We start from the raw sequence: 56,114 nt of genomic DNA, 5'->3' as shown, positions 1-56,114 counted from the left end.
TTTGGATTGTTTTTGTCGGACGGCTTGTATACTGAAAATGGCAATGCGGGCTTACGTGTAGTAACAGACGCAGGTTTAAACTGCAGCATTGAGAGTGGCTACGCGTTGATTCGGGGGTACATGTATCATAATGATTCGTTGCTGATCAAAACCCTTGCGCCAGCAGACACCATGCTTGACCGTATTGATCGGGTCGCGTTGCGATTTGACGAGGTTGCCCGAGAGATTAAGGTTGTCATTAAGAAAGGAATCGCAGCAAGTAACCCTGTGGTGCCCGCATTAACAATTACAGCCACGGTCAAAGAATTAGGGCTAGCTCAAATTCATGTTAGAAAAGGGGCAACTACACTATCTGTGGCGGATATCACCGATGAGCGCCTTACATCCGCTGGCCTGGTATCGAGCTTAATTAGCATTCCAGCAGCAGAAATGTGGAATGTCTGGAACAGCTCTTTAGCCAGCATACAGTCTGCCTGGGATAGCTGGTTTGCAACCATACAGAATACGGTCGGGAATCGGCTTGCTGTAGGGGATACAGCACCAGCAAACCCTATAGCGGGTGATGTTTGGATGCATACGGGGGTGTAAGCTGTGGCTGGAATCGTACGCATTTACGACATCGAATTCAATTGGATTGGTGAAATTGACAACCATGAAAGCCTGCAGTTTACACGGCGTTTTTACCGTGAAGGAGAATTTGAACTGCACATCGCCGTAAATAAACAATATGCTGATGCTCTTCAAAAAGATTGTTTCATAATGATTGATAATGACGGCCAACGATCCGGAATGATTGAGGGCCGGGAGTTGTACCTTACAGAGCAGGGAATCGAGACTGTTGTCGTAAAAGGTAGGACACTAGGGGGTATCCTGGACCGACGTGTCACGGTGTCCGATACCTATGATCGCATTCGGGGGCCGGCAGAAACGGTCATGAAGCATTATGTGAATAATCACCTTGTCAACGGAACTTACGCAACCGGCATCTACGCCGCGCGGAAGATTCCGTTTTTTGATATTGCCACAGATCAAGGCCGAGGAATAGAAACGCCTTGGCAGACAAGGTATGAGCCACTACTAGGGGTAACCGGTCAGATTGCGAGTTTCTGCGATATGGGTTGGTTCACAAGTTTGAATGTACTGACGAAACGAGTCACTTTCGACATACTGACGGGCCGGAATATCACCGATAAGCAAGACATTTACCCGCCCGTTATTTTCTCGACGGAGTTTGAAAATGTCACCAGTCAAAAGTTTGTGGATTCGGATAGTCAATTCAGGAATGTAGGTTATGCTGCGGGAAAAGGCGAGGAAGCGGATCAGCTTGTGCTTGCCGTTGGTGCCGGCACGGGAATTGAACGCCGAGAGGTATACATCGATGCTTCAAGCGCAGAGGATGTCGATGAGCTGACCACCATAGGTCAACAGAAGCTCGCGGAGTATAAGCGTGTGCAAACCTTTGAGGGTGCTGTGGTGGAGACGGGTAGTTTCATTTTTGAGCAGGACTGGTTCCTAGGTGACATCGTTACTCTACGGGATGCCCATTGGGGTGTTTCAATGGATACCCGCATCACTGAAGTGCGGGAAATCTACGAAGAGGATTATAAAGTAGAGGTGCAGTTTGGTGACGAGATCCCGACCATCACTACTGTAGTCCGTCAGTTGCAGAGCGAAATAAAACGCCCGCAGATCATGTCACAATCTGGGGGCACAGGAGAACAGGGCCCAGCAGGACCGCAGGGTCCCAAGGGCGACACAGGTCCAATCGGTTTACAAGGCCCTAAGGGAGATCCCGGAGCAACAGGTCCTCAAGGTCTACAAGGGCCAAAGGGGGATACGGGTGCTGTTGGGCCGCAGGGGCTTAAAGGAGATCCTGGTATCCAGGGTGCGCAGGGCCTTGTTGGTGTTAAAGGAGATACGGGCGCTCCAGGTGTCCAGGGTCCAAAAGGTGATACCGGGCCGCAGGGCATTCAAGGCGTAAAAGGTGATACTGGAGCAACCGGTGTTCAGGGACCCAAAGGAGATACAGGACTGACCGGATCGGCGGGGGCTAAAGGAGATCAGGGCATTCAGGGTGTAAAAGGGGACAAAGGCGATACGGGTTCCCAGGGACCGGCGGGACCTACCAATATTGCTACGATAACAACCTTAGGCGCCGTGAAGGTAGGTAATAATTTAACCATAGCTTCGGACGGAACTTTGCACGGCAATAGTAATCCGGAATGCATCACGATTAAACAGGAAATCTTTACGGTCCAAGCTGGGCAAACCCTATTTAATTTAACAAAGGGTAGCTATAATCCAGGAACAAATACGCTTTTCTGGTATTTGCACGGTCAGAAGCAAGTGAACGCTGCCTTGGTAGAGACTTCAGCTACGAGCTTTGAAATTCCTGTAGGTGTTATGACCGGGACGGATATACTGGTCGAATACATTGAAACGGTAAATGTAACCATTGGCTTAAAAGGTGAAAAAGGGGATACCGGACTACAAGGTGTGCAAGGTTTGAAAGGAGACACAGGATCGCAGGGGATACAAGGGATACAAGGGATACAGGGATTGGCTGGTGCGCAGGGTGCTGACGGAAAAACATGGTATTCAAGCACAGCTGTTCCCGCGAATACCCTTGGAGTCAGTGGAGATTTTCACATTAATACATCAACGTGGGATATCCGAGAAAAAACAGCCGCAGCAGTGTGGACGCTTCGAGGCAATATCAAGGGTGCGACAGGTGCTCAAGGGATTCAGGGTCTGCAGGGCATCCAAGGCGTGAAGGGAGACATCGGGGAAGTAGGTCCACAAGGGGCACAAGGATTCCAAGGATTACAAGGAGTGAAGGGTGACACCGGTGCAATTGGACCAAAGGGAGACACTGGTGCACAGGGGAACATTGGATTAACCGGCCCTCAGGGTCCTAAAGGGGATCAGGGGGAACCAGGAGCGGCTGTGGCCGATAGCGTGGAATGGGCGAATGTACTTAGCAAACCTACGAATTTGGCCAAAATAACCATGGCAACACTAGCACCAACAAGCCCATTATCGGGCGATTTTTGGTATAAGGAGGTTTAATAATGGCAGATAAGAACTTTCAAATGACACAACGCAACAGCGCAAATACAGCATGGGATAATTTATTTCCTCTTACAAAAGGGGGGAATGTGACTGCAAGCAATGGACAGACTGTTGATACTCATGTGGTGGATACCTCACATGTTCGTTATGCACCGGATACAGGTACAGCAAATGCCAAAGTAGTCACTCTTAACCCTGCCGCAACAGCTTATGTTGATGGGCTACCTGTTGCGTTCAAAAATGCTATTTTAAATACAGGAGCAGTAACGATAAATGTAAACGGTCTTGGCGTTAAACCGGTGCTGAAGTCCAATGGAGGCGCGCTGGTGAGTGGTAGCTTGAAGGCGGGGAGTATCTATACCATCAGGTACAATTCAACCACTGGAAATTTTATCTTACAGGGTGAAGGAGGTGAGTATGGAACAGCAGCAGTTGCTCAAGTATTGACCGGATATACATTAGGAACAGACTCCGGAGTTATTGCGGGGAGTATGCCGAATAACGGTGCGCAGAACAAGTCCCCTAGTACAGTGGCTCAAACAATCCCCGCAGGATATACTACAGGCGGCACAGTTTCGGCTGTAACGGGTACTGCAGTAGCATCCGACGTACTAACGGGGAAAACATTTTCGTCCGCAGCAGGTATATCCTTAACGGGTACAGCTGTAGCGGGCAGACGTTCAGCTACTGGCACCGTAGCTTGGGGGTCGGGTCTGATCCATCTCGGATTGACCTTTGTACCCTCTGTTTTACTCGCCCAAAGTATCGGTTCAAGTGGGGCATATGCTAAAGCGTGGATTAATAACACATGGGTTAAATTTGACGGTTACTCATCTGAACCGTGGGACTATCACACGAGTAAACCTACGAACACAAATGTGTATATAAATATGGGCTCTTATGTTAATGGCATATCTGTGGTTTGGTTAGCAATCGAATAGGGGGTCGTAAGAATGGAAATTGGAAGACGTGTATACTTTGATAAAACGTCAGGAACTATTGTTCAAATAACTGGAGAGCGTTCCGGCGATGTGGAAGAAATCACAATAGAAAGAGAATTTGAGTTATACGTGAGTCTATCTGAACGGGTTAGAGATACGGTTGATGTCATATCTGTGGATTACGGTGCATACGCCCAAGACTTCATAGAAGGCCGCTTAACAGGCATTGACCCTAATAAGAAAGAACTGTTATTCAGTTACCCTGACCCTGAAACGCCTGGTGAGTTTACACCGCCTCAGCCAGCGCTTTCGATTCAAGTGACGTTGCTGAAGGCACAAGTGCTAGCTCAGTCGGATCGCTCTGATTTTATGGAGGAGCTCATTGCCGAAATGGCATTGATGGTATATCAGTGATTGTCGGAGTGGTGATTTGGATCATGTCAAAATTGGAGGGAGGTGATGATATGATGGCGATGTTTTTTGCACAGCGTGTAATCTTGGGTAAGACGGCGTATAAAGATGTACCAAGCACACTTAAACCAGCAGTAAAAGAAATTCTAATCGACTCTGACCTGGAATACTTAACCGAAGAATAGTTTCACAGCAGCGCCCATTGAGGCGTTTTTATTTTGCCCTCGGAGTCGATCCGGGGGCTATCTTTTTTACAAGGAGGCCACAAGGATGGCTGACCTAACCATAAAACGGGGAGACACCTTTATATATACAGCTCAGTGGGCAGGAGTTTCGCTCTCTGATCTACGATCACAAGTGCGTGATAGCTTGGGTAGGCTAGTGTCTGAGGTATCGATATCCGAAACGGACGATGCAGATATATTTTTACTGACGGTATCCGACACCAGTGAATGGCCAGTTGGCACTCTGTTTACCGATATCCAGTGTATTGTAGGCGAGATAACTCTTAGCAGTGTGACGATGACCATCAACGTTGCAAGGGATGTGACACAATGAGCGACGTTCCAATCAATGTAACACCGGGACCGGGGCCAGCGACGATTGTTATTAGTACAGGCATCGGTGGCGGTAGTGGATTGCCGGGGCCTACCGGACCACAAGGACCAAAAGGTGATACTGGAGAGACAGGCCCCGTGGGTCCTCAAGGTATTCCGGGCGTACAGGGTCCAATCGGACTGACTGGTGCTATGGGTCCCAAGGGAGATCACGGTGATACTGGTCCTCAGGGGGCAACCGGAGCAGCAGGAGTTAAAGGCGATAAGGGAGAAATCGGAGCTCAAGGCATACAAGGACCTCAAGGATTAATAGGAGCCACTGGTCCTAAAGGTGACACTGGGTTAACAGGTCCAAAGGGAGACAAAGGGGATACAGGCGCTCAGGGTATCCAAGGTGTAAAGGGCGACAAAGGAGATCCCGGAGAACAAGGTATCCAAGGTGAACCCGGACCACAAGGTATTCCGGGTACGTCAGGTTCGGGTGGTGGTACTACTCTGCTGGTTTCCTACACCTACAACGGTAACCCGGTTATCCAACATACAGCAATAGACACCGGAACGAGCACCATTACGGCAGCTGCCCATGGTCTGACAAACGGTATGATAGTATTCCCAGCCTGGAATAAGGGTCAGTCAACCGACGGTGCTGTGTACCCTACAGGAATAACACAGACGATTCACTACGTAGTCAACGCAACAGCTGACACGTTTCAGTTATCATTGACAATCGGAGGCGCTGCAGTGAATATCACGGCGCTAGGTGCAAAACCATATGGCTTTCACTTTCAAAGAGCGATTATCAAAAGTTTCTTGCTGGACAACCTGGGGTCACAATCAAAAGCCGCGGTAAAATGCCTGCTGTTTAGTAGCCAGGACGACAAAAACTACGGCTGGGATATTCGCCCGAGTGACTGGCCCTTTTTGAATGACTTATTCCCGAACACGCTAGGCGGTAATAATTATTCTACTGGCAGAATGGGTAGCCGGGGTGTGGTTTTGGACATATCATTCGACGCTAGACGTAGCCGACGCACAGTAATGACCAGTTACGTAGCCCAGTACAACGACAATACCGCGGCACAAGGTACCGACAACAAAATAGGCAGAATATATACTGAGAACCCAACACCATTTACTGCCCTTCAGGTGGGATTTTACGCACCATTAACTGCGGCGTATGTTGCTAATGGTTCTATCGTGGAGGTGTACAGTGCATGATGCAGTTAGTTTATAACGCGCAGACCGGAGAGTCCGAATTGGTAGAGCTGCCGGACGAGCCAGCGCAAGGAGCAGAGCCGGAGCCAGTTATAGAGCCGATGGACGCCGAGCGTATAGCTGCGCTGGAGACACAGTTGCGCCTCGCCAATGCACGTATTGAGGTGCAAGTTGAGCGCGGAGATTTTGTGGAGGATGTTTTAGCAGAAATGGCGATGCAAGTTTATCAGTAACGATCGCAGAGAGGAAAGAAAGTTGGGCAACGATCTAACCCGTGACAAGGTACCATATTAAACACAGGCACGCTCTCCGGGGCGTGTTTTTATTCGTATATCGAGAACAGGGAGATGGGTCAGATGGCAGATGGGGGAACAGATCAACAAGGAGGGACTGATGATGTAGTGCCACTACAACGATTGGAGGATGTGGAGGAGGGGTTGTCTACATTGACCCACGAGTTTACGCGTTTGGCAGCTGAGAATGTCACGGCTAATACGAAGCTTAAGCTACTAGAAGAGAACGATCACCGGCACGAGGAGAACATCAAGCAGATCAAGGAATCCACGATCAAGATGGAGATCCAGTTCAGCGCCATCATGGGGAAATTCGATAGCCTAGAAAGCAAAATATTCTCGTTGCTTCAGCAGGCCAACAAAGATAGTGGGTCAGAACGTAAAGCCTGGATGGACATGATCAAATATATTATCGGCATCACCATTGGTGTCATTGTAGCTAATCAATTTTTAGGGAGGTAAATAATGATCAAGGACAAATATCCAATCGAACGGCGTTATATTGATAAGCGACATAGCGTTCGGCCCGGCACCAGGTTAACCTCTGGTACGCCGGGCTTTTTAGTTGCTCACGATACAGGTAATCCAGGAGCGTCTGCAGATAACCATTTTACTTACTTTCAAAATCTCAAAGATCGATCAGCCTCTGCTCAGGTTTTTATTGATGATAAAAAGATACTGGAGATCATACCAACGGGAACCGGTCCGGATCCTGCCGAAAAAGCATGGCATGTGTTATACAACGTAATCACTGACAACAAGCTCTTTGGGGATGACGCGAATGACATTGCCCTGGGCGTGGAACTTTGCTATGGAGGTAAGATCGTCTTTGAGGAGGCGTATAAGAGGTTTGTTTGGTACATGGCTTATTGCTGCGACAAGTGGGGACTAAATCCACTGTTGCATATCCCAAGTCATAAGCAGTTGGATCCATCCCGTAAGCGAGACATCGATCAAGCGCTGAAGACTGCAGGTAAGACGCTCAAAGACTTACTTTATGATGTGGCTGCAGAGATGCAAGAGCAGCCTATAGTTATCGTCGCGCCTGCGGCTATACAACTGCCTGCCGTTGTGGCTCAGCTGCTGATCGATAATTACGTATCCCCGGCATGGTTTGAGGCACATAAGGCTGGCGATGCGGTAGGAGCGACACACTTCCATAACTTAGCCGATAACCTTCGGATGGCTGCCTGTATGCCATTACAGCCAGGCGCAAAGGCTCCATTTAAGCAACTGCCCAAGTCTAATGCTCAAGAGCTGATATTCCGGTGGCTCTCATCCGGATGGCAAGGAGCTAGGATAAAAGGCGATAAAACAGCAATGGCTTACTTTAACAATAGGGCAAATCACCTGCGGCGAGCTGCAGGGATGCCGATCGAATAGGAGGAATTATTAATGAATAACGAAGTTTTAAACAATGTGCTCTCATTCGCCTCTGTGCTCGCTGTGTTCGTACTGGCGCTAGTTCAAGTGGTAAAGACGACTGTTAATATTCCCAAGAATCTACTACCCTTGGTGGGGCTTGTGGTGGGCTTGTTTGTGGGGGCAATATCCTATGCATTCACAGATTTGGACTTGACGTTGCGATTATGGGCTGGTGGACTTGCAGGGCTGTCAGCGACAGGGCTCTTTGAACTGGCTTTTAATAAGCGTGATGGTAAGACTAAAGAGTAGATCTCCAAACGCTTTCGAATTCGCCCACCAGCTTCGGTTGGTGGGTAATATATTGAAAAGGAACGTATGTTCGTATATACTGTGTATAAATCAATTATTTGTATTGAAGGCGAAGATAATAAACTTATTGACGAATGAAATTATTTTCAGACTATAAGTTAGGAATAGACGTTCCGGTTGTCAAATCTCCTATAATAAGAGATTATTATGGTAATATTTGTAGAAGCCGGGGGTTAAATAATTGATAACAATACCAATGTTGCAAAACCTTTATCAGTATCAATACTATAATTTATTCAAGTCACACGATATTCCCAATTATAATAAACGTGCTGGTGAAGAGGGGAAAACATCGGCAGCACGTTATAGAATGATTCATAAAATTATGACCGAGGAACTTGTAACCGGAAATTTAACACCCAGAGTAGTAGACGAGTTCCTCTTTGAAAATTTGTATTACTCCAACATGAACTATCATTTTGTATATCGGCTGAGCGAGTTCGTCCATGATTTTAATACTCCAACTGATGTAATTACTCAATTTTTTAACGAGAACAGCTCATTAAATTGGGATAAGTTATTAACGGAAGAATCGGGCAGTTCTTTATTAACATTGAGATTAGATACTGAGGACAATCATTTAATTGGGATTAAAATGTTATTAAAGATTGACACTATCCGAACGAGGAAATTTGAAGAGCAGGATGTCTATGCAGGAATATATATTGATTTGTTACATAATTTAGTATCATTTAGGTTTAACTTATCCCAACTTGAGAGAATTTCAAAAGAGCCACTTGCCATAATTTCTGAATTGAAAAATTTACTTTGTGCAACCTCTGTTTCAGGATTACTTTTTGAACCTCTTCGCATTAATATTAACTCATTAAACGAAACTGCTGCTAGAAAGTGTATTTTCAATCTTTTTGAAGAGTTGAGTCTTGAAGCCGAACAAATTCTAAATGCTCACACACCACCGGAAACCGAAGATAAAATTAAAGAGTTTCTAACAACAATGAGACTTAGAACAATAACAGGTGATTACATACAACAAATTAAAGCTGTGCTGTATCAAGAAATAAGCACAAAAATAAGAGGATCGGTTTTTGAAAAAGGTTGGATTTTTCGATTTGTGTTTAGAGAAGGCTTAACAACTAGGGCATCCTCTAGAACCGATGACTCTGGCCCTATATATGGCTCCAAAATTTATTGGCATCTTAAAGAGTTGATCTTTAAAGAGAGAGAACTTTACGAGGCGGGATTTAGTTGGTACCTTCCTTGGCTCAAGAATGGGGAGCCCGACTCTATTCTAGTTAGAATGGAATCTAGAAATGATTCCATAATTCTTAATTATTATAGAAATACGACCTTTAGGAGGGGGGATAAAGAGCGCTATGTTTTACAGCAAATTAATGCAAATTTACAATGATTCTGAATATAATAAAATATTTGATATAGGTATGGTAAGAATTTTTTCTGATTTCATTTCTGAAAGAGTGAAGAATCGAACTGCTTACCTAAGTCCTTATGAATTTTCGCATAATAATAAAGTAACTTTAGAGGAGTCACTTAGGGTCTTTTCATGTTTTGAACAGTCAGGAGATATATTAAATATAGTTTATTTTTTTGAATGTTCATATCCATCTTGCATCTCTACTAGGATTTTCATTGATCCTACCTTGTTGGAGGATATTGATGAGGAAAGTGATGAAGCATTAATATGTGAAGAATGTGGAAAAGAATATCTTCTACCTGATATTATCCCTTTTATTAAAATTTACTTTCTTATTGATTATTCTTTATTTTCTTATTCAAATGAATCCAAAGTTAGGACGATTCAAGATCCTAACTCTACTCTTCAGGCAATAAAGGGATTGCCAAACGCGCTAAAGTCAAAATCCCCTTCATCACTGAATTTGCTTGACGATGAAGGGGATACCACCAGTACTCATTTAAAAGCATTCGTTAAAGCTAATCAAACTACTCCTTCTCATTCAGAAAGAACAGCTAAAATTATTCAAAATTGTACACGTTATTTACGTAGATAGTAGGTGTTAATTGAGCGAGAACAATCAAAATAAGGAAGTTGCGGAAAAATTAAGTGCTCTAGCAGAGTTTATTACAATTGAAATTGAAGAAGGTTCCAAATCAGGCGAAGAGCTTAATAACAAATCAACAAAACTCAAAATTATAATTATTGTACTTACTTCACTTATTGCGGTAGTTCTTGGATGGAGTTTCTTGGGTGATTTTGGAAAGTATTCAGCAATACTACTTAGTGCAATACTGACCGGTTTGAATACCTGGGATGCATTTGTGAATTATCATGAGCGATCTTCGCAAGAAAAAAGAAATGTCAGTAAATTAATAGTTCTCCTTAAAGACATACTCTTATATTTACACGGAAATAGTGAACCATCTTTAGATGAGTATAAGAAATTCAAGGCGCAATACGATCAAATAAATGAAGAATATAACGTTGAAAGAGATAAACCAGAGAAACCGCCGGAAGCACCGAAATAAGTATTTGAAATCCTGATACCTCGCCGCTCAGCGAGGTATATTTATGTTAGGGCAAATTATCCTTAACAATTGTTATTGAGTTCATATACATAGTGTCCCAATTGAGTGAATATAGGCCAATGGGTCATTTACAGAATGTCCCAATCATGATATTATTCTCTTACACGAAACGGAAGCACCGAACGTGCAGTCCGAAAGCATCAGCAAATACCCCGTCAACCTTAAATTGGTCGGCGGGGTATTTTGTCATTTATACCTCAAACTCTTCCCATCCAGGTAGCAGGGGATATTCCGGCAATTCCTCCAGCGCTTCAGGCCCCACGATCACCAGCAGTGGCTCCAAAATATCTACCAGGGCTCCAATTCGATAGGGCCCACCTTCAAACGTTCCAACGGCCAGTACCTTGCCAGTTTTGCCTGCATGATAACCAGCGGTGATTCGCACAGGCAACCCCGGCTTCAACTCATCCCACTTCATAATGTTGGTGCCCTCCCGGTCAGCCGCAGGGCTTTTTCACGGATCCGGAGTTCACTCAGCCATCCGATATCTTGTGTGGCTGTGGCCAGATTGGAGAGCTGCCGCAACTCCAGGGTGTCCGAGCAGTACCGGGCGTTGATCTGTAAGCATTGCTGGAGTTCAACGGCATGTTCCAAAGTAAGTGGACCAGCTGACTGAGTGTGATATAACTCAGCCAGCCGCAGGTGAGCGGGCAGCATTACCATTTCACCATTAGGATGATGATATTCGCAATACTTATTGTTAGGGCGGCATAGGTCATAACCGAGGTGATTTTTTGTTTGACGGTCACGTTTCATCGCTCCTTATCGTTGTGTTATAATCGAGAGGAAAGGCGCCCCTTGTATTTCATCCCCAACGCCTTAGCCCCTTTCGGGGCCGAGGTTTTGGGTTTTCCTACTTGGTGAGCAGGACGATGAGGGTGAGTATCGAGTTAATCAAGACGATGATTGCAGTCACAGTCTTGATTGTTTCAACCTGATACTCTTTACGCCTTTCTTTTCTCGTTTTATCCAATGCGTTCACCTCCTCTCTACTTCTTTATTATACAACGAATATAGTTGAATGTCAACTAATTTAGATGAATAGACAACTAAAATTGTTGTATAAGCAACGAAAAATGATGTATATTATATAAGGGTGATGAAATGGGATATAAGCTGAAACTCGAAAAACTGATGTTTGAGAGACGGATTAACACGAAGCAACTTAGTGAGTTAGCCGATATTCGATGGAATACAGTGAATGATATGGTCAATAACAAATCAAAACATTGGTCGATTGAGAATCTGAACAAGATCATGATTGCGTTGAGTTTGGAAGACATATCAGAATTGATTGAATACGTAGCAGAGCCGCCACAGGAATAAACCTGGACGGCTCTTTTGTTTGTTCAGGAAAAGTTTCCTTACCTTGCTAGTTTCATATTATTTCCTTCAGACTATTGTAATGCGAACATTTATTCGTGTATAATATAGGAACGAATGTTCGAAGGGGTGATGCGTTATGACAGCTATACCAAAACCATCAGCAAAAAGTAAAACAAATGATCGTCCAAAGCTTGATGAATTTACTCAGGAAGAAATTGCCGAACGGCTCCAGGAGGCCAAACAAAACGATAAGCCGTTGATCCTGCTTGTCTGGAGACAAGGTACTATTAAAGGTACTGTCGTAAAACTTGATGGAGATAAGCAGCAGATACATGTCAGACGCGGACATGATGATGTTGTTAAGGTGCCCTTTAGAGATATATTGAAGGTGGAAGAGGTACTATCATGAATCTTGATTTAATGACAGTACCTGCAAAGTTTGTGCCTATCTCCAGAAGTGTAGAAAAGACACTTTTGAAGACAATAAGAAAAGCTATGGATAAATCTAAACAATACAATTTTGTAGATGAGAGTACTAATATTAGTTATTGTGTATCATTTAACATGTATCAGAAGGGTGCACTTGCTGTCTCTGTAGTGGACTTTGATCTATTGCCAAATGCAAGTGTACTCAATCTATTAGAACCGATCTTCGGAGAACCGACCAAGCAATTTTCCAACCCTTGGGTTCGAGATAACAGAGCGATATTCTACTTGGCAGTTTGGGAAAGAGTTATGGTCGCAAAAAGATTTTAGTGAAATAAATCGCGACCATATTTTGACCATATTTATAACTGAACATATCGGAAATAATCCGAATCTTAAAATAAAAACTTCCTATTATATATAGTAATCTGAACAAATCGTAAATCATTATTTAAGAACGTAAGAAATACGGTCTGAAAGCAGCACGTCGTGCTCCTCAGTTCTCGAAACGTTAATATCCCTTGTTTATCAAGGAAATTAAGCCCTTGGCCTTTATGGTCAAGGGCTTATTTATTTTCTAAAATATAGCTCCGAGTTCGCAACTCCTGAAGTACGTAATATATTAAGTACCCAATCCAGTAAAGCTGTGGTTCTACAAGAACGTTTATTCAACTACATGAGCAATAAAGGATTTTATAGTGCGTATGATCCTGCACAACAAAATTGAAATCGATTTTCAAAGTGCAGATAAGGCGTTATCATTGCCAAATGTTCAGTAAATATAGTGGTTTCAGAAAAACCTTTCCATAATGGAAAGGGTTTTTTAAATTGTAAAGGTTATCAAAGCACTAATATCATTGACCATCCTCCATGAAAACTATATACTAAATATAATTCATATAAAATTAGTTGGAATTAAAGAAACACAATCATGGATGGAGGAACGACGATGAATTTGTTGGAGAAAGAGGCTTTAATCAAAGTGAAGGCTGAAGAGCTGGAGAATGCCTCCCCGGAAGAGATAATCCGCTGGGCTGTTGATACTTTCCCTAATATAACATTTGCCTGCAGCTTCGGTGCTGAAGATGTGGTTCTGGTCGATATGCTACACAAAATTAGCCCGTCTACCGATGTTTTTTACTTGGATACGGATTTTCACTTTAAGGAAACTTATGAAACCAGAGATTTAATGTCAGAGAAATACGGCTTAGAGTTTGTTCGGGTCTCACCAAAAATCACCCCAGAGGAGCAAGTACTTGCATATGGGGAAGCCCTTTGGAATACAGATCCAAACCAGTGCTGTGCCATTCGTAAGGTAGAACCACTAACCCGCATCCTTTCTCAATATGATGCATGGATTACAGGAATCCGCCGTGATCAAGCACCAACCCGTGCCAATTCTAAAAAGGTGGAGTATGACTACAAATTTGGGTTAGTTAAATTTAATCCTATTGCTCACTGGACAACAGAAGATGTATGGGAATATATCCGTGAGAATGATGTGATTTATAACCCTCTGCATGATCGTAATTTCCCTAGTATCGGCTGCGAGCAGTGTACTCGTGCAGTTATGCCGGGAGAAGATCCACGTGCAGGAAGATGGGCAGGATCAGAGAAGACGGAGTGTGGACTCCACAAATAAGGCATACTTTGCCGTGACATCAATGTAGAGGAGAATCGAAATGACGTCAATACTTCCTCATGGAGGAACACTTGTACAGCGTGTAGTAAAGGGAGAAGAGCGTGAACAGCTGCTTCAGCAATCCGCCAACTACAAATCTATTGCCCTTAATACATGGACTTTATCTGATTTAGATCTTATTGGTGTGGGTGCTTTCTCTCCGCTTACCGGTTTTTTAAATGAGGCTGACTACCACTCTGTGGTTAAAAGTATGAGATTAGCCGATGGAACGGTTTGGAGTATCCCGATTACATTAGCTGTAACGAACGAAGTTGCCTTAAGTCTTTCTGTTGGAGATAAAGTGTCATTGATTGGTGAAGATGATGGCGTGATTTACGGATTGCTGGATGTTGAGAGCATCTATAGTGTAGATCAAACCATTGAAGCACAGAATGTTTTTAAAACCACGGATCCTGAGCATCCCGGAGTAAGCAAACTGTTGGCTAGACCTAACACTTATGTTGGAGGTCCAATAACGGTTCTTAACCGCCCACAGCCAGAGAAATTTGGGGAGTTTTATTTTGATCCGGCGGATACACGCCGCATCTTTGCAGAGAAGGGCTGGAGAAGCGTTGTAGGCTTCCAGACACGTAACCCTGTCCATCGTGCTCATGAATACATCCAGAAGTGCGCAATGGAGATTGTAGATGCTCTATTCCTTAACCCGTTGGTAGGTGAGACGAAATCGGATGATGTGCCTGCGAATGTCCGTATGAAAAGCTATCTTGCCCTCCTAGAGAATTATTACCCGGAGAATCGAACGTTTCTCGGTGTTTTTCCGGCGGCAATGCGTTACGCTGGACCAAGGGAAGCTATCTTCCATGCTATGGTACGTAAAAACTACGGATGTACTCACTTTATAGTGGGCCGTGACCATGCGGGTGTTGGCGATTACTATGGAACCTATGAAGCCCAAGAGATATTTGCTAATTTTACTGCAGAGGAATTGGATATCACTCCATTATTCTTTGAGCACAGCTTTTTTTGCCAAAAGTGTGAGAGCATGGCCTCTAACAAAACCTGCCCTCACTCCAAGGAGCATCACATGGCGCTATCCGGTACTAAAGTACGTGCGTTGCTTCGTGACGGCATTTGTCCTCCCCCGCAATTTACACGCCCTGAGGTTGCACAGATCCTGATCGAGGGGATGTCTCAGGAAGTAACCTCATAATCTAATCATGCATGTACTATTTGACCCTCTTGTCCCATATAGATGAGTAGAATCTATCGGGACGAGGGGGTCTTTGTTATGTCTGGCCGTAAATACAGTAAAGTCTCGGTCTGGATATCTTGGAGTAGCATCAAGAAAACTGTACTAGGTGCGGCGTTATTAGCACTGCTAATCGGAATAATATCGTATGATATGCCAACGGCAAAAACATGGAATTATTGGAGCCTTCCGCTTTCAGGAAAAGTTATAGCCATTGATGCTGGACATGGCGGTCCTGACGGAGGGGCTGTGAGCCGCGAAGGCTTGATTGAAAAGGATATTAATCTGGCGATATCTCTCTACTTACGTGATTATCTGCAGCAGGCTGGCGCGATTGTAGTTATGACCCGTGAAGGCGACTATGACCTAGCTCAGGATAGTACTAAAGGATATAGCAAGAGGAAGTCAGAAGACCTTAGACAGCGGGTTAGGGGTATCGAAGGACAGGGCGTAGATCTGTTTATTTCCATTCATATGAACAGCATTCCATCCAATCGTTGGAGTGGGGCGCAGACATTCTATTATCCGAATCATCCGGATAACAAACTGTTGGCCAACCTACTGCAGGAGGAACTAAAAATAACGCTGGAGAATACAAACAGAACAGCAAAGACTGCTAATACAATTTATCTATTACAAGCCCTACGTATGCCGTCAGTACTTGTCGAGGTAGGATTTCTTTCTCACCCTCAAGAGTCCCTGCTGCTTGGGGATGATGTATACCAGCGCAAAGTGGCGACAAGTATTTACCGGGGGATTTTACGTTACGAATCAGAAGCCCCCACGGAGTGACTACTCTTCACCGGAGGGGTAATGCTATAATAGACAAAACTATTCGGTCATCCGGATGCGAAATAGAGGTGCTTTATGCTGACGAGAGAACAAATTCAGGAAATATTACTGCCACTAACCGATGTGGAATCGGGAAAGAGCTTGGTAGAATTACAGTTAATCCGTGACATTATGATCAAGGAAGATCGTATTTCTCTGTCGGTTATTTGCCTTGATACAGATGAACAAAGCCGTATTGAACTAGAGCAGAAGGTTAGAGAACTTCTTGAGGCTGGTGGAGTTGGCAATGTACATATCCGGCTGCGGGATGCAACAGACTACGAACGGTCCCAAATTCGTGGCAGGAGTGAAGAAGAGACGGAAGAAGATAATGAGGATATGTTAAAAAAGGGACATGCCGCAGGACTAGAGGGTCATGAATTGATAAATGAAAATTCAGGAGTTCATTTTGTGGCGGTAGCTAGTGGTAAAGGCGGCGTCGGAAAGTCAACTGTAACCGTTAACTTAGCGGTAGCGTTAGCAAGAATGGGGAAGAAGGTAGGCTTGATAGACGCGGACATTTACGGCTTCAGCATACCGGATATGATGGGGATCGAAGAAGGGCCTATTGTTGAAGAGGGAACTATTATCCCTGTAGAACGATTTGGAGTTAAAGTTATGTCTATGGGATTTTTTATCCGTGAGAATAGTCCGGTGATTTGGCGTGGACCCATGCTCGGAAAAATGCTTCGGCAGTTCTTTAGTGATGTAGGCTGGGGTGAGCTGGATTACATGCTGCTTGATCTTCCCCCTGGCACCGGCGATGTCGCGTTAGACGTACACCAAATGCTGCCTCAGAGCAAGGAGATCATTGTTACTACTCCACATGCCACTGCGGCGTTTGTAGCCGCTAGGGCAGGTTCTATGGCGTTGCAGACAGATCATGAAGTGATAGGTGTTATTGAAAACATGTCCTATTATGAATGCTCTTCCTGTGGACAAAAGGATTATATATTCGGCCGGGGCGGCGGAGCAAGATTGGCGGAGACACTGCATACGGAACTGATCGCCCAAATACCATTAGGTGCACCTGATAACCATATTTCCGAACCTGATTTTTCACCATCTGTATATAAAGCGGAAACACCAACCGCACAGATTTTTTCTGAAATTGCAGCCAAACTGATTTCTAAATGTGAGAAGTAAATCCGAATGACCCTGAACATAAAAATAGGCTTGTCTCACACATTGAGCGTGGTGACAAGCCTATTTTATTAAAGTTAAATTGTAGTGGCAATCTACTAGGAGCCGGCATCTCCACCGCCACCGCCACCGCTCTGTTGTGCTCCGCCTTTCTTTTGAACCTTAGGTTGTAGTTCTTCCTGCACAACTGTTTTAAGTAAATCAAGTACTTCCATACGGAATAAAGGATTTTGCATGGTTTCCTGCATAATAGTCATAGTCTGCTTACGATAGTCTGGAGATTTGGTAAGATCAAGGAACATTTTCATCATTTCAGGGGACTTCATAATTTCGGTAACGGACTTTTGATACGTAGGATCTTTAATAAGTTGCATGTGCAGCTGCTTGCTTTGTGAATTTATCGCTTTGGCAAAATCCCCCGCAAACTTAGGATCAGTCATGATTTTCTCAATTTCCTTTTTATACTCCGGTGCTGTAATTGTATCTTTAACTGCAACACGGATATCCTCTGATGTCTGTAGGGGGAGCATACTCTTACTTAAAACATTGATTCCGCCGCTGCCTCCTGCGGACTCCGCCGAGGGGGATGATAATGCCTCTTGAAGTGCTTTTTTGCCTTCGTCGCTTTTCAATATATCTACAACCATTGTCTTTGCTTCCTTATAACTTGTTTGACTTGATGAAGAAGAGCTGCTTTCTCCACCGCAGGCGGTTAAAGCTAAAACCATACTTATCGTCAACCCGCGTGCGCAATAAACTGCCCATTTCATGTGACATTGACCTCCTTTATAGGATTCCTGTATGTAGTATGCCGCTTGCAAAAACATTTATGTTGTAGGATGAATGGTTTTTTGCCGGTAACCTTGGTAAAATAAATCACACATAGGGGGTGAGCTGTCTGAGTATAAGAAAATGGTTCTATTTATTTTGGACTACGCTTTTAATCGGAGCAGGGGGGGCTGTTATTGCAGGTCTTTCACTTCAACTAGCCAATGGCCGAATAGAATTTAAAAGCGTGACTGACTTTATCATATATCTTCTTATATTATTTGGTTATGGAGTGCTGGTCAGTGTCTATTCCCAGCTTGGTTTTTTTGCCTATCTGATACTAAATTATATGGGGATCGGTGTGTTTCCAAGAAAAGTATGGAAGTACATACAATTGGTGCTTGCTGTGCTGTCTCTTCTTGAGCTGATGTTCCTGCGTACCTTCATGGGCGGGGAGAGAAATGTGGCTTCAGATCTGACTTTGGCCGTTTCTATTTTCTTATCAGCCGTTATTGTGTCCTATTTCAAAGTTCGAAACACCAACATCTCGGCGTGGATTCCTACTTTTTTCTTTATGACAGCCGTTTCGATTGTGGAGGTTATCGGTGTACTGCGAATTGGTGTCGATAGTGCCACTGTTTTTATTGTTGTTCCGCTCATCGCTTGCAATGCATTCCAGATTTTGATGCTTCATCGTATTATTAAGCCTTCAGCTACAGAAATGGAGTACAACACGAACCCCGTTCCTAAATAGGATACGGGGTTTTGTTCTTTGTATATTATGGGCGGTTAAAAGATAAGATACAGGGTTAATCTTTATTTACGAGTTCAGTTTTGCTTTGCAAAACTTTAGGAGGGGAATATATGAACATCAAGCGTTATATGATAAAAGACACAGATGAAACTGTACTGAGGAAGCTGGACCCGAATGAAACGGGCTCTTTTAGGTCCAAGGAAGAAGCCGAAATCGAGATGGTTCAGTTGAAGAAGCGGCTTGCAGAGTTACAAGACATTTTGTTCGCTCAGAAAGAGCACTCCGTATTGCTCATTCTTCAAGGGATGGATTCAAGTGGCAAGGATGGAACCGTGAAGCATATTTTTTCCGGAATTAACCCACAGGGGTTTATGGTAACCAGCTTTAAGAAACCTTCACTGGAAGAGACAGCTCATGACTTCCTATGGAGAGTTCATCAGAAAACACCACCAAAAGGTTATATCTCAGCTTTTAATCGCTCACACTATGAAGATGTGCTCGTTCCTCGTGTACATGGGGAGTTGAAGGATGACGACCTGAAGCGGCGGTTCAAGCAAATTCGGAACTTTGAAGAGATGTTGGCAGATGAGGGTACCACTATCATCAAACTCTTTTTGCATATTTCCAAAGAAAAGCAGCTTGAAAAAATTGAGGGACGTTTGCGGGATCCCAAGAGACATTGGAAATTTGATGTTAGTGATCTTCAGGAAAGGCAATACTGGGATGAATATCAAGAAGCCTATGAGGATATATTTGTGCAAAGCAACACAGATAAAGCACCGTGGTATTGGATTCCGGCTAATCACAGGTGGTACCGTAATTATCTGGCGCTTTCCATTGTTGTAAAAACTCTAGAAGGCCTGGATCTAAAATACCCGAAGCTGGATACCCCAACTCCGGATATTTCAGAACTTATATCTCCACGTCATTAACTCTAGTACCCAAGAAGCTATAAGCCAGCTGCATCCTCGAGCCTATCATTCAACCAAGCTGAATCTCGGACTTCTTTTCCTTCAGCACTGCTTTGACTTAATAGTTCAGAGACAGTAACAAATTCATATCCTTGTTTTCTTAGTTCATCAATGATAATCGGGAGAGCCTCATGGGTTTGTTTGCATGAATCGCTGGCATGCAGCAACACGATATCTCCAGCATGAGCTTTCGTAGTAACCCGGCTTACAATGTTTTGGACACCAGGATTCTTCCAGTCGAGCGAATCTGTATCCCACTGGATGACCTTATAACCAAGGTCACTGGCGACCTGCAGTACTCTTTTATCAAAATCGCCGTTGGGCATCCGAATGAGATTCGGTTCCTTACCGGTTAAATCGGTTAAAATACCATGGGCCGTTGTTATCTGTTTGCGGATATCCTCACTGCTCAGAGTGCTGTAATTGACATGCTTATGACCGTGACTTCCAATTTCGTATCCGGAAGCCTTAATGCTTGTTACAATTTCCGGATGGGTCTTGCTCCAAGGGGAGGACAGGAAGAAAGTAGCTTTCTCTACTTTTTTATCTTCCAGTACTTTGAGAATAGGCTCAGGCCTTTTTTCCCCCCAGCTAATATCGAACGTAAGCGCAATCAGCTTCTTCTCCGTCGGGACACTGTAGATCGCAGAAGGGGCGGCTTCAGAAAAGACCGTAATATTTCCCCTCTCGATATAAACAACTCCGGCGGCAAGAAGCGCAGCGGCAAAAAGGTAGATGAACCGTTTTATCTTTTTGCCACTGAACACATAAAAAGAATTCATAATTTACAGCGCTCCTCTCCAATACAAAATGCTTGTTTGTTATAAATGTATGCTCGTACTGTTCCGTTATGACTTGGTACATTACAGATCGATAATTCCAGGAGGTATATATGTCGTTTTTCACTTTTCTTAAAGACTTGAGAACCATACGCATAGCATTACTTGTATCTTGCCTATTGTTCGTGACTGGTGGAATCATTGGATGGATCGGAACTATCACTCTTGAAAAGCTTCTTCTTCAACAACTAGAGGGACTTAGTGAAATAAGCAAAGATCTTAAGGAGTCTTCGAATCCTATGTGGAGTTTCTTTGTATTTATTTTTTTGAACAACAGCATTAAAGGTGTGTTAATGATATTCCTAGGTGCGCTGTTCGGTATCATTCCTGCCTTGTTCCTACTGGTAAACGGAGCGGTAATCGGGTACTTGATACACATCTCCTCCATTCAAGGTCTGGATATATTCAATTTAGTTGTGGAAGGATTACTGCCGCACGGAATCATCGAGATTCCTGCTATTATAATCGCCTGCGCTTTCGGGTTGCATTTTGGAAGCAAGGTCTCGTCAAGTATATTCAGGTCATCAAGCCGGTTACAAAAGAGAGGGACGGAATGGCCTGTCTTTATGCGCCAAACGCTAACGGCCTCCATTTGGATCGTTATTCTTCTTTTTATAGCAGCTATTATTGAAAGTACAATTACCTTCTCACTTTTATCATAAAATTTAGGGGAAGTGAGCATAACAGTAAGGTCATGTTTTATACCCTACCAAAGGGTATTAGATTGTTCCATTGTGATCTAAAGGGAAAAACTTATATTTATGGTTATAGTTTCAACACTCCGGTTAATCTAGAGTAAGTAGTAACCATTGCGGCTTAAATACACAAAGGAGGCCAAGCATATGTTGGGTATGTTATTTAATGAAAAAGAGTGTAAAGAGCTGGACTATGTTTTGCGAAAAGAGCTTGACGAGATGCTGCTTGATTTAAGCGATCAACGCTTGGACCAAAATATTAGGCATGCTATTGCCAATAGGTATAAAACTGTATTCCGTATGTATGCCCGATTTGCTCCACAAAAGGAACTCTCCAGATATGCCTGGGGTGGGCGTTCATCTCAATTTAAGCATTAGAATAAGCAGATTATGAATAATTTCAAAGGATCTGCAATTAATTAATAAAATAGGTTGACGAAAAGGGAGCCGACATGATACATTATATCTCGCGCTCCTTTTACTTTGTTTATAAGGAGTTAGCAGGCAAGCGAAATTGAAAAAAACAATTTTTTAAAAAAAGCTTGCCAAAACAAGAAATACTGTGATATATTATAAAGGTCGCCGCTGAGACGCGGTGAAGAGCTAAAACGAGACATTGATCTTTGAAAACTGAACAACGAGTGAGTGGGATTTTACGAGAGTAAAATCCAAAATCATGGACTTCTTGAAGACCATGATCAGAGAATGAAAATTCTCGTCAGATGTTTCAAAATGAGCAATCGCTCTTTCTAAATACAATTTGGAGAGTTTGATCCTGGCTCAGGACGAACGCTGGCGGCATGCCTAATACATGCAAGTCGAGCGGAGTGATTTTGAAAGCTTGCTTTCAAAATCATTTAGCGGCGGACGGGTGAGTAACACGTAGGCAACCTGCCCCTTAGACTGGGATAACTACCGGAAACGGTAGCTAATACCGGATAATTTCTTTCCTCACCTGAGGAGAGAATGAAAGACGGAGCAATCTGTCACTGAGGGATGGGCCTGCGGCGCATTAGCTAGTTGGTGAGGTAACGGCTCACCAAGGCGACGATGCGTAGCCGACCTGAGAGGGTGAACGGCCACACTGGGACTGAGACACGGCCCAGACTCCTACGGGAGGCAGCAGTAGGGAATCTTCCGCAATGGGCGAAAGCCTGACGGAGCAATGCCGCGTGAGTGATGAAGGTTTTCGGATCGTAAAGCTCTGTTGCCAGGAAAGAACGTCCGGTAGAGTAACTGCTATCGGAGTGACGGTACCTGAGAAGAAAGCCCCGGCTAACTACGTGCCAGCAGCCGCGGTAATACGTAGGGGGCAAGCGTTGTCCGGAATTATTGGGCGTAAAGCGCGCGCAGGCGGCTATTTAAGTCTGGTGTTTAAACCTTGGGCTCAACCTGAGGTCGCACTGGAAACTGGGTGGCTTGAGTACAGAAGAGGAAAGTGGAATTCCACGTGTAGCGGTGAAATGCGTAGATATGTGGAGGAACACCAGTGGCGAAGGCGACTTTCTGGGCTGTAACTGACGCTGAGGCGCGAAAGCGTGGGGAGCAAACAGGATTAGATACCCTGGTAGTCCACGCCGTAAACGATGAGTGCTAGGTGTTAGGGGTTTCGATACCCTTGGTGCCGAAGTTAACACATTAAGCACTCCGCCTGGGGAGTACGGTCGCAAGACTGAAACTCAAAGGAATTGACGGGGACCCGCACAAGCAGTGGAGTATGTGGTTTAATTCGAAGCAACGCGAAGAACCTTACCAGGTCTTGACATCCCGATGTAAGCATTAGAGATAGTGCCCCTCTTCGGAGCATCGGAGACAGGTGGTGCATGGTTGTCGTCAGCTCGTGTCGTGAGATGTTGGGTTAAGTCCCGCAACGAGCGCAACCCTTATGCTTAGTTGCCAGCACATTATGGTGGGCACTCTAAGCAGACTGCCGGTGACAAACCGGAGGAAGGTGGGGATGACGTCAAATCATCATGCCCCTTATGACCTGGGCTACACACGTACTACAATGGCCGGTACAACGGGCTGCGAAATCGCAAGGTGGAGCGAATCCCAACAAAGCCGGTCTCAGTTCGGATTGCAGGCTGCAACTCGCCTGCATGAAGTCGGAATTGCTAGTAATCGCGGATCAGCATGCCGCGGTGAATACGTTCCCGGGTCTTGTACACACCGCCCGTCACACCACGAGAGTTTACAACACCCGAAGTCGGTGGGGTAACCCGCAAGGGAGCCAGCCGCCGAAGGTGGGGTAGATGATTGGGGTGAAGTCGTAACAAGGTAGCCGTATCGGAAGGTGCGGCTGGATCACCTCCTTTCTATGGAGAATCGTTTCCTGTAACGGAAACATTCGAACAGAAGCGTAAGCTTCTATAGAACCTTCGGGTTCAAAACACTCACTCGTGTTCAGTTTTGAAAGAGCAAGTCTCTTTCGTATGCGTTTGGTGGCGATAGCGGAGGGGTTCCACACGTACCCATCCCGAACACGACCGTTAAGACCTCCAGCGCCGATGGTACTTGGACCGAAGGGTCCTGGGAGAGTAGGACGCCGCCAAGCGCAACCTTATGAGTTCTCTCATAAGATGCAATGATTGAATAAGGGCCTTTAGCTCAGCTGGTTAGAGCGCACCCCTGATAAGGGTGAGGTCGGTGGTTCGAGTCCACTAAGGCCCACCATTCAAACCTTTATATCCCATTATGGGGCCATAGCTCAGCTGGGAGAGCGCCTGCCTTGCAAGCAGGAGGTCAGCGGTTCGATCCCGCTTGGCTCCACCAAAACTTCATTTATTAATTTCCAGAACTTACTTGTAGCCAAGTGGTTATGGAAAATGATATGATCTTCTTCCGGGGTTAAAGCCGGATGAGATAAAACTTGATCCTTGAAAACTGGATACCGAAACGAATTTGCGTTTTAGAACATCTTTTAGCTATAACTTGTGCAAACAAGTAAATTAGTTATTAGCTGGAAATGAAGGTTTTGGATTGTGAAGCGACCTTTGGCTTTGAATACTTTGCGAGTGGTTTTCCACGAGCATCATTCAAAACAAGATGAGCGAACAAGCCAAACACCGGAGTGATGGTTAAGCTAATAAGAGCACACGGAGGATGCCTAGGCGCCAGGAGCCGACGAAGGACGTGGCGAACAACGAAACTGCCTCGGGGAGCTGTAAGCAAGCTTTGATCCGGGGGTGTCCGAATGGGGAAACCCAGCTGTGGTAATTCGCAGTTACTCATACCTGAATACATAGGGTATGTAGAGGCAGACCAGGGGAACTGAAACATCTAAGTACCCTGAGGAAGAGAAAACAATAGTGATTCCGTCAGTAGCGGCGAGCGAACGCGGAACAGCCTAAACCAAGGGGCTTGCCCCTTGGGGTTGTGGGACGTCTCACATGGAGTTACAAAGGAATACAGTAGATGAAGAGGTCTGGAAAGGCCCGCGATAGAGGTAAAAGCCCTGTAATCTAAACTGTATTCTCTCCGAGACGGATCCCGAGTAGTGCGGGGCACGTGAAACCCCGTATGAATCCAGCAGGACCATCTGCTAAGGCTAAATACTACCTGGCGACCGATAGTGAAACAGTACCGTGAGGGAAAGGTGAAAAGCACCCCGGAAGGGGAGTGAAATAGAACCTGAAACCGTGTGCTTACAAAAAGTCAGAGCCCTATCTATGGGTGATGGCGTGCCTTTTGTAGAATGAACCGGCGAGTTACGTTTAACATGCAAGGTTAAGTCGAGAAGACGGAGCCGCAGCGAAAGCGAGTCTGAATAGGGCGATGTAGTATGTGGACGTAGACCCGAAACCGTGTGATCTACCCCTGTCCAGGGTGAAGGTGCGGTAACACGCACTGGAGGCCCGAACCCACGCATGTTGAAAAATGCGGGGATGAGGTGGGGGTAGCGGAGAAATTCCAATCGAACTCGGAGATAGCTGGTTCTCCCCGAAATAGCTTTAGGGCTAGCCTCGGTATTAGAGTAGTGGAGGTAGAGCACTGATTGGTTGCGGGGCCCGCAAGGGTTACCAAGATCAGTCAAACTCCGAATGCCATATACTTATTGCCGGGAGTCAGACAGTGAGTGCTAAGATCCATTGTCGAAAGGGAAACAGCCCAGACCATCAGCTAAGGTCCCCAAGTGTGTGTTAAGTGGGAAAGGATGTGGAGTTGCACAGACAACCAGGATGTTGGCTTAGAAGCAGCCACCATTGAAAGAGTGCGTAATAGCTCACTGGTCGAGTGACTCTGCGCCGAAAATGTAACGGGGCTAAACACACCACCGAAGCTATGGCTAGATACATTGTATCTGGGGTAGGGGAGCGTTGTATATACGTTGAAGGTATACCGTGAGGAGTGCTGGAGCGTATACAAGTGAGAATGCCGGTATGAGTAACGAAAAGATCAGTGAGAATCTGATCCGCCGAAAGCCCAAGGTTTCCTGAGGAAGGCTCGTCCGCTCAGGGTAAGTCGGGACCTAAGGCGAGGCCGAAAGGCGTAGTCGAAGGACAACAGTTTGAAATTACTGTACCACCGTAATCCGCTATGAGCGATGGGGTGACGCAGGAGGGTAGTGACGCGGACTGATGGAAGTGTCCGTCTAAGCAGTGAGGCTAATGTGTAGGCAAATCCGCACATTATTAGGCCAGGCTGTGATGGGGAGCGAAAATTGTAGTAGCGAAGGTCATGATCTCACACTGCCAAGAAAAGCCTCTAGCCAGGAGAAGGTGCCCGTACCGCAAACCGACACAGGTAGGCGAGAAGAGAATTCTAAGGCGCGCGGAAGAACTCTCGTTAAGGAACTCGGCAAAATGACCCCGTAACTTCGGGAGAAGGGGTGCCCCGGTAGTGTGAATAGCACGAGGGGGCCGCAGTGAAAAGGCCCAAGCGACTGTTTAGCAAAAACACAGGTCTGTGCGAAGCCGCAAGGCGAAGTATACGGGCTGACGCCTGCCCGGTGCTGGAAGGTTAAGGGGAGCGGTTAGGGGTTAAACCCGAAGCTGTGAACCGAAGCCCCAGTAAACGGCGGCCGTAACTATAACGGTCCTAAGGTAGCGAAATTCCTTGTCAGGTAAATTCTGACCCGCACGAATGGCGTAACGACTTGGGCGCTGTCTCAACGAGAGATCCGGTGAAATTTTAATACCTGTGAAGATGCAGGTTACCCGCGACAAGACGGAAAGACCCCATGGAGCTTTACTGCAGCTTGATATTGAATTTGGGTACGATCTGTACAGGATAGGTGGGAGCCTGAGAAGCAGGAGCGCAAGCTTCTGCAGAGGCGACGTTGGGATACCACCCTGATCGTATCTAGGTTCTAACCTAGTGCCCTAATCGGGTACGGGGACCGTGTCAGGCGGGCAGTTTGACTGGGGCGGTCGCCTCCTAAAGAGTAACGGAGGCGTTCCAAGGTTCCCTCAGAATGGTTGGAAATCATTCGAAGAGTGCAAAGGCATAAGGGAGCTTGACTGCGAGACCTACAAGTCGAGCAGGGACGAAAGTCGGACTTAGTGATCCGGTGGTACCGCATGGAAGGGCCATCGCTCAACGGATAAAAGCTACCCTGGGGATAACAGGCTTATCTCCCCCAAGAGTCCACATCGACGGGGAGGTTTGGCACCTCGATGTCGGCTCATCGCATCCTGGGGCTGAAGTAGGTCCCAAGGGTTGGGCTGTTCGCCCATTAAAGCGGTACGCGAGCTGGGTTCAGAACGTCGTGAGACAGTTCGGTCCCTATCTGTCGTGGGCGCAGGAAATTTGAGAGGAGCTGTCCTTAGTACGAGAGGACCGGGATGGACGTACCGCTGGTGCATCAGTTGTTCCGCCAGGAGCATGGCTGAGTAGCTACGTACGGACGGGATAAGCGCTGAAAGCATCTAAGCGTGAAGCCCCCCTCAAGATGAGATTTCCCAATTAGTAAGACCCCTTGAAGACGACGAGGTAGATAGGTTGGAGGTGGAAGTGCAGCAATGCATGGAGCTGACCAATACTAATCGGTCGAGGGCTTATCCAAATATCTAAACGCAGATTTGTTTCGGATTCAGTTTTCAGGCGATTAAGCCTGCCGTTTGGTGGCGATAGCGGAGGGGTTCCACGCGTACCCATCCCGAACACGACCGTTAAGACCTCCAGCGCCGATGGTACTTGGACCGAAGGGTCCTGGGAGAGTAGGACGTTGCCAAGCGGATATTCCCTGATAGCTCAGTTGGTAGAGCACTCGACTGTTAATCGAGTTGTCACAGGTTCGAGCCCTGTTCGGGGAGCCATGCTCTCATAGCTCAGTAGGTAGAGTGCATCCATGGTAAGGATGAGGTCACCGGTTCGAATCCGGTTGAGAGCTCCACAGATTTTTAGCGGCCCGTTGGTCAAGGGGTTAAGACACCTCCCTTTCACGGAGGTAACATGGGTTCGAATCCCATACGGGTCACCAAATTTTCCTATCATTACCCCTTGAGGGTCACCATACATATGGAGGCTTAGCTCAGCTGGGAGAGCATCTGCCTTACAAGCAGAGGGTCGGGGGTTCGATCCCCTCAGCCTCCACCATAATCGCTCACATATCTATGAGGATTATGGAGAATATATAGGTATCATCAATGGGGATTAGCCAAGTGGTAAGGCAACGGACTTTGACTCCGTCATTCATAGGTTCAAATCCTATATCCCCAGCCAGATGCGAGCCATTAGCTCAGTTGGTAGAGCACCTGACTTTTAATCAGGGTGTCGAAGGTTCGAATCCTTCATGGCTCACTTTTATTATTATCATGCGCGTATGGCGGAATTGGCAGACGCACCAGACTTAGGATCTGGCGTTTCACGACGTGGGGGTTCAAGTCCCTCTACGCGCACCATATGATTTGCGGACGTGGCTCAGCGGTAGAGCATCGCCTTGCCAAGGCGAGGGTCGCGGGTTCGATTCCCGTCGTCCGCTCCATTATTTTTGCGCCCTTAGCTCAGCTGGATAGAGCGTTTGACTACGAATCAAAAGGCCGGGAGTTCGAATCTCTCAGGGCGCGCCATTTATATTCTTATCCCATTAATACTGTCGGGACGTAGCTCAGCTTGGTAGAGCACCTGGTTTGGGACCAGGGGGTCGCATGTTCAAATCGTGTCGTCCCGATTTTACATTTATGCGGGTGTAGTTCAATGGTAGAACTTTAGCCTTCCAAGCTAATAGCGTGGGTTCGATTCCCATCACCCGCTCCAACTTTTCATTTTATTACGGGACGTAGCTCAGCTTGGTAGAGCACCTGGTTTGGGACCAGGGGGTCGCATGTTCAAATCGTGTCGTCCCGATACTACAACTATATAGTTGTCACTAAACTCTTACTTCGGTAAGAGTTTTTTGTTTATGTAATTGCTAGACTTAGTCTCTCTATTAATTTAGTTTCAGTATTAACTGTTACATAAATTGAATCTCATGTGGTATACCTATCCGCGAATAATAGATCTCTAAAGATTCTCCTTGTTCTGGAGAGGAATTGGCTAATAGCAGCTTTACTGCAAAGGAATTGGCTTGCCGTTCCAATTTGCCAGGACAAAAGTAAGAACTCTCCTCTAGAAAAAAACGATTAATGCCCTTATGTAAACGATCGTGCCCCAATTCATGTGCGCAAACAAAGCGCTGCCACTCGATAGGCAGCTCATTATGAATGACAATAAACCTTCTTCTTAACTTACGATAATATAACCCCTTGGTATCCTCCCCCAAATTCATAAACCGAATATGAATGCCGAGTGCTCTGGAAAGCTCAAAAGGGCAATTGGTTTTATATTTTTTTATCAGTTTATCGATTAATTCATCCATCTTTTTCACCTGCAGCATCTTTAAAGTATTGGTGGGCATGCTCTATTCTTCTGAATGGGGTCTATGAATAGGCTTATTTCTTTTGTTCATTTGCTTAGCTTCCCAGAATAAGCCGGTCAGTACATCCTTAATCCGCTGCCTGTCCTCCTTATTTAAAGGAATACCATCAAACATTAATTCTCCGTCATCCTCCAACATTTTCCGGAAATCACGCTTGTCTTTACTCGTAGCCCATTCTGGAACTACTTCAACAGAAGCCAGTTCAGCCTCCTGCAAGTAACCGGCTTGATCCATTAATAACTCATAGGGAACCTTTGTCGCCTCAGAAATTTTACGTAGTGTAGAGGGTTTCGGTATTCCCCTAAGTCCATTCTCAATACGTGAAATTTGTGATCCGCTTATACCGGCCGCTGCTGCCAGTTGGTTGATCGTCAGACCCTTTTCTTCACGAAGTTGTTTCAGATATCTACCAAATGACTCTTCCATCTCTCAACACTCCTTATTCACTGTCTGCCTCTTAGGATTAATATAAGCCATTATTGCCAAGAGGTAAACATAAAAGTGAACATTTATGCCAAAAGGCAAGATATCTTGGGAATTACAGCTGTTAATCACCCAAAACAGATGAAAATGGGATTTTACGCAATACGGAAAAAAGTGGTATATTGTTATAAAAAGGGGAACAGAATACGAACAAGGGAATCTTAACATATCTCGCCGTATTTATCTGCATAAATAATCTCACATCATTTCAATCCATGAAGGAGTGTTACATCTATGAATATATCTGTTTTACCTGAGTTAGATCGTCGCCGTACACAAGTCGCTATTGAGGGAATGCTGGAGAAGTATCGTATATTTAAGACGGTTACCTTTGAGGCCAAAGAGGCCGGTACTACCTATTCTTATATAGAAAGATTCCATGGACCTACGAATAAGATTACTGATCAGACAGCCTCTATAGCTACTCATAATGTTGACGTACCTGCAGCCAGGATCGCTTACTGCACTTATATAGATTCAGTGGTGGAGCGACTGGATACTAGAGAACAGCAGTTAATTCGTGAACGATACCTAAGAAGAGATGAAATGTACGATTACACCATCTACAATCATGTGTTTGATCCTCCAGTAAGCAAGGATACGTACGTTAAGATTCGTTCACGTGCTTTTTACAAAATGGCTTTGGCATTTATGGATTTAAATCTGCTGTCCATCTCCTCATTACTCAAAACTAGTACAAGTACACATCAGCAAGAGATAGGAAGTGCTTTCTAAGAATTAACCATTTATCAGAAAAAGGGCTGTATCTCCTTATGAGGGGGTGCAGCCCTTTTAATATATGGAACCTTCCATATGTAAGGAAAATTATCCGCCGAGGAACCCCTCTAGAACCTCCTTAACCCAACCCTTACTCCTCCTTAGGATATCCAAAAGCTCGTCTTTAGATCGCCGGTAAACCGTCTCCATGCGGAAGTAAAAGGGATAAGATTATAACATGGCAAATGAGGCGGAAGAACATCGAGAGGCATGAATGCCTCATAAGGGTTCCGACAAAAAAAGGGAACTAACCATGCGATGCAGTGTTACTTCCCGCATTTGCCATAAAGGGAGACGGGTGTTGTCTTATCAGCATCTAGGAGGGGATGAACAGTATTGATGATTCAGCAGGTTTATATTTAACACCATCAAGGATGGGCCGCAGAACGGTCTAGAAAGGACGTAACAATGCCGGTACAGCAATTGCGGATGGGCATCACCGCCGCGCTGGTACAATACTTTCCGAATGTGCCTGTAGTTGTAGACGGGGGAACACCCCAGGGAGCTTTTTTTCAACCGAGATTGATCTCGGCTGCCTATGATCGGCAGCGGGAGGGCAGAACCATAGCAATCTACCGTTTTGGTATCCGTTATAAGGGGGGCAATCCTCAGGAGGCCGAAGAAATGGTAGATCAGTTACAGGAAGCTCTTGAGCGAATTGTGGTAGACGGCTACTCTTTTCGTGGGTATAGGCAGATTTGGACGGCTGACGAGGAGGGGAACGATCCTCTCTTTACGGTAGAGTACATGTTACACCTGCAAAGAGAACAGCCGGAGGCAGTGATGATGGGTCATGTGATGGGAGGAGAAAGGCTGAAATGAAGACAACGGATCAACAGGCAAGCAGCTTCGGGAAGGTGCAGATTATGCAATCCACACTCTTTTCTCCGCAGGCTAAGGATGTATTGGATGTTATTTTGGAAGAGAACAAGAGTTATACCCTGGAGAACGCTAAACAATTAATGGAGTTTTTTCTAAATAAGGAGGCTAACTAATGGCTGGAGGAACATGGACAACGCAAAACAAGGTACGTCCCGGCGTATACGTAAATATTGCATCAAGTAAAAATGTGGTGGGTAAAATGGGTGATCGAGGAACCACCGCTCTCGCTTTGGCGCTCCCTTGGGGGCAGCCGGGCTCTATTATAAGCCTTACCCCGCAGGATGATGTGTACAAGCTGCTTGGTTACGAGCTGACACACAGTGTGTTGTTGCCGGTGCGGGAAGCGCTGAAACGGGCAGGTACACTTTTACTATATCGCTTGAATAACGGTGTAAAAGCAGCTGTAACGAATAACGGCCTGCAAGTCACGGCTCAATACGGTGGAGTACGCGGGAATGATATCTCTATCGTCATTGAGAAAAATATTGAGGATAACACGAAGTTCGATGTAAAAACATTGCTTGAGGGCGTTGAGGCAGACAAACAAACGGTAGCTACTGCTGCAGGGTTATTACCTAACCAATACATTCAGTTCCTGGCAAACGGTAGCGAAGGATTACAGGTCACAGCCGGCATGCCACTCACAGGTGGGGCTAACGGTACAGTAACTAATTTGGAGCATAGCCAATTTCTTAATGCACTTGAGGTTCAGGACTTCCAGACTGTGGGGTTGGTGTCGCAAGATAATTCGCTTAAGGCGCTCTATACGTCTTTTGTGAAGCGTCTTCGTGATACGGAAGGAAGGAAGGTTCAAGCGGTATTGGCGGATTATGCTACGGCGGATCATGAAGGTGTAATCAGCGTGAAGAACGGCGTGGTCCTGAGTGATGGCACTATTATTGATAAAAATAATGCAGTGGCTTGGGTTGCCGGTGCAACGGCTGCAGCTGCAGTGAACGAGTCGCTGACTTATCAAGGTTATGACGATTCTATTGATGCCGACGTCCGCTTTAGTCATACCGAAACAACGGCTGCTCTTTTGAATGGTGAACTCCTCTTTACTTATAGTGCCGGAAAGGCCGTGGTAGAGCAGGATATTAATACGTTTACGAATTTCTCCCCGGAAAAGGGACGGGCTTTTGCTAAAAACCGTGTGCTGCGTGTGCTGGATGGTGTGGCCAATGATCTTAAGCGGATTTTTGAGAGCTATTATGTAGGTAAGGTTGCCAACAATGCGGATGGTCGAGGGATGTTCTGGTCGCAATGTGTGACTTATCTGAATGATCTGCAGAACCTGGGAGCGATTGAGGATTTCAATGCACAAAGCGACATTGTTGTTGTAGCTGGAACAGACAGTGACAGTATTGTCCTGGATGTGGCTGTGAAACCGGTAGATTCCGTAGAAAAAGTATATATGAAAGTGAAGGTGGTATAAGATGGCGTTTCTGAATGCAAGTGACACAATCTCCGGCCAGGAAGGCCGTGCTTTTGCAACCATTGGGACTCAAACGGTAGAAATGTTTTATGTGAAAACGCTGGAAGCTACGGTTGAAAAGCAAAAAGCGGAAGTGAAAACGCTCGGTCGCCGCGGTGTTCAGCATAAAGCTACGGGTTGGTCGGGTAGTGGATCGATGACGATTTTTTATATGACCAGCCGTTTCCGTCAAATGATGCTGGATTATATGCATACAGGTGTGGACCAATATTTTGATATTGTGGTCACCAATGAAGATCCTTCCTCAAGCATCGGCGCACAAAGAATCATGCTGAAAGGCGTGAATCTGGACAGTGTAATTATGGCTTCGCTGGATACGGAATCGGATGCACTGGAAGAAGAAGTGAGCTTCACCTTTGAGGACGTGTTGATTGAGCAATCTTTCACTGAGCCAACCAAAAGGACACTGTAACAAGCAACATGATTTTAAGATGACGTGAGCAAGATCGGCCCGGGTGCGGTTAGCTGCGGGTCTCTTCTCTGTCTGAACAAAACTATAGGAGGATGAAAAATGAGCGAATTGAGTTTGTTTTTTGCGCAAAATGTAGCCTGTGATACGACCGAGGAATTTGTGGTCTCGCCGCGGTTTAAAGACAAGGAAGGAAATGCCGTAGCTTGGAAGCTGCGCAGCATGAATGAAGATGAGAACCAGGAGTGCCGTAAAGGGGCCACGCGTAAAGTAAAAGGTAAAAATGGCGTCTACACTTCGGAAATTGATCCCAACGATTATATGGCCAAGCTGATGACCGCAAGTGTAGTACATCCAGATTTGAAAAACGCGGAGCTCCAGCGCTCCTACGCTGTGCTTGGTGCTGAATCTCTGTTGCGCAAAATGCTGCTCCCTGGTGAGTTCGCTGCGCTTGGTGAAAGGGTTCAAGCGTTGAACGGTTTTGCAACCGATATGAACGAAATGGTGGACGAAGTAAAAAACTAATCAACGAGGGCGACAGTGAAGCGAACCTCGCTTACTACGCCCTCCACGAGCTGCACATTCTGCCCCATGAGCTGATGAAGCTGTCTGCCCGCGAACGTGCCGCGATATATGCGATGATCTCGATTCGTGTGGAAAAGGAGAAGCGGGAGCGGGCTAGGAGCAAGGGGAGAAAAAAATAGGTAAGGGAGGTGGATGAATGAGTGTAAACCAGAATAATATGGCGGGTATTCAGCAAGTCTCGAATCAATGGCTCACCGATATTACAAATCAAATTACCAATCAGGTATCGATGAGCATTTCCAACCAATTCTCAGCTACTTTGAACAGGATCAGTATGAAGGTCGTCAATAAGCCTGTATATAATATCGTAAATAATTATACAGCTGCGTATACGCAAATTGAGTCTTCATTAAACGGAGCAGTTCAAGCCCAAAAAAAAATGAATGAAGCTGCGGATGAGGGGACAGAAGGAGCGAAGAATCAAGTCGATCACTGGAAGAACCTAACCGATACGTTTAATAACGTCAAAGGTGTCATGGAGAAAGTCCTGAAACCTGCAGCGGAGCAACAGAAAATGGAAGACCTTTTTAAAGCTAAAACAGGCAATGACGATGTTGGCTCTGCGATGTTTGAGAAATTCAAGCAAAGAGCTGTGGAAACCGGGCAGGATGTTAATAAATCGCTACAGGGAGTGATGTCCTTTCTCCCAATGACCAAAAATACAGATCAGCTCGATCAATTAATGGATTATTCAACTAGGATGAGTATGCTCTCCCCAGAAGACAAAGGGATAGGAGATACATCAGCAGCGATTTCATCAGCATTTGGTGGAGATTCTAAGAATTTACGCTCTATGCTGCAAATACCAGAAGGTGATTTGCCTGCCGGGTTGAGTGGAGCTTTAGAGACCATGGACAAGATGGCCAAAGCGAAGGATATGAGTGGCTTTATGAGTGCTTTGGATTCGGTAATGAATAAAGCAGGTATGACAAGTGCTGCTATGCAAACCATGATGGATTCTCCTGTGAACCAATGGCAGACTTTGTTGGGTAACTATCACAATACGCTTGCCACTGTTGGGGAAGGAGCATTACAAGCTTTTGCGCCTTTACTTATCATGCTGAATGAAGCATTTACTAGTGGTTCCTTTCAACCCGTAATTGATGCGTTTTCGATCGGATTAGCTTTACTGGCGCAAGGATTTTCGGCAGTTGTGCAGGGTGCTATGTGGCTCTGGAATGTGCTTAGTACAACTCTGCCTTTTATCCTTCCGGTGATAATGGGTATAGTATCGGCGCTCTTGCTTTATCAGCTTGTGATGGGTGCCATAACTCTTGCAACTACTATTGCATCAATTGCACAAGGGATATATAACGCAATCTTGTTAGCGAATCCAATGACACTTATTATTGGTCTGATCATAGCGCTGGTACTTGCATTCTTAGGCATAATTGCAGCTGTGCAGCCTGTAAGGGACTTCTTTGCAAGTATGTTCAGAGAACTAGGAGGAATTGTATCCAGTTTCGTTGGCTATGTAATGGATCTCTGGACGGGTTTTATCAATGGGATTATCACTGCGGCTAATTTTTTGCTTAGCGGGGTTAATGAGATTATTGGGGCCTTAGGGAAATTTATAGGAATTGAGTCAACGATTAATTTGGAGATTGGCAAGATAGACAGCAGTCAATTCAAGCAGGATGTTCAACTCGGGATTGAAAGCTCGTTTGATTCAGCGGCCGAAGTAACACAAAATTTCAATCTCGATTCCATTAAGGGGAAATTAGGAATGGGGGGGAATAGCAACTCAGAGACAACCTTGAATCAATGGAACACCACTAATAAAGGCAGTAAGCCACTTCCACTTCCTACAGTACCAGTCGTACCCACTCTGCCAACGGTCCCACAGGGTCCTACACCGCCAGGTCTCACATCCCCGGGGAATGGCAGCAATATCAATCATGTAAACTCTGTCGGTAAAATCAATGATACCGTGAATATCTCCAGCGACGATCTAACAATGTTGCGGGAGCTGGCAGAGATTCAGGCGATACAAAATTTTGTAGAGCTTACGCCAACGGTTCAAGTGACGACAGGCAATATAAATAATGCCGGAGACATTGACACGATTATTAACAAGATCGGGCAAAAGCTGAACGAGGAGTTCATCTCAACGGCTCAGGGGGTGTACACATAAGATGGAGGAGTATGGAATTTATCTAAGCTTCAACAATCTGATGGATCTTTTTCGGCTACCGGTCAATCCGGAAACGCTGGAGATTAAGGAATCGGGGAATAGCAAGAGTTATGACATTATTGATTTTGGTGAAATCAATACGATTTCAGCCCCCAAGCTGATGGAGATCACTCTAGATAGTATATTCCCTGCACAAAATTACCCGTTTGTCTTAGTCTCGGATACAAGCCTCATGACTCCTTTTGAATACGTGAAGATCATTAAGAAGTGGATGGAGAGTAAAAAGCCGATCAGGTTTGTGTTTTCGGGTATAGCCAGTCCCAAAGAGCAAAACCCTAAGAATTCAGTTGCTCTGAACATGGCTGCGAGTATTGAGAACTTCAGTTGGAAGCTCAGTGCAGGCAACTCCGGTGATATTGAGTACTCGCTGACACTTAAGAAATACGTATTCTATCAGGCGATAGCAGTTAAAGTCGATAAGGGTGAGGTGAAGGCTGAAACCAAAAGGCCTAATGACAAAGCGATTCCCGCTACTTACAAACTGAAGGCAGGCGATACCTTGTGGAGTGTAGCCAAAAAAGTCCTGGGTGACGGCAGCAAATACAAAGTCATTCAGAAGCTAAATGGCATTTCCGATAGCCAGTTAACTAAACTTCCTGTCGGGAAAGTTATCAAACTGCCGCAGGGGGGATAGCTGATGGAACTACTTGTCAAGAACAAGGAAGGCAGGATATGGGATATCTCCGGTATTGTAACAGACATTTCCTGGAAGACCTCACGCTCCGGTAAACCGTCTACCCTGGATATAACGCTGGTGGACAGCGGGATCTATCAGCATCCCAAGTTTGCAATTCATAACGGGGATATTTTACATTTTCGCAAGGATGGGACAAACGTTTTCTATGGTTTCGTATTTAGCATCGATACGGGTTCTGATCAGCAAATTAAACTTACGGCGTACGATCAGATCCGCTATTTACTGGGTAACGGGAGCTATGTATTGAAGGATGTTACTGTAAGTGATGTTATTCGGAAAATCGCCCAGGATTACGGTTTGCAGACGGGTGTGCTGGAAGAGGCAAAATACAAGATCCCGTCACTGATTGAAGATAACAAAAAACTGCTGGATATTATCATGGGTACTATCGGAAGTGAGCTTCAGTACAAGGGTCAGTTGATGGCCTTTTATGATGACTTCGGCAAGCTGACACTACGCAATCCGAAATCCATGGTACTCAATCTGATTCTTGGTGCCGGACATGATCTGTATGAATATTCCCAGAAAAAAAGTATTGATGACGAAACGTACAATACGATTTTACTTTATAAAGATAATGAGGAAACAGGCAAACGGGAGTTCTATCCTGTCAGTGACAAGGAAAATGTAGAGCGCTGGGGGATTCTTCATTTGTACCAGAAGGCTGACGATCAGACAAATTCTGCCCAAATCATGGAAAAGGCGAATAATCTCCTGAAGCTGCATAACCGGGAAAAGGTCAGCCTTTCCCTGCAAGCGATTGGTGATATTCGGGTACGTGCAGGTAATTTCATTTACGTGCTGCTGGATGATTTCAAGACTCAACTGTTCCTAGTAGACCAGTGCAGCCACAAATTGTCCGGCGGTGAGCATACGATGTCTCTCGATATTAAGGTGGTGTAGAAGCAATGCTGGATATTATTAAAAAAGCGAGCCTCGGAGCCGTTTCCAATACGAACCCGGTGGCTTTTTCTTATGGAGCGGTAACAGGAACGGCGCCGCTGCAAATTCAGGTCGATCAACGCTTCACGTTATCTGCCCATGCGCTGGTGCTACCGGAATCGGTGACTGAAAATAAGCTTCTGCTTAATGGACAAGAAGTAGTTCTAAGGCGGGGTCTTGAAGTAGGTGACCGGGTACTGATGGCAAGGATGCAGGGTGGGCAAAGTTATGTGGTACTGGACAGGCTGGTGAATCCATTATGATTCCGGCAATCGGAAAGGACGGGCCGATCACCAGTCTTTTGCAGGGGGTGGGGGAGTTAGGCACCGGTACAGGGGAAGAACCAAGTCTTACTTACCGTTTGGATATGGATAGAAAGCGTATCTCCGGGAGTATTGACGGGCTCGAGGCTGTGCAGCAAGCAGCGGTTAAAATTTTGCAGACGGACCGGTATGAGCAGTTAATTTACAGCTTTAATTACGGAACCGAGTGGAGACTGGTGCTTGCCCAAGATAGGTTATTGGTAAGATCGGAGATTCGGCGGGTTCTTACCGAGGCTCTGCTTCAGGATGACCGGATCACCGGTATCGAAGATATGGAAGTTCTTTTTAGCGGCGACAATCTAACTGTAGAATTTACTGTTGTTAGCCAGTACGGGAATTTTCAGATGAGAAAGGAGATGAACGGTAATGTATGAGGACCAGACATTTGAGGCGTTATTGGAACGGATGCTGGACCGGGTGCCCGAAGGAATGGACAAACGGGAAGGGAGCATCGTTTACGACGCTTTGGCTCCCGCAGCCGCAGAAATGGCTCAGATGTATGTGGAGCTAGATATCAATCAGAATCTTATGTTTGCTGACACCGCTAGTGGGGATTATTTAGATCGAACGATTGCATGGTCAGGAATTATACGCAAACAGGCCATAGCAGCACAACTGCGTGGAGTGTTCTACAGCGCGAATGATGCATTGATGGATATAGCGATTGGTAGTCGATATTCTCTAGACGATATTAATTACAGGGCGATTGAAAAACTTTCATTAGGTAATTACCGAATGGAGTGCGAATCTGTTGGTTTGGAGGGCGGGCAACGTTTTGGTTCCATGCTTCCAATCGATTACGTAAACGGACTGGTGCGTGCAGAACTATCGGAGTTATTGGTGCCGGGGGCAGACCGGGAGACGGATTCTAAATTGCGCACTAGATACTTTACTACAAGCAGAAAGCCAGGCACAAGCGGCAACAAATATCATTATCTGGAGTGGGCACTACAAATTACAGGTGTTGGAGGCGCTAAAGTCTACCCACTCTGGAATGGACCAAAGACAGTGAAGGTAGTCATCATTGATACGGATAGTCTCCCTGCCTCCAGTGTGCTGGTGCAGCAGGTGCAAGACTATATTGATCCCTCACCAGGGCTAGGGGAAGGACAGGCTCCAATCGGGGCGGTAGTAACAGTAGCGGCTGCCACAGGTAAGTTCATTAATATAACTGCCACAGTTACTCTGGCATCCGGGTACGCCCTCCAAGATATCGTCAACTCTTTCGACTCTGCTTTGGAGACATGGCGTAAGAGCAGGGTCTTTACTACTACTTATGTAAGTCATGCTGTAATCGGTGCTTTACTGCTCGGAACGGATGGAGTATTAGATTACACGGGTTTGCTGCTTAATGGCAGCACAGTCAATGTGGCTTTGACGGATGAGGAAGTACCACGGATTGGCACCGTTAATTTGGGGGTGTGAGATGTCTTATCCTGATGATATTGATATATTTTTCGATAAATTGAACAAAAACCCGACAGGGGATAACTACGTAGTTGAAGAACAAATAAGCCTTACAAACGGGGCATATAGTGGCCCGCTAAAACACGACAACATCAATAATGGCACATTACAGGTGTACACGGGGGCTAGGTTTACCGGGGAGAAAGTGACAAACTTTACGCTCTCTATTCCTGATACTACACCATGGCGGCGCGTGATAAAGATATATACCAGTTCGCCGACAGTATACGTTACCTATGAGACGCCGGGTGATACCGTTGAGGCTGAGGATATTAATGTGCTGCAGGCGGCAGTGTCGGCGACGCAGACCGAGGTCGACAGGTATAAAAGGAACGGAATAATTGACGGTGGATCATTCGTGAGAGGGGTGTAATATGGCACAAGCAATACGAATTAAGCGTGGAACCAAAGCCGAGTTAGGCACTTACGGTGCGCTGCAAGCGGGTGAAATGGGCTTTTGCACAGACACCAAGGAAATCTATATCGGAGACGGTACAACGAATTCCATGGTTGGACGGGCGCTATCCGGAACAGAGGCATCTAGGCCTGTGGCGGCATCCGTGGGGCGATTATACTATGTCACAAGCGGTACTAATGTAGGTTATTTGTATTTTGACAGTGGGTCGGCCTGGGTTCGAATGAATGCCCAATCTCTGACAGACTTGACCGGTACAATCGATAATATTGCTGAAGGAACAACTTATGCCAAGGTGCTGAAAGCGGATATCAGCAGCGGACATGTCAATAAGGTGTCGGATGGAACAAACGTAAAAACGGCAGCCGAGATCAAGACCCACATTGATGATGTCACAAAGCACCGAGTAATTAACGACACGGGTACGGCTGTAACAGATATCTGGTCTGCTCAGAAGATTAAGAACGAAATCGAATTAGCGAAACACAATATCGAACCACAAGCATCAGTAAAAGACCAACACTTGACTACTCCGCCAGTAAGCCCGGCAGAAGCCGATCGGTATATTATTCCGACAGCAGCAACCGGAGTGTGGTCGGGTAAGACCAATCAAATCGCCGAATATCAATCGGCAGCGTGGGTGTACTATACACCGGCAATTGGCTGGACTACCTACGTAGATGACGAATCCAAGATTTACTCATGGAATGGTACGGCTTGGGTACGGACCGGAGGAGCGCTGCAGTCGATTACGGCCGGAACCGGGTTAACAGGCGGTGGACAGGCTGATTCGGTGACGCTGAATGTTGGTGCGGGCAACGGTATCACCGTAGCGGCGGATACTATCGCAGTTACTGCATCAAAGGGAATTACTGTAGATGTTAACGGGGTGGCGGCAAATATCGATGCAGACAGCATTGTGTATGACACGGCGAACAGCAATCGTCTGATGATAGGCACAATTGACGGAGGTACGTTCTAGGGGGGCGGTGAAATGGCAAGGAAAGTATTAATCCAGATCCGACGAGGGCTGGAAAGTGCGATCGGCACACTGGCCAATGGTGAACTTGGATACTGCACAGATACTAGCAAGCTTTATATTGGTACGACTGGTGGTAACGTTCTAATGGTAGCTGCACAAAGTGCCGGGGATATGCTCAAAAGCATTTATGATACGAATAATGACGGCAAGGTGAATTATGCCTCCGTTGCCGACAGTATTCCGTGGTCTGGTGTTACGGGAAAACCTACGACCTATCCTCCTTCAACGCATACTCATCTGGAATATATTAGCAAGGGTGCGCTGACATGGAATCAGCTTAAGGGGGTGTGAGATTGAGCTACGGAAATTCTTTATACAGTTCATTACTATTTACTGACGAAGACACAGAAGATTCCGAAAACCTTGAAGCGGTAGATCTTATGAAGTACTTGCCGTCCTATTATCAAGGTGTTCAGGAAATGGAGGAACTGCAGGAGACACTCGGAGTTGAGATTGGAAGTCTGAAACCCAGTTCCATAGATGTGCTTAATCAGGCGTTCGTTGAAACAGCTACCTGGAGTCTTGGGCGCTGGGAGTCAGAGCTTGGATTAAGTACAGACCCTTCGAAGTCTTTCGTTAGTCGGCGAGAAATGATAACGGCTAAGTTACGCGGCTCGGGGACGACAACACCTGAAATGATACAGCGAACGGCATCGGCTTTTTCCGGCGGTGATGTTCTATTAGAAGAAGTACCAGGCGAATATCGGTTTATTGTCCGATTTGTCGGTATTTTGGGCATTCCGCCGAACATGGCCGGGCTAATCCAGATGATTGAGGAGATTAAGCCTGCGCATTTGGCGTACGAATTTGTATATACCTACACGTACTGGTCAGCACTCCGTTCTATTTCATGGAATACAGCGGGTGCGAAGACCTGGAACGAACTTAGAACCTATGGATAGGAGAGTGAACTATGCAAACAACAGGTAATTTAGGGCTGAAGAAGCCAGAGGGTACTGACCTAGTAGACATTGCAGACCTAAACGGCAATATGGATATCCTGGATACTTCCGTGAATGGAAAGGTAGATAAAGTCACGGGTAAACAGCTGTCTACCAACGATTACACTGCAGCTGAGAAAACAAAGCTAGCGGGTATCGCCACAGGTGCGAACAACTACACCCATCCAAACCATACCGGAGACGTGACAAGCACGGGAGACGGCGTGACTGCGATTGCTGCTGGTGTGATTGTCAATGCTGATGTGAACGCTGCAGCAGGAATTGACGCGACAAAGATTGGGACAGGAACGGTTTCAAATGCCGAGTTCGGGTATCTGGACGGTGTGACAAGTGCAATTCAAACGCAGATTAATGCAAAGACAGGAATTGTTGACTATGTGCGTCAACCGGGATATGCGGCAACCGCTGGCACATTGTCGGCATACACAGCCACTCTCACTCCTGCTCCTGCCAGCTTAGCGGAGGGATTCGGGATTACTATTGTTCCGAATGTTACAAATGGGGCAAGCCCAACACTGAATATCAACGGCCTAGGAGCGATCGCACTAAAAGATCAAAAGGGTGTAGCGTATGCAGCCGGAAAACTGCTCGCCGGGAAGCCATACATGTTCCGTAAAGTTGGAACGGATTTTTTGGCAGATAGCTCGGGTGGCGCTGGCGATGCATTAGCTGGAGATATCCGAGCAGGAAAAAAAGCGGCTACCGATGCCGGAGATATTGTCGGAACGCTGGCGGTGCAAACAGGGGGGACGGTTACGCCTACCGTGTCAAATATCGTCAAGCCAGCCGGGATCTATGATACGGCGATTACTGTTGCTGGGGTAACGGTTCCGGCGGCGAATGTTCTTGCAGGAACAACCATAGCGGGAACCGCGGGAACTATGCCAAACCTTATAGGCATAAGAAATGCGTCGGGCGTTGGAAAGTGGGGTGATGGTGGCGTTGCCGTGTATCCCGAAAAAGGATACCAAAAGGGCGGGGCGGGAGACGGGGAAATTAAAGTATCTGTTGCACAGCTGCAAAGCATCAACCCTAATCTTGCGGCGCCTAATATCCGCGCCGGGTACGAAATGTTCAACATCGTGGGAACTCTTGTCGAAGGTAAACGTACAGCTACGGGAGGGCTTGTTGATGTTGGTGGATTAAATTCTTATACTGTGTCTGGATTAGCGTTTAGACCATCAGTTGTAATTTTAGAGCACATACAAGTTATGTGGTGGAATGCCGATCCTGGATTAAGGTATGTATTGAATACATTTTATACGTACGACAACGGAAATGAATTTTCTTCTTATTACTATTCGGAGTTATTTGGGGGCTATACATTTCCCGATAGTGGTGGCGGGGTAACTAAACCAAGTAGGTATGTTACTTCTTCTATTATAGTGCCAAGTTCTAACGGATTTACGTTTAGTATGAGTTTTTATGTAAATCCTTCTAATGGATACGTCTCACATCAGGTACGTTGGAAGGCTTATGAATAAATAAAGGGAGAGGTAACTAAATGAATATAGGTAGAAAAATTTATTACGATAATAAAACGGGCAATGTCCTAATTGATACTGGAGAGCGATCTGGCGACGTAATCGAAACCACAGTCGATCAAGATTTTGAAGTCTATGTAAGCCTTGCAGAGAGGGTAAGGGAAACCGTAGAGGTTATGACTCTGGAGTACGGAGAATACGCGCAAGACTTCCAAACAGGGCGATTAAAAGGGGTAGACCCAGTAACCAAAGAGCTTCTATTCAGTTATCCTGATCCTGCCACACCAGGAGAACCAACTCCCCCAGAGCCTCCGCTATCTGACAAAGTGAAAACGCTAGAGTCGGATGCACTAAATACACAAAAGGCTCTTGCGGATACCTACGAAAAATTGCTCAACGCACAGGCTGAGACCACAAGTATGCAGCTTGCACTTGTCGATGTTTATGAACAGCTACTCGCAATCAGCGTTTAAGGGAGCCAGAAAAAACGGCTCCTTTTTTGTTACTCAAAAATAGCAATTAAAGGAGCCGTCCTTAGTTCCTTTTTTGCGTTCTGAGAGGAGGTAAGGCAATGGTCACAGTATATGTTTCTTTGATCGTAAAAGGTTTTAAGACTTTTGCGCAAGTTCCAGCAAGCTTGCAGCCAGCCGTTAAAGCAGAGCTGGAGGCGCTAGGTTCAGGCACAGATGGCAAGCCGTCGGTAACAGTATAGTGAGAAAAATAGAAGAGGTCGGGCAACAGCTCGGCCTCTTCTATTTTTTATGGGGGTGAAAGATTGGAAACAAATCTTATCAACGCCGCGTTAAAAGATGGCCTTTGGGCGGTGCTGTTTATATCGCTGTATCTGTATCAACTGAAAGAATCTCAGCGGAATCAAGACGATGCACATGCTCGTGAAGGGAAGCTGATGTCGTTTATTGATGAAATCTCAGCACAGTTTGAAAAGCTGGCGAGGCAATATGAAAGACTGTCAGAGGACGTTCGCGAGATCAAAAACGATATCAGTGAACGCCGCGCAATAAAGAGAAAAGGGGATTCGGAATGAGTCCCATAGAAACGGAGGTAAACATGCTGAACCTGACCCAGATAAAAAATAAATGTACAGCCCGGCTTGCCGGACTTCACCCCGTAGTACTGAATGCTGCTACGTTGCTGATAGAGCGTTGTTATGCAAACGGTGTTCCTATCCTGATCACTCAAGGCCTGCGGACGATAGCCGAGCAGGATGCACTATATGCACAAGGACGTACAAAGCCTGGAGTGGTTGTAACCTATGCCAAAGGAGGCTATAGCTATCATAACTATGGGCTGGCTATTGATTTTGCCCTGCTCCTACCTAGTGGTACAGCAGTATCCTGGGATATGTGTCGTGACGGCGACGGTGATAGGATAGCTGATTGGCAGGAGGTTGTACAGCAGGCCAAGGCGCTCGGGTTTGAGTGGGGCGGCGATTGGTCCAGTTTCAAAGACTACCCCCATTTGCAAATGACATTAGGGCTAACTCTTGCAAAACTGAGGGGCGGTGCGAAGCCTTCAGAGAGTGCAATCAATGCAGCTTATGCAATCATTAAGGCAAGAGATGCACAGACGGCGGATAATGTCGTGACTGCTGTTATACAGGTGAACGGAGTGAAAGTGGCTGATGGAATACTGGAAAACGGGATCACATATGTTCCGGTTCGAGCTCTGGCGAAAGCTTTAGGGGCGAAGATAAGCTACGATTCCACGACCCAAACTGTCAAAATTACCAGCCGTTATGAAGAAAAATAATCCATTATAAAGCTAGGGAGGATTAGAAAGATGAATAATGAGGTCTTAAATTATGTATTAAGCTTTGCATCTGGATTGTCAGTATTTGTTCTGGCACTGGTTCAGTTGGTCAAAAAAAGCATCTCTATTCCTCGAAATATCGTTCCAATTGTTGGGTTGTTATTAGGGCTGCTAGTAGGTGTAGTCTCCGGCCCTATTAGCAATTTGGATCTCGGTTTACGTCTCTGGGCAGGGGCTATAGCTGGACTCTCTGCTACTGGATTATTTGAGCTAGCTTTTAAGGACAGACCAGGGTTTACAGGGAAAAGAAAATAATAATTCTTCATTAATATAAAATAATATAGAAAAAACCTCAGAGGTAAAGAGGGTACTCCCAGTGTGCAATTCGGATACAACGTAACATGAAAGCCAGCTCATGGAGCTGGCTTTTTTTGCTCATGCTGAATTTAAAATCTTACATAAACCACAGTTGCTCCAGCCATTCTAATGACATATCTATACAAATAATAACCACTGCATAAATAGTCATAATGGTGTATAATCTTTAAAGTGCTCTGTCGCTTTACAGCGCAATAAAGTTGGAGATTTTCGATGTGATTTATTGTATGATATGAGGAAAGCTTTTTAATAGACAATGTTAAGACATTGATCCGGAAGAGGATGGGGGGAGCAGCATGACCGAACTTACGACTACCGTTAGCAAAAGCAATTCAAACAATCTGCTGCGGCGGGACGTACGGTTCTTGGGGAATATCTTGGGCGAGGTCTTGGTTCATCAAGGCGGGAATGAATTGCTGGAGATTGTTGAGAAAATCCGAGAAACCAGTAAATCGTTGCGCTCATTGTTTTTGCCTGAACTGCACAGTGAATTTAAAGAGTTGATCAGTTCTCTGGATCCGGTTAACCGCCATCAGGTTATACGGGCTTTCGCCATTTATTTTCAATTGGTGAATATTGCAGAACAGAATCACCGAATCCGCCGGAAACGGGATTATGAACGTTCAGCTGGGGAGACGGTTCAACCTGGATCTATAGAGAGCGCCATCCAAGAATTACGGGAACGAGATTTCTCACATAATGAAGTCGAAGAGATTATAAAAGGCCTGTCATTGGAACTAGTGATGACTGCTCATCCTACTGAGGCTATGAGACGGGCGATATTGGATATTCACAAGCGGATATCTGATGATGTCATGGGTCTGGATAATCCTACATTAACTTTCCGTGAACGTGAGCAGCTTCGTGAGAAGTTATTAAATGAAGTAATCACATTATGGCAGACGGATGAGCTACGTGATCGTAAACCGACTGTGCTCGATGAGGTTCGAAATGGGATGTATTATTTCCATGAGACCATATTTCATGTGCTTCCTGATGTGTACCAAGAGCTTGAGCGCTGCCTAAGTAAATATTATCCTGGTCAGAATTGGCATGTACCTACGTATCTGCGCTTTGGTTCATGGATCGGGGGCGACCGTGACGGTAATCCATCCGTAACCTCTTCCATAACTCTGCAGACGCTTCGGATGCAGCGTAAGCTTGCTATACGGGAATATCAACGAATCATGAGAGAGCTTATGCGTTACCTGAGTTTCAGTACAAGTATTATTGATGTGACTCCTGAACTTGCTGAATCCATTGCGCAGGATCGAGCCATTATTAACCTGAACCCGGTTGACGCTTGGCGTAATGATCATGAGCCTTACCGGATCAAACTGAGCTATATGATCTCCAAAACTCAAAACGTCCTGGACGATGAGAAAAAGGGGACACCGGTACGGTATTCTTCACCAGAAGATTTTATACATGATTTAAATGTAATTGACCGCAGTCTACGCTTCCACTATGCAGACTATGTGGCTGATACCTATATTAAGAAGCTTATCCGCCAAGTGGAGCTGTTTGGATTCCATACGGCAACCCTCGACATTCGTCAGCATAGTCAGGAACATGAAAATGCGATGACTGAAATTCTAGCAAAAATGAACATCGCTGAAAATTATGCGGAACTGCCGGAAGAGGAAAAAGTTGCGCTTCTTGAGGGTCTGCTAAATGATCCTCGGCCGCTCACGTCCCCTTATCAGGTTTATACGGAGAGTACAGAGGAATGTCTGGAAGTATACAGAACGGTATTCAAAGCGCAGGATGAATACGGTAAACAGTGTATAACCAGCTACTTAATTAGTATGTCAGAGGCCGCAAGCGATATTCTTGAGGTAATGGTATTTGCTAAAGAGGTAGGGCTGTTCCGTAAGGATAAAGATGGCACCGTAGTGTGTACACTGCAGGCCGTACCTTTATTCGAAACCATTGAAGATCTTCATGAAGCTCCGCAAATTATGGATACGCTGCTAAGCATGCCTATTTATCGTCAGGCTGTAACCGCTATGAATGATTTACAGGAGATTATGCTTGGATATTCCGACAGTAATAAAGACGGCGGTGTGGTTACCGCGAACTGGAAGCTGCGTGTTGCCCTGAAACAGATTACGGCTACAGCCGACAAGTTCGGCATTAAGCTGAAATTCTTCCACGGACGCGGCGGAGCGCTCGGACGCGGCGGAATGCCGCTGAACCGCAGTATTCTAGCACAGCCGGCATCAACAATTGGTGGCGGGATTAAGATTACGGAACAAGGCGAAGTAATTTCTTCACGTTATTCTATGCGCGGTATTGCTTACCGAAGCTTGGAGCAGGCTACATCTGCACTAGTAACGGCAGCTATACATGCCAAAACTCCACAAACGGATCTGTATGAATCCAAGTGGGAAGAAATCGTTGCCCGTATTTCTGAAGTATCACTTAAGAAATATCAGGATTTGATTTTCCGTGATCCGGATTTCCTTACTTATTTTAAAGAGTCGACTCCTTTGCCTGAGGTGGGTGAGCTGAATATCGGCTCTCGACCATCCAAGCGCAAGAACAGTGACCGTTTCGAGGATCTCCGCGCCATTCCTTGGGTATTTGCATGGACGCAAAGCCGTTACTTGCTCCCTGCCTGGTATGCAGCCGGAACTGGCCTTCAGAGCTTCTATGAGGGGAAGGAAGAGAATTTGGAAATCATGCGACATATGTATGAGAACTTCTCATTCTTCACTACCCTAGTCGATACTCTGCAAATGGCGATCTCTAAAGCGGATTTGGTCATTGCTAAGGAATATGCAAGTATGGGCAAGAACGAGGAAGCTCGTCTGCGGATTTTTGGACAGATTGAAGAGGAGTTCAAATTAACTTCTGAGCTCATTCTAAAAATCACAGGTCAACAGGACATTTTGGATAATGTACCCGTAATCCAAGAGTCGATTCGTCTGCGTAATCCATATGTCGATCCGCTCAGTTATTTACAAGTGCAATTACTGTCTGAGCTTAGAGAGTTGCGTGATGGCGACGGGGATGACCCTGAGCTGCTGCGTGAGGTGCTCCTGACTATTAATGGTATTGCTGCCGGCCTTCGTAATACGGGCTGATGCATTAGATACATGAACCGTCCGTCCCTTATCAATGGGGCGGACGGTTTTTTTATGCCCCCTTAATTGTTACCAAAATGTAATGGATGGAAAAAAATGCAGGCATTTCTATTCCAGTGATGAAGTAACGTAGAGAAAATTTGGGATTGGAGAAGCGTAAGCGTTCGCCCGAAAGCTTTCCGTAGGAAAGCTCGCTTCGAAAGCATATGCTATCCTCTGATTTCAACCGCAAATTGGGTTTAGATCAAGAAATCAGAGGATAACAGCGATCGGAAGCCCAAATGCTTCTCGAAGTTGCGTTTTATCACTGGTTTTTCCACTGCAGCCGTTTTTAGCCTAATTTATATAGAAGGTAACAATACATATCTTGATTTTTATCCAAACTTGAATTACGCTTTAATTGCTTGTACCGTGGATAGGTGTATTCCTTACATACCAAGGGCGGCAAGTCTGGGGGAGTTAACAGGTGGAGAATGTGGAGGGCAGATTGACAAAGCTCGCCTTAAATGGTGATCAAAGAGCATTTGCCGAACTTGTGGAACTATATAAAGACAAAATATATCATCTAGCGTATCGGATGCTGAACAATCGCCATGAGGCGGAAGATGTTGTTCAGGAGACTTTTTTGCGCGTCTACAGAAATTTGGATCGTTACGATGATAAACAGAAGTTTTCGACATGGATTTACCGTATTGCGACTAACCTGTGTATTGATCGGCTGCGCAAGAGGAAGCCAACCTATTCTCTGGACGCCGAAATGAACGATCAGGAGGGCATTGACGGCTATTCCATGATTCCAAGCGATAATGTAACACCTGAGACAGAATTGCTGCTATCAGAGACTCAAAGCATGATTTATGAGGCTATTGATAGTTTACCTGTGAAATATAGGTCGGTCATGATTTTAAGGTATCTGCAGGATTTGTCGCTTCAGGAGATAAGTGATGTAATGGACATGCCTGTAACGACAATAAAAACCCGTGTACACCGCGGACGTGAATTTTTACGTAAAAAATTAGCTCCTAAAATGTAAAATTTCATTAATTTAAGTGAAACGTCTTCTGTTTAACCACGTATGTAAGTTATGCAAGACTCATATAAACTGTCTTCGGATATTAATTAAATAGCACTCATGAAAGGATTGGCTCCTATGGAATGCAAACTGGCCGTCTCTATGATGCATGACTACCTGGATGACGACTTGCCCGATCAGCAGAAACGGGAATTGAAGGAGCATCTTATATCCTGTCCGGATTGCCGAGTTAAGTTCAAAGAACTAGAACAGACAGATATGCTGATGTTCTCGCTTATGCACAATAGCCCTGTTGCCTCGGATGAACTCGCTCATCGAATCATGAACTCGCTACCTATAGCCAAGAAAGATCGTCGTTTTATCAGCTGGATCAGAAGTCATCCTGCACTTACTGCGGCTTCCTTGTTTCTCGTGGTGATGCTGCTAAGTTCTGTCACATTCTGGAATCAGGACGGACAGTTGGTGGTGAAGGGTAGTGATCTGGATCAGGTTGTAATTAAGGGAGATACAGTCATTGTACCTTCCGGCAAAACGATCACCGGAAATCTTACGGTTGAGAACGGTAAAGCCCAAGTATACGGTGATGTAAACGGCAATGTTACCGTTATTGACGGTACATTGTATCAAGCTTCAACCGCCCATATCTCGGGGCAAGTTAAAAGCATAGACCAAGCGGTAAGTTGGCTCTGGTATAAAGTGACGAATATGTTCTCTGATGTCGCCTACCGTTAAGTACAAGCGATTGTTTAACAGGAATATCATCTGCGCCTCTTTTTCCGGAAAGATGGCGCTTTTTTGTTGCCATAAAGTCCCAACCTAGGACAACCTACACTCTAAACTTGCAACCTGAGCGTGAACGTTATAACCTAAGTATGATACACATAACAGATATATTACATAAACCCAGCTAATATGAAATGACGGGGGTTTGAAGCTATGAGCTATTTTACAGACATGACATGGAAAGAGTCCATTAAAGATATAATTGATATTTTAATTGTCAGCTACATTATTTACAAAGTACTCAATATGGTACAGGGAACCCGAGCGGTTCAGCTGCTGAAGGGTATTTTGGTGCTGGTGGTTATTTGGGCACTGAGTACCCTATTAGATTTGTATACCCTGAAATGGTTGATGAATCAGATGTTTACGTTTGGAGTACTGGCCATATTCATCATCTTTCAACCGGAGCTAAGGCGAGGGCTTGAACAGCTGGGGAGGGGTAAATTCTTCGGGCGTTCAGCTGAAAGTGATGAAGAGATTAGCAAGTTAATTGGTGAAGTTATTAAAGCCGTGAATTATTTAGCACGTAGAAAGATAGGCGCATTAATTGTATTTGAAAGATCAACTGGACTTAATGAATATACGGAGTCCGGTATTCCCATGCAGTCGGTAGTCAGCTCTGAGCTGTTGATTAATATTTTCATCCCTAATACACCTCTTCACGATGGGGCGTTAATTATGCAGGGCAACCAAATAGCTGCTGCTGCTTGTTATCTGCCACTTTCAGAGAATCCGTTTATCAGTAAAGAACTGGGGACACGGCACCGTGCGGCAATAGGTATTAGTGAGGTTGCTGATTCCGTTTCTGTTGTTGTATCCGAAGAGACCGGCCAAATCTCATTAGCCATAAATGGGCAAATCGTGCGGGACATTAAGGAAGAATCGCTCATATCCAAGCTTTATGAAGAATTGCGGGCAACTTCACCGCTTAAGGATAAAGGTTCTGCTTTCTGGAAACGGAAGGGGGACAACAGCCATGGATAAATGGATGAAGAACAATAACTTTAATAAAATCCTTGCACTTGCGATTGGAATTATCCTTTGGACGATGGTTCACATTGATACTGCGCCCAATACCCAAACTGCCGCAAGCATGAGCACAAAAATTATTGAGAATGTAAAAATAGAAGTATCCGGATTTGATGAGGACAAGTACGTGCTCGATCCTTTAGATGCAAGCAGCGTGAGGATGGAAGTACGCGGTAAAAGCTCAGACATTAACTATGTGTTCTCCGATGCTTATAAGGTCACTCTTGATTTAAGTAATGTTAAGCCAGGGTCGTTAACGATCCCTTTAACGCCTTCTTTACCTAATGGTGTCGATCTTGTCTCTATGACTCCGCAGGAGGTCAACGTTCATATTGAGCTGCGGAATACCAAGTCCTTTCCTATAACAGTTGCTACTAAAGGCAAGCCGGCTGAAGGTTACCAACTCGGTACGCCGGTTATTCAGCCCGTGGGAACCGCGGAGGTTACGCTGTCCGCCAGTGAGCTCAGTAGAGTAGCGAAAGTTCAGGGAACTATAGAGCTTGAGGGTGAGAACGAGACTTTTAAAGAAAAGAAGATGAAGCTGATTGCGTATGATAGTGCTGGGAGTGAAATAAAGGATGCCGTTATAGTGCCCTCTACCGTATCTGTGGAATTGCCAATCACTCTACCTTTCAAAAGTGTACCGATTGATATTGGCTTTACCGGACAACTTCCGGATTCCTTAGTGCTCTCAAGGGTGACACCAGAAATCAATAGTATTGTTGTCTATGGATTCGAGGATGCCTTGGCATCCATTACATCTTATGAAGCCTTAATTGACCTAGGTTCATTTGACTCTGCCGGCACGAAGCAGATGGCGATGGAATTGACTCCGCCAGCCGGAACACAGAAACTTGATCCCGGTAAGTTAAATGTTACGATCTCAGTCTCAGAAGTCGCTCAGCGTACCCTCGAGGGTATTCCGGTGACTCTGCAGGGATTAGGACCCGGCCTACAGGCCACTGTAACTAATCCTACTAATGAAGCTGTTACGCTGACATTGTCGGGATCACCGACTTTGCTCGATCAATTGGATAAGGATAACATCAATGTTGTCGCAAATCTTAGTGGACTGACCGCCGGGATCCATGAAGTATCGCTCCAAGTATCGTTACCAAGATTTGTGACTTTGAACAATTCGGGAGAACGCCTTGTTGCAACCGTCGAACTTAAGGGGCCGCCAGCACCGGTAATCTCGGCAACTCCTAATGTAGACAACAGTACTCCAATGCCAAGCTCAGAACCCGTGTCAGGTGGAGGTAACACCCCTAGTGTGCAGCCAACTCATAGTGAGCCTGTTCCCGGAGCGACTGCAACGCCATCAGCAGGTAAAAGTGAGAATAGTGGTGCTGTTAATGGTAGTTCAAGTACCGGAAATACCAGCAGTAGTGGCGGAACGTAACTTTTTTTAGATTCTAACGTCTATTTTTACAACACAGTTCTACACATAATAGACATTTAGCCATACAATAATTCATTAAGCTGTAGCAGCATAATAAAAGGAGAAAAGATATGGGGAAGTATTTTGGAACTGACGGTGTGCGCGGAGTCGCGAACCAGGAATTGACTGCAGAAATGGCTTATAGCATTGGCCGCTGTGGAGGATATGTATTAGCGGGTAACGTAGATAAGCCGAAAGTAGTTATTGGAATGGATACACGTATTTCCGGACCATTGCTTGAATCAGCGCTTGTAGCAGGGATGCTGTCCATTGGGGCGGATGTTATTCGTATAGGTGTTGTAAGTACACCTGCCGTTGCATATATTACACGTTTATTAAAAGCAGATGCCGGTGTAATGATTTCAGCTTCACATAATCCGGTTGAAGATAACGGGATTAAGTTCTTTGGTGGGGACGGCTTCAAGCTTACGGATGAGACGGAACTACGAATTGAAGAACTGATGGATGCCGAAAAAGACGAACTTCCTCGTCCTGTAGGGTCAGGTCTTGGTACAGTCACTATTGATAATGACTCCAAGTATCTGTATCTGGATTATTTGAAGACAACGGTATCCAATAAATTTAATGATATCAAAATCGTGTTAGACTGCGCTCATGGCGCTGCCTATGAGCTTGCACCTAGATTATTCAGAGAGCTTGGCGCTGAAGTAATCGCCATCGGAGCTGAGCCTAGCGGTCTGAACATCAACGATGGATTCGGTTCCACACATCCGGAGACGCTGCGTGCGGAAGTATTACGACACAATGCTGATCTGGGACTAGCTTTTGACGGAGATGCGGATCGTCTGATTGCCATTGATAATCATGGGGAAGAAGTAGACGGAGACTTTATTCTCTGCATCTGCGGAGATGCCATGAACCGCGCTGGCAAGCTGAAGGATGGAACGATTGTCTCGACAGTAATGAGCAATATTGGCTTTTACAAAGCTACTGAGAAATTGTCGCTGAACACTGCTAAGACAGCTGTAGGTGACCGTTACGTAATGGAAGAAATGCGCCGCGGCGGCTACAATCTAGGCGGAGAGCAGTCCGGACATGTAATTTTCTTAGATTATAATACTACAGGTGATGGCATTCTTACCGCTATTCAACTGGTGGATACCTTAAAAGCTTCGGGGAAGAAGCTTAGCGACCTGAAAGCTATGATGACTAAATACCCGCAGGTACTGGTAAATGTTCGTGTACTAGATAAGACCAACTATCCGAACAACCCAGCCATTGAAGCGGCTATTCTAGAGGTTGAAGGCAAGCTGGGTGATAATGGCCGTGTGCTTGTGCGTCCGTCTGGTACGGAACCTCTGATTCGTGTGATGGCGGAAGGTCCTAATAAGGATGAGCTTGATCAATTTGTAGGACAGATTGTAGAAGTAGTACAACGTGAACTAGTCTAATTTATATCCTATTCCATGAATGGCCGGTGTGCGGAGGCTAAACTTCGTATCATCGGCTTTTTTTAAAATGTAAATAATCTACAGGTCATTGCCAAAGCGATGTAAGGTGCATATAATAGATAAAGTGTCATTCAAGAAGGAAAGTGGGGATCGTAAGGTTTGTTACACAAGCGCCAGAGCTTGGTCTTGCGCGGGAGAAAAGGGAAAGCCAATGATTGCCTGTCAAGGCTAGGCTGAACCGGATCACGGCAGATGTAAGCTGACGAGGTGGAGGTGTTCGAAATGTTCGGCGGGGACCTCCCGGTGATGCACCAGAGCCGTAAACGAAAGCGGAAAATGGAAGGGCGACCTTTCACACAACGCTCTCGTGGGTGCAGCAGAAATTGAATATTCATGGGTATGCGTAATTAGGAGCAAGAGCGGTCTGCTGCGGCAGAGGAGAAGTCTGTACATTTCAAGAACGATAACTATGAACAGTTTATTTTGTTGAGCGAATGGCAACAGAATATATGCTTTTTCTCAAAACATGCTGCACAGCACGTTTCTTTCCTTACGCCGCCACATTACGATAAATTGGACGGGGGAAATAATAATGTGTGGTATAGTCGGATATATTGGTAATCAGAATTCTCAAGGTATCTTGGTTTCAGGCTTAAGTAAGTTGGAATATCGTGGGTATGATTCCGCGGGTATTGCGGTGTTCACGAATGAAGGATTGCAGGTTGTTAAGGCACAGGGTCGCTTGGCGAACTTGGAAGCTAGATTGGAAATTAGCCCATTAACAGGCACCGCAGGGATCGGACACACACGTTGGGCTACGCACGGTAAACCTTCTGATGCGAACTCCCATCCACATACGGATTCAAGCCAGAAGTTCTCTGTTGTACACAACGGGATTGTCGAAAACTATCTGGATCTGAAGGAAGAACTAATGGCTGCAGGCTGTAAATTCTCTTCTGAAACCGACACTGAGGTTATTTCTCACCTAGTCGCTCGCGAATATGACGGAGATATTGTCAAAGCTGTACAAAAAGCTATTACTCACATGCGTGGTGCGTTTGCACTGGGCGTATTAACAGAGTACGAACCAGATAAACTGGTGGCTGTACGTCAAGCTAGTCCTTTGATTATTGGTCTTGGCGAAGGTGAAAACTTTATCGGGTCTGATATTCCTGCTTTGCTCGAATATACCCGCAACGTATATATTTTGAACGACGGCGAAATGGCAGTCCTGACACGGGATGCTGTCGAACTAATGACGACCCAAGGCGACTTTATTTCTCGGGAAATGATTACTGTCGATTGGGATGCTGTAACGGCGGAAAAAGGCGGTTACGAGCATTTCATGTTGAAAGAAATTCACGAACAGCCTAAGGCATACCGCGATACTATGCGTGGTCGTATTAATGCAGAAGGCAACAAGGTTATTCTTCCAGAGCTGAACTTGACTGTTGAACAGATCAAGAACATCCGTAATGTTCAAATCGTAGCTTGCGGTACTGCCTATAACGCAGGTCTTGTGGGACGCAGCTTGATTGAAACCTTGGTACGTATTCCAGTGGAAAATGACATTGCATCAGAGTATCGTTACCGTTCACCAATCGTAACCCCTGAAACGCTTGTTATTGTTGTCAGCCAATCTGGTGAAACTGCTGATACGTTGGCTGCTCTGCGTGAAGGTCAAGCAAACGGCGCTCATGTATTGGCAATCACTAACGTAGTTGGCAGCTCCATTGCCCGGGAAGCTAATGATGTTCTCGTAACCCTTGCTGGA

At 45.5% G+C, this 56,114-nt stretch carries 61 protein-coding genes, 14 tRNA genes, 4 rRNA genes and 1 pseudogene (2 of these 80 cut by a window edge); 74 read left to right on the top strand and 6 right to left on the bottom strand.

Annotation, left to right across the window (positions count from 1 at the left end; all coding sequences use genetic code 11):
* From PWYN_RS02845 to PWYN_RS02780, 14 genes are all read left to right on the top strand, one after another.
* On the top strand, positions 1–588 hold the 3' portion of the coding sequence (locus PWYN_RS02845) for a hypothetical protein (protein WP_052087698.1). The gene continues 75 nt to the left of window position 1, outside the view; the window shows 588 of its 663 coding nt (coding positions 76–663); its start codon lies beyond the left edge, outside the window; its stop codon occupies positions 586–588.
* Between the two features lie 3 nt (positions 589–591).
* Positions 592–3,069 carry a Gp37-like protein gene (locus PWYN_RS27755; protein ID WP_052087697.1) on the top strand — a complete coding sequence of 826 codons (2,478 nt, stop codon included), beginning with the start codon at positions 592–594 and terminating at the stop codon, positions 3,067–3,069.
* 2 nt (positions 3,070–3,071) lie between these two features.
* Entirely contained in the window at positions 3,072–4,013 is a 942-nt protein-coding gene (locus PWYN_RS27750; RefSeq protein WP_052087696.1) for a hypothetical protein, read from the top strand.
* 12 nt (positions 4,014–4,025) lie between these two features.
* The gene (locus tag PWYN_RS02830; RefSeq protein ID WP_036648064.1) at positions 4,026–4,427 is read left to right on the top strand and encodes a hypothetical protein; all 402 of its coding nucleotides are present in this window, start codon (positions 4,026–4,028) and stop codon (positions 4,425–4,427) included.
* 23 nt (positions 4,428–4,450) lie between these two features.
* Positions 4,451–4,609 (top strand): CD1375 family protein, encoded by a 159-nt coding sequence (locus tag PWYN_RS02825; protein WP_157261068.1) that lies wholly within the window; start codon positions 4,451–4,453, stop codon positions 4,607–4,609.
* An 85-nt stretch (positions 4,610–4,694) separates the two neighbouring features.
* The gene (locus tag PWYN_RS02820; RefSeq protein ID WP_036648058.1) at positions 4,695–4,982 is read left to right on the top strand and encodes a hypothetical protein; all 288 of its coding nucleotides are present in this window, start codon (positions 4,695–4,697) and stop codon (positions 4,980–4,982) included.
* Positions 4,979–6,199 carry a collagen-like domain-containing protein gene (locus tag PWYN_RS27745; RefSeq protein WP_036653896.1) on the top strand — a complete coding sequence of 407 codons (1,221 nt, stop codon included), beginning with the start codon at positions 4,979–4,981 and terminating at the stop codon, positions 6,197–6,199. Before PWYN_RS02820 ends, PWYN_RS27745 begins: the two co-directional genes overlap by 4 nt.
* On the top strand, positions 6,196–6,429 hold the full coding sequence (locus tag PWYN_RS02810) for a hypothetical protein (RefSeq protein ID WP_036648056.1): 234 nt from the start codon (positions 6,196–6,198) through the stop codon (positions 6,427–6,429). Before PWYN_RS27745 ends, PWYN_RS02810 begins: the two co-directional genes overlap by 4 nt.
* A gap of 123 nt (positions 6,430–6,552) precedes the next feature.
* Complete coding sequence (locus tag PWYN_RS02805) at positions 6,553–6,951, top strand: hypothetical protein (RefSeq protein WP_036648054.1); 399 nt, start codon at positions 6,553–6,555, stop codon at positions 6,949–6,951.
* A gap of 3 nt (positions 6,952–6,954) precedes the next feature.
* Positions 6,955–7,872, top strand: coding sequence for a peptidoglycan recognition protein family protein (locus PWYN_RS02800; RefSeq protein ID WP_036648052.1), 918 nt, complete (start codon positions 6,955–6,957; stop codon positions 7,870–7,872).
* 12 nt (positions 7,873–7,884) lie between these two features.
* Positions 7,885–8,163, top strand: a complete 279-nt coding sequence (locus PWYN_RS02795; protein ID WP_036648050.1) for a holin — start codon at positions 7,885–7,887, stop codon at positions 8,161–8,163.
* Between the two features lie 241 nt (positions 8,164–8,404).
* On the top strand, positions 8,405–9,592 hold the full coding sequence (locus tag PWYN_RS02790) for a hypothetical protein (RefSeq protein ID WP_036648048.1): 1,188 nt from the start codon (positions 8,405–8,407) through the stop codon (positions 9,590–9,592).
* Complete coding sequence (locus PWYN_RS02785; protein ID WP_036648046.1) at positions 9,558–10,211, top strand: hypothetical protein; 654 nt, start codon at positions 9,558–9,560, stop codon at positions 10,209–10,211. Before PWYN_RS02790 ends, PWYN_RS02785 begins: the two co-directional genes overlap by 35 nt.
* Before the next feature lie 10 nt (positions 10,212–10,221).
* Positions 10,222–10,686 carry a hypothetical protein gene (locus PWYN_RS02780; protein ID WP_036648044.1) on the top strand — a complete coding sequence of 155 codons (465 nt, stop codon included), beginning with the start codon at positions 10,222–10,224 and terminating at the stop codon, positions 10,684–10,686.
* 250 nt (positions 10,687–10,936) lie between these two features.
* On the opposite strand, the gene PWYN_RS02775 is transcribed toward PWYN_RS02780, so the two are convergent.
* The gene (locus tag PWYN_RS02775) at positions 10,937–11,164 is read right to left on the bottom strand and encodes a hypothetical protein (protein ID WP_036648041.1); all 228 of its coding nucleotides are present in this window, start codon (positions 11,162–11,164) and stop codon (positions 10,937–10,939) included.
* Complete coding sequence (locus tag PWYN_RS30560) at positions 11,161–11,403, bottom strand: DUF7667 family protein (RefSeq protein WP_052087695.1); 243 nt, start codon at positions 11,401–11,403, stop codon at positions 11,161–11,163. Before PWYN_RS30560 ends, PWYN_RS02775 begins: the two co-directional genes overlap by 4 nt.
* 447 nt (positions 11,404–11,850) lie before the next feature.
* Here PWYN_RS30560 and PWYN_RS02765 point away from each other — a divergent pair, with 447 nt between their 5' ends.
* From PWYN_RS02765 to PWYN_RS02735, 9 genes and pseudogenes are all read left to right on the top strand, one after another.
* Complete coding sequence (locus PWYN_RS02765) at positions 11,851–12,072, top strand: helix-turn-helix domain-containing protein (protein ID WP_036648039.1); 222 nt, start codon at positions 11,851–11,853, stop codon at positions 12,070–12,072.
* A 136-nt stretch (positions 12,073–12,208) separates the two neighbouring features.
* Positions 12,209–12,481 carry a YolD-like family protein gene (locus PWYN_RS02760; protein ID WP_036648036.1) on the top strand — a complete coding sequence of 91 codons (273 nt, stop codon included), beginning with the start codon at positions 12,209–12,211 and terminating at the stop codon, positions 12,479–12,481.
* A complete protein-coding gene (locus PWYN_RS02755) occupies positions 12,478–12,828 on the top strand; it encodes a hypothetical protein (RefSeq protein ID WP_036648034.1) in 351 nt (116 codons plus the stop codon). The genes PWYN_RS02760 and PWYN_RS02755 overlap by 4 nt, the downstream gene beginning before the upstream one ends.
* Positions 12,829–12,953: 125 nt before the next feature.
* Positions 12,954–13,013, top strand: a pseudogene (rpsI, locus tag PWYN_RS30555) (30S ribosomal protein S9); the annotation flags it as partial.
* A 53-nt stretch (positions 13,014–13,066) separates the two neighbouring features.
* The gene (locus PWYN_RS30550; protein WP_420805713.1) at positions 13,067–13,225 is read left to right on the top strand and encodes a spore coat protein; all 159 of its coding nucleotides are present in this window, start codon (positions 13,067–13,069) and stop codon (positions 13,223–13,225) included.
* 222 nt (positions 13,226–13,447) lie between these two features.
* Positions 13,448–14,140, top strand: a complete 693-nt coding sequence (locus tag PWYN_RS02750) for a phosphoadenylyl-sulfate reductase (RefSeq protein WP_036648033.1) — start codon at positions 13,448–13,450, stop codon at positions 14,138–14,140.
* Between the two features lie 40 nt (positions 14,141–14,180).
* On the top strand, positions 14,181–15,350 hold the full coding sequence (sat, locus tag PWYN_RS02745; RefSeq protein ID WP_036648031.1) for a sulfate adenylyltransferase: 1,170 nt from the start codon (positions 14,181–14,183) through the stop codon (positions 15,348–15,350).
* 78 nt (positions 15,351–15,428) lie between these two features.
* Positions 15,429–16,181, top strand: a complete 753-nt coding sequence (cwlD, locus tag PWYN_RS02740) for an N-acetylmuramoyl-L-alanine amidase CwlD (protein ID WP_036648029.1) — start codon at positions 15,429–15,431, stop codon at positions 16,179–16,181.
* Positions 16,182–16,256: 75 nt separating this feature from the next.
* Complete coding sequence (locus PWYN_RS02735) at positions 16,257–17,366, top strand: Mrp/NBP35 family ATP-binding protein (RefSeq protein ID WP_036648026.1); 1,110 nt, start codon at positions 16,257–16,259, stop codon at positions 17,364–17,366.
* Positions 17,367–17,461: 95 nt separating this feature from the next.
* Here PWYN_RS02735 and gerD read toward each other — a convergent pair whose 3' ends face one another.
* Positions 17,462–18,133 (bottom strand): spore germination lipoprotein GerD, encoded by a 672-nt coding sequence (gerD, locus tag PWYN_RS02730; RefSeq protein WP_036648024.1) that lies wholly within the window; start codon positions 18,131–18,133, stop codon positions 17,462–17,464.
* A gap of 119 nt (positions 18,134–18,252) precedes the next feature.
* Here gerD and PWYN_RS02725 point away from each other — a divergent pair, with 119 nt between their 5' ends.
* Positions 18,253–18,885: a KinB-signaling pathway activation protein gene (locus tag PWYN_RS02725; protein WP_338049171.1), complete on the top strand. Its 633-nt coding sequence runs from the start codon at positions 18,253–18,255 to the stop codon at positions 18,883–18,885.
* A 110-nt stretch (positions 18,886–18,995) separates the two neighbouring features.
* Positions 18,996–19,817: a PPK2 family polyphosphate kinase gene (locus tag PWYN_RS02720; RefSeq protein WP_036648023.1), complete on the top strand. Its 822-nt coding sequence runs from the start codon at positions 18,996–18,998 to the stop codon at positions 19,815–19,817.
* A 17-nt stretch (positions 19,818–19,834) separates the two neighbouring features.
* Here PWYN_RS02720 and pdaB read toward each other — a convergent pair whose 3' ends face one another.
* Positions 19,835–20,638 carry a polysaccharide deacetylase family sporulation protein PdaB gene (gene pdaB / locus PWYN_RS02715; protein WP_036648021.1) on the bottom strand — a complete coding sequence of 268 codons (804 nt, stop codon included), beginning with the start codon at positions 20,636–20,638 and terminating at the stop codon, positions 19,835–19,837.
* A gap of 110 nt (positions 20,639–20,748) precedes the next feature.
* Between pdaB and PWYN_RS02710 the strand changes: the two genes are divergently transcribed.
* From PWYN_RS02710 to PWYN_RS02615, 20 genes are all read left to right on the top strand, one after another.
* Positions 20,749–21,357 carry a stage II sporulation protein M gene (locus PWYN_RS02710; RefSeq protein WP_036648019.1) on the top strand — a complete coding sequence of 203 codons (609 nt, stop codon included), beginning with the start codon at positions 20,749–20,751 and terminating at the stop codon, positions 21,355–21,357.
* Positions 21,358–21,537: 180 nt separating this feature from the next.
* On the top strand, positions 21,538–21,768 hold the full coding sequence (locus PWYN_RS02705; RefSeq protein WP_036648017.1) for a hypothetical protein: 231 nt from the start codon (positions 21,538–21,540) through the stop codon (positions 21,766–21,768).
* A gap of 379 nt (positions 21,769–22,147) precedes the next feature.
* Positions 22,148–23,705 (top strand): 16S ribosomal RNA (locus PWYN_RS02700).
* A gap of 122 nt (positions 23,706–23,827) precedes the next feature.
* Positions 23,828–23,944: ribosomal RNA gene (gene rrf / locus PWYN_RS02695) — 5S ribosomal RNA — on the top strand.
* Between the two features lie 42 nt (positions 23,945–23,986).
* A tRNA-Ile gene (locus PWYN_RS02690) sits at positions 23,987–24,063 on the top strand.
* Positions 24,064–24,086: 23 nt separating this feature from the next.
* Positions 24,087–24,162: transfer RNA gene (locus tag PWYN_RS02685), tRNA-Ala, on the top strand.
* 303 nt (positions 24,163–24,465) lie between these two features.
* Positions 24,466–27,394, top strand: a 23S ribosomal RNA gene (locus PWYN_RS02680).
* Positions 27,395–27,448: 54 nt separating this feature from the next.
* Positions 27,449–27,565: ribosomal RNA gene (gene rrf / locus PWYN_RS02675) — 5S ribosomal RNA — on the top strand.
* Together the 16S, 23S and 5S rRNA genes with 14 tRNA genes alongside form the textbook arrangement of a ribosomal RNA operon.
* A 6-nt stretch (positions 27,566–27,571) precedes the next feature.
* A tRNA-Asn gene (locus tag PWYN_RS02670) sits at positions 27,572–27,647 on the top strand.
* Position 27,648: 1 nt separating this feature from the next.
* Positions 27,649–27,724 (top strand) — tRNA-Thr (locus PWYN_RS02665).
* 12 nt (positions 27,725–27,736) lie between these two features.
* Positions 27,737–27,811: transfer RNA gene (locus PWYN_RS02660), tRNA-Glu, on the top strand.
* A 40-nt stretch (positions 27,812–27,851) separates the two neighbouring features.
* Positions 27,852–27,927, top strand: a tRNA-Val gene (locus PWYN_RS02655).
* A gap of 51 nt (positions 27,928–27,978) precedes the next feature.
* A tRNA-Gln gene (locus PWYN_RS02650) sits at positions 27,979–28,053 on the top strand.
* A gap of 5 nt (positions 28,054–28,058) precedes the next feature.
* Positions 28,059–28,131: transfer RNA gene (locus PWYN_RS02645), tRNA-Lys, on the top strand.
* Positions 28,132–28,147: 16 nt separating this feature from the next.
* Positions 28,148–28,232, top strand: a tRNA-Leu gene (locus tag PWYN_RS02640).
* 8 nt (positions 28,233–28,240) lie between these two features.
* A tRNA-Gly gene (locus PWYN_RS02635) sits at positions 28,241–28,315 on the top strand.
* An 8-nt stretch (positions 28,316–28,323) separates the two neighbouring features.
* Positions 28,324–28,400: transfer RNA gene (locus PWYN_RS02630), tRNA-Arg, on the top strand.
* A 27-nt stretch (positions 28,401–28,427) separates the two neighbouring features.
* Positions 28,428–28,501, top strand: a tRNA-Pro gene (locus PWYN_RS02625).
* A gap of 12 nt (positions 28,502–28,513) precedes the next feature.
* A tRNA-Gly gene (locus PWYN_RS02620) sits at positions 28,514–28,587 on the top strand.
* Positions 28,588–28,603: 16 nt separating this feature from the next.
* Positions 28,604–28,677, top strand: a tRNA-Pro gene (locus PWYN_RS02615).
* 106 nt (positions 28,678–28,783) lie between these two features.
* On the opposite strand, the gene PWYN_RS02610 is transcribed toward PWYN_RS02615, so the two are convergent.
* Together PWYN_RS02610 and PWYN_RS02605 are read right to left on the bottom strand one after the other, a co-directional pair.
* The gene (locus PWYN_RS02610; RefSeq protein WP_036648295.1) at positions 28,784–29,188 is read right to left on the bottom strand and encodes an ImmA/IrrE family metallo-endopeptidase; all 405 of its coding nucleotides are present in this window, start codon (positions 29,186–29,188) and stop codon (positions 28,784–28,786) included.
* A 42-nt stretch (positions 29,189–29,230) separates the two neighbouring features.
* Positions 29,231–29,674, bottom strand: a complete 444-nt coding sequence (locus PWYN_RS02605; protein ID WP_036648015.1) for a helix-turn-helix domain-containing protein — start codon at positions 29,672–29,674, stop codon at positions 29,231–29,233.
* 291 nt (positions 29,675–29,965) lie between these two features.
* Here PWYN_RS02605 and PWYN_RS02600 point away from each other — a divergent pair, with 291 nt between their 5' ends.
* The 29 genes from PWYN_RS02600 to glmS all read left to right on the top strand — a co-directional run.
* On the top strand, positions 29,966–30,466 hold the full coding sequence (locus tag PWYN_RS02600) for an ArpU family phage packaging/lysis transcriptional regulator (protein WP_036648013.1): 501 nt from the start codon (positions 29,966–29,968) through the stop codon (positions 30,464–30,466).
* A 450-nt stretch (positions 30,467–30,916) separates the two neighbouring features.
* Positions 30,917–31,330, top strand: a complete 414-nt coding sequence (locus tag PWYN_RS02595) for a phage tail terminator family protein (protein WP_036648012.1) — start codon at positions 30,917–30,919, stop codon at positions 31,328–31,330.
* Positions 31,327–31,503: a hypothetical protein gene (locus PWYN_RS29510; RefSeq protein WP_169744082.1), complete on the top strand. Its 177-nt coding sequence runs from the start codon at positions 31,327–31,329 to the stop codon at positions 31,501–31,503. Before PWYN_RS02595 ends, PWYN_RS29510 begins: the two co-directional genes overlap by 4 nt.
* Positions 31,503–32,825 (top strand): phage tail sheath family protein, encoded by a 1,323-nt coding sequence (locus PWYN_RS02590; RefSeq protein WP_036648010.1) that lies wholly within the window; start codon positions 31,503–31,505, stop codon positions 32,823–32,825. The genes PWYN_RS29510 and PWYN_RS02590 overlap by 1 nt, the downstream gene beginning before the upstream one ends.
* Before the next feature lies 1 nt (position 32,826).
* On the top strand, positions 32,827–33,297 hold the full coding sequence (locus tag PWYN_RS02585) for a phage tail tube protein (RefSeq protein WP_036648008.1): 471 nt from the start codon (positions 32,827–32,829) through the stop codon (positions 33,295–33,297).
* A gap of 99 nt (positions 33,298–33,396) precedes the next feature.
* Positions 33,397–33,819, top strand: coding sequence for a phage tail assembly chaperone (locus PWYN_RS02580; RefSeq protein WP_036648007.1), 423 nt, complete (start codon positions 33,397–33,399; stop codon positions 33,817–33,819).
* Between the two features lie 196 nt (positions 33,820–34,015).
* Positions 34,016–36,013, top strand: a complete 1,998-nt coding sequence (locus tag PWYN_RS02575; RefSeq protein ID WP_036648005.1) for a phage tail family protein — start codon at positions 34,016–34,018, stop codon at positions 36,011–36,013.
* Position 36,014: 1 nt separating this feature from the next.
* Positions 36,015–36,707 (top strand): LysM peptidoglycan-binding domain-containing protein, encoded by a 693-nt coding sequence (locus PWYN_RS02570; protein ID WP_036648003.1) that lies wholly within the window; start codon positions 36,015–36,017, stop codon positions 36,705–36,707.
* A gap of 3 nt (positions 36,708–36,710) precedes the next feature.
* Positions 36,711–37,673 carry an XkdQ/YqbQ family protein gene (locus PWYN_RS02565; RefSeq protein WP_240479659.1) on the top strand — a complete coding sequence of 321 codons (963 nt, stop codon included), beginning with the start codon at positions 36,711–36,713 and terminating at the stop codon, positions 37,671–37,673.
* 5 nt (positions 37,674–37,678) lie between these two features.
* Complete coding sequence (locus tag PWYN_RS02560) at positions 37,679–37,975, top strand: DUF2577 domain-containing protein (protein ID WP_036647997.1); 297 nt, start codon at positions 37,679–37,681, stop codon at positions 37,973–37,975.
* A complete protein-coding gene (locus PWYN_RS02555) occupies positions 37,972–38,409 on the top strand; it encodes a DUF2634 domain-containing protein (protein ID WP_036647995.1) in 438 nt (145 codons plus the stop codon). The genes PWYN_RS02560 and PWYN_RS02555 overlap by 4 nt, the downstream gene beginning before the upstream one ends.
* Complete coding sequence (locus PWYN_RS02550; RefSeq protein WP_036647994.1) at positions 38,402–39,460, top strand: baseplate J/gp47 family protein; 1,059 nt, start codon at positions 38,402–38,404, stop codon at positions 39,458–39,460. Before PWYN_RS02555 ends, PWYN_RS02550 begins: the two co-directional genes overlap by 8 nt.
* A 1-nt stretch (position 39,461) precedes the next feature.
* Positions 39,462–39,875 carry a hypothetical protein gene (locus PWYN_RS02545; RefSeq protein ID WP_036647991.1) on the top strand — a complete coding sequence of 138 codons (414 nt, stop codon included), beginning with the start codon at positions 39,462–39,464 and terminating at the stop codon, positions 39,873–39,875.
* Between the two features lies 1 nt (position 39,876).
* Positions 39,877–40,899 (top strand): DUF2793 domain-containing protein, encoded by a 1,023-nt coding sequence (locus PWYN_RS02540; protein WP_036647988.1) that lies wholly within the window; start codon positions 39,877–39,879, stop codon positions 40,897–40,899.
* A 12-nt stretch (positions 40,900–40,911) separates the two neighbouring features.
* On the top strand, positions 40,912–41,250 hold the full coding sequence (locus PWYN_RS02535) for a hyaluronate lyase N-terminal domain-containing protein (RefSeq protein WP_169744081.1): 339 nt from the start codon (positions 40,912–40,914) through the stop codon (positions 41,248–41,250).
* Between the two features lie 2 nt (positions 41,251–41,252).
* On the top strand, positions 41,253–41,861 hold the full coding sequence (locus tag PWYN_RS02530; protein ID WP_036647985.1) for a putative phage tail protein: 609 nt from the start codon (positions 41,253–41,255) through the stop codon (positions 41,859–41,861).
* Between the two features lie 11 nt (positions 41,862–41,872).
* Positions 41,873–43,405 (top strand): hypothetical protein, encoded by a 1,533-nt coding sequence (locus PWYN_RS27740; RefSeq protein WP_052087694.1) that lies wholly within the window; start codon positions 41,873–41,875, stop codon positions 43,403–43,405.
* A 20-nt stretch (positions 43,406–43,425) separates the two neighbouring features.
* Positions 43,426–43,878 carry a hypothetical protein gene (locus tag PWYN_RS02520; RefSeq protein ID WP_240479658.1) on the top strand — a complete coding sequence of 151 codons (453 nt, stop codon included), beginning with the start codon at positions 43,426–43,428 and terminating at the stop codon, positions 43,876–43,878.
* 98 nt (positions 43,879–43,976) lie between these two features.
* Complete coding sequence (locus PWYN_RS29505; RefSeq protein ID WP_169744080.1) at positions 43,977–44,117, top strand: CD1375 family protein; 141 nt, start codon at positions 43,977–43,979, stop codon at positions 44,115–44,117.
* Between the two features lie 63 nt (positions 44,118–44,180).
* Positions 44,181–44,450, top strand: a complete 270-nt coding sequence (locus tag PWYN_RS02515) for a BhlA/UviB family holin-like peptide (RefSeq protein ID WP_036647982.1) — start codon at positions 44,181–44,183, stop codon at positions 44,448–44,450.
* Positions 44,447–45,175, top strand: a complete 729-nt coding sequence (locus tag PWYN_RS02510) for a M15 family metallopeptidase (protein ID WP_157261067.1) — start codon at positions 44,447–44,449, stop codon at positions 45,173–45,175. Before PWYN_RS02515 ends, PWYN_RS02510 begins: the two co-directional genes overlap by 4 nt.
* A 30-nt stretch (positions 45,176–45,205) precedes the next feature.
* Positions 45,206–45,490: a holin gene (locus PWYN_RS02505; RefSeq protein WP_036647980.1), complete on the top strand. Its 285-nt coding sequence runs from the start codon at positions 45,206–45,208 to the stop codon at positions 45,488–45,490.
* Between the two features lie 359 nt (positions 45,491–45,849).
* Positions 45,850–48,642, top strand: a complete 2,793-nt coding sequence (ppc, locus tag PWYN_RS02500) for a phosphoenolpyruvate carboxylase (RefSeq protein WP_036647978.1) — start codon at positions 45,850–45,852, stop codon at positions 48,640–48,642.
* A 466-nt stretch (positions 48,643–49,108) separates the two neighbouring features.
* Complete coding sequence (sigW, locus tag PWYN_RS02495; RefSeq protein ID WP_036647976.1) at positions 49,109–49,675, top strand: RNA polymerase sigma factor SigW; 567 nt, start codon at positions 49,109–49,111, stop codon at positions 49,673–49,675.
* Between the two features lie 117 nt (positions 49,676–49,792).
* A complete protein-coding gene (locus PWYN_RS02490) occupies positions 49,793–50,407 on the top strand; it encodes a zf-HC2 domain-containing protein (protein ID WP_036647973.1) in 615 nt (204 codons plus the stop codon).
* Positions 50,408–50,611: 204 nt separating this feature from the next.
* On the top strand, positions 50,612–51,442 hold the full coding sequence (gene cdaA / locus PWYN_RS02485) for a diadenylate cyclase CdaA (protein ID WP_036647971.1): 831 nt from the start codon (positions 50,612–50,614) through the stop codon (positions 51,440–51,442).
* Positions 51,435–52,889 (top strand): CdaR family protein, encoded by a 1,455-nt coding sequence (locus PWYN_RS02480; RefSeq protein WP_036647968.1) that lies wholly within the window; start codon positions 51,435–51,437, stop codon positions 52,887–52,889. Before cdaA ends, PWYN_RS02480 begins: the two co-directional genes overlap by 8 nt.
* A 110-nt stretch (positions 52,890–52,999) precedes the next feature.
* A complete protein-coding gene (gene glmM, locus PWYN_RS02475; protein ID WP_036647967.1) occupies positions 53,000–54,340 on the top strand; it encodes a phosphoglucosamine mutase in 1,341 nt (446 codons plus the stop codon).
* A gap of 592 nt (positions 54,341–54,932) precedes the next feature.
* Positions 54,933–56,114, top strand: partial view of a glutamine--fructose-6-phosphate transaminase (isomerizing) gene (glmS, locus tag PWYN_RS02470; protein ID WP_036647965.1) — the 5' portion only. It continues 651 nt past the right edge of the window; 1,182 of the gene's 1,833 nt are visible here — the first part of the coding sequence; its start codon is at positions 54,933–54,935; the stop codon falls past the right edge of the window.

This window comes from Paenibacillus wynnii (assembly GCF_000757885.1).
Lineage (GTDB): Bacteria > Bacillota > Bacilli > Paenibacillales > Paenibacillaceae > Paenibacillus_AQ > Paenibacillus_AQ wynnii.
This window is presented reverse-complemented; position numbering and strand designations above follow the sequence as displayed.

What these genes read in the sequence shown, in the direction of transcription:
- PWYN_RS27750 (WP_052087696.1), top strand. Translation starts at nt 3,072, where the DNA reads ATGGCAGATAAGAACTTTCAAATGACACAACGCAACAGCGCAAATACA.
- PWYN_RS02830 (WP_036648064.1), top strand. Translation starts at nt 4,026, where the DNA reads ATGGAAATTGGAAGACGTGTATACTTTGATAAAACGTCAGGAACTATT.
- PWYN_RS02825 (WP_157261068.1), top strand. Translation starts at nt 4,451, where the DNA reads ATGTCAAAATTGGAGGGAGGTGATGATATGATGGCGATGTTTTTTGCA.
- PWYN_RS02820 (WP_036648058.1), top strand. Translation starts at nt 4,695, where the DNA reads ATGGCTGACCTAACCATAAAACGGGGAGACACCTTTATATATACAGCT.
- PWYN_RS27745 (WP_036653896.1), top strand. Translation starts at nt 4,979, where the DNA reads ATGAGCGACGTTCCAATCAATGTAACACCGGGACCGGGGCCAGCGACG.
- PWYN_RS02810 (WP_036648056.1), top strand. Translation starts at nt 6,196, where the DNA reads ATGATGCAGTTAGTTTATAACGCGCAGACCGGAGAGTCCGAATTGGTA.
- PWYN_RS02805 (WP_036648054.1), top strand. Translation starts at nt 6,553, where the DNA reads ATGGCAGATGGGGGAACAGATCAACAAGGAGGGACTGATGATGTAGTG.
- PWYN_RS02800 (WP_036648052.1), top strand. Translation starts at nt 6,955, where the DNA reads ATGATCAAGGACAAATATCCAATCGAACGGCGTTATATTGATAAGCGA.
- PWYN_RS02795 (WP_036648050.1), top strand. Translation starts at nt 7,885, where the DNA reads ATGAATAACGAAGTTTTAAACAATGTGCTCTCATTCGCCTCTGTGCTC.
- PWYN_RS02785 (WP_036648046.1), top strand. Translation starts at nt 9,558, where the DNA reads ATGTTTTACAGCAAATTAATGCAAATTTACAATGATTCTGAATATAAT.
- PWYN_RS02775 (WP_036648041.1), bottom strand. Translation starts at nt 11,164, where the DNA reads ATGAAGTGGGATGAGTTGAAGCCGGGGTTGCCTGTGCGAATCACCGCT.
- PWYN_RS30560 (WP_052087695.1), bottom strand. Translation starts at nt 11,403, where the DNA reads ATGCTGCCCGCTCACCTGCGGCTGGCTGAGTTATATCACACTCAGTCA.
- PWYN_RS02765 (WP_036648039.1), top strand. Translation starts at nt 11,851, where the DNA reads ATGGGATATAAGCTGAAACTCGAAAAACTGATGTTTGAGAGACGGATT.
- PWYN_RS02760 (WP_036648036.1), top strand. Translation starts at nt 12,209, where the DNA reads ATGACAGCTATACCAAAACCATCAGCAAAAAGTAAAACAAATGATCGT.
- PWYN_RS02755 (WP_036648034.1), top strand. Translation starts at nt 12,478, where the DNA reads ATGAATCTTGATTTAATGACAGTACCTGCAAAGTTTGTGCCTATCTCC.
- PWYN_RS02750 (WP_036648033.1), top strand. Translation starts at nt 13,448, where the DNA reads ATGAATTTGTTGGAGAAAGAGGCTTTAATCAAAGTGAAGGCTGAAGAG.
- sat (WP_036648031.1), top strand. Translation starts at nt 14,181, where the DNA reads ATGACGTCAATACTTCCTCATGGAGGAACACTTGTACAGCGTGTAGTA.
- cwlD (WP_036648029.1), top strand. Translation starts at nt 15,429, where the DNA reads ATGTCTGGCCGTAAATACAGTAAAGTCTCGGTCTGGATATCTTGGAGT.
- PWYN_RS02735 (WP_036648026.1), top strand. Translation starts at nt 16,257, where the DNA reads ATGCTGACGAGAGAACAAATTCAGGAAATATTACTGCCACTAACCGAT.
- gerD (WP_036648024.1), bottom strand. Translation starts at nt 18,133, where the DNA reads ATGAAATGGGCAGTTTATTGCGCACGCGGGTTGACGATAAGTATGGTT.
- PWYN_RS02720 (WP_036648023.1), top strand. Translation starts at nt 18,996, where the DNA reads ATGAACATCAAGCGTTATATGATAAAAGACACAGATGAAACTGTACTG.
- pdaB (WP_036648021.1), bottom strand. Translation starts at nt 20,638, where the DNA reads ATGAATTCTTTTTATGTGTTCAGTGGCAAAAAGATAAAACGGTTCATC.
- PWYN_RS02710 (WP_036648019.1), top strand. Translation starts at nt 20,749, where the DNA reads ATGTCGTTTTTCACTTTTCTTAAAGACTTGAGAACCATACGCATAGCA.
- PWYN_RS02705 (WP_036648017.1), top strand. Translation starts at nt 21,538, where the DNA reads ATGTTGGGTATGTTATTTAATGAAAAAGAGTGTAAAGAGCTGGACTAT.
- PWYN_RS02610 (WP_036648295.1), bottom strand. Translation starts at nt 29,188, where the DNA reads ATGGATGAATTAATCGATAAACTGATAAAAAAATATAAAACCAATTGC.
- PWYN_RS02605 (WP_036648015.1), bottom strand. Translation starts at nt 29,674, where the DNA reads ATGGAAGAGTCATTTGGTAGATATCTGAAACAACTTCGTGAAGAAAAG.
- PWYN_RS02600 (WP_036648013.1), top strand. Translation starts at nt 29,966, where the DNA reads ATGAATATATCTGTTTTACCTGAGTTAGATCGTCGCCGTACACAAGTC.
- PWYN_RS02595 (WP_036648012.1), top strand. Translation starts at nt 30,917, where the DNA reads ATGCCGGTACAGCAATTGCGGATGGGCATCACCGCCGCGCTGGTACAA.
- PWYN_RS29510 (WP_169744082.1), top strand. Translation starts at nt 31,327, where the DNA reads ATGAAGACAACGGATCAACAGGCAAGCAGCTTCGGGAAGGTGCAGATT.
- PWYN_RS02590 (WP_036648010.1), top strand. Translation starts at nt 31,503, where the DNA reads ATGGCTGGAGGAACATGGACAACGCAAAACAAGGTACGTCCCGGCGTA.
- PWYN_RS02585 (WP_036648008.1), top strand. Translation starts at nt 32,827, where the DNA reads ATGGCGTTTCTGAATGCAAGTGACACAATCTCCGGCCAGGAAGGCCGT.
- PWYN_RS02580 (WP_036648007.1), top strand. Translation starts at nt 33,397, where the DNA reads ATGAGCGAATTGAGTTTGTTTTTTGCGCAAAATGTAGCCTGTGATACG.
- PWYN_RS02575 (WP_036648005.1), top strand. Translation starts at nt 34,016, where the DNA reads ATGAGTGTAAACCAGAATAATATGGCGGGTATTCAGCAAGTCTCGAAT.
- PWYN_RS02570 (WP_036648003.1), top strand. Translation starts at nt 36,015, where the DNA reads ATGGAGGAGTATGGAATTTATCTAAGCTTCAACAATCTGATGGATCTT.
- PWYN_RS02565 (WP_240479659.1), top strand. Translation starts at nt 36,711, where the DNA reads ATGGAACTACTTGTCAAGAACAAGGAAGGCAGGATATGGGATATCTCC.
- PWYN_RS02560 (WP_036647997.1), top strand. Translation starts at nt 37,679, where the DNA reads ATGCTGGATATTATTAAAAAAGCGAGCCTCGGAGCCGTTTCCAATACG.
- PWYN_RS02555 (WP_036647995.1), top strand. Translation starts at nt 37,972, where the DNA reads ATGATTCCGGCAATCGGAAAGGACGGGCCGATCACCAGTCTTTTGCAG.
- PWYN_RS02550 (WP_036647994.1), top strand. Translation starts at nt 38,402, where the DNA reads ATGTATGAGGACCAGACATTTGAGGCGTTATTGGAACGGATGCTGGAC.
- PWYN_RS02545 (WP_036647991.1), top strand. Translation starts at nt 39,462, where the DNA reads ATGTCTTATCCTGATGATATTGATATATTTTTCGATAAATTGAACAAA.
- PWYN_RS02540 (WP_036647988.1), top strand. Translation starts at nt 39,877, where the DNA reads ATGGCACAAGCAATACGAATTAAGCGTGGAACCAAAGCCGAGTTAGGC.
- PWYN_RS02535 (WP_169744081.1), top strand. Translation starts at nt 40,912, where the DNA reads ATGGCAAGGAAAGTATTAATCCAGATCCGACGAGGGCTGGAAAGTGCG.
- PWYN_RS27740 (WP_052087694.1), top strand. Translation starts at nt 41,873, where the DNA reads ATGCAAACAACAGGTAATTTAGGGCTGAAGAAGCCAGAGGGTACTGAC.
- PWYN_RS02520 (WP_240479658.1), top strand. Translation starts at nt 43,426, where the DNA reads ATGAATATAGGTAGAAAAATTTATTACGATAATAAAACGGGCAATGTC.
- PWYN_RS29505 (WP_169744080.1), top strand. Translation starts at nt 43,977, where the DNA reads ATGGTCACAGTATATGTTTCTTTGATCGTAAAAGGTTTTAAGACTTTT.
- PWYN_RS02510 (WP_157261067.1), top strand. Translation starts at nt 44,447, where the DNA reads ATGAGTCCCATAGAAACGGAGGTAAACATGCTGAACCTGACCCAGATA.
- PWYN_RS02505 (WP_036647980.1), top strand. Translation starts at nt 45,206, where the DNA reads ATGAATAATGAGGTCTTAAATTATGTATTAAGCTTTGCATCTGGATTG.
- ppc (WP_036647978.1), top strand. Translation starts at nt 45,850, where the DNA reads ATGACCGAACTTACGACTACCGTTAGCAAAAGCAATTCAAACAATCTG.
- PWYN_RS02490 (WP_036647973.1), top strand. Translation starts at nt 49,793, where the DNA reads ATGGAATGCAAACTGGCCGTCTCTATGATGCATGACTACCTGGATGAC.
- cdaA (WP_036647971.1), top strand. Translation starts at nt 50,612, where the DNA reads ATGAGCTATTTTACAGACATGACATGGAAAGAGTCCATTAAAGATATA.
- PWYN_RS02480 (WP_036647968.1), top strand. Translation starts at nt 51,435, where the DNA reads ATGGATAAATGGATGAAGAACAATAACTTTAATAAAATCCTTGCACTT.
- glmM (WP_036647967.1), top strand. Translation starts at nt 53,000, where the DNA reads ATGGGGAAGTATTTTGGAACTGACGGTGTGCGCGGAGTCGCGAACCAG.